Genomic DNA, 56,273 nt, shown 5'->3' on the forward strand with positions numbered 1-56,273 from the left:
AGCGCGTGCCGCTGGCGGTGAGCGGAGCGAGCCGCCTCCGCTCACGCGGAGCGGGTCCCTCCGGGCTGCGCCCGTCGCAGCGAGCCGGGTCGCTGCGCTCCCCGGCCGCTCCCGCTCCGCGTGAGCGGAGGCGGCTCGCTCCGCTCACCGCCAGCGGCACGCGCTCCGCGCCCGCCGCCAAGGGCAGGGCATCCGGCCCGCGTTGCGGGCCGGGGCCGGCCTCCGGCCGACCCGTGGCCTCCGCTGCGCTCCAGCCACTCCAGGGCGCGCCCCCCCAACTCCAGTGCGGCCAGGCGTGCCACGCTCCGCGCGGCCCACCCCGGGGGCTCGGGCCACAAGCAGCAGCAAGAGGAAGGGAAGGTGACAGGCAGTCGGGCGGGTGACGGAGGGCTTGGGGCCGGCCACCCGGAGGGCGGGCGGGTTTGAGGGGGCGTCAAGGTCCCGGATTGGCTTGCGATAAGGCAAGACTAACAGCTTTCAGCCACGTTCGGGGGAATCTCGGGATTCTGAGTGCTTCATTTTTGGAGCCGAGATAAGCTATGGACTCAGAGCACACCACCCCGGACCGCTCCGGAGGGTTATCGAGATTCACCCCAACCGCCTTGCCGGTGTCCCAGTAGGGCGGTTCAACCAGCCGATCGCGTCAGTCCAACCGTAGCCCTTGTAGCTCCTCTACGTGCAGGTTTCCCGTTTCCCGCCGCTCGAATCGACCGGGCGGCACCCCTGGAGAAGGCAGGCGATATGTCGAGCACCGACCGCGCTGATCAGCGCGAGGCAGCCCAGCGAGAAGCGATTGACGCGGTCGTGCGCGCCCTCGAATTGCCTGCAAGATCGCTTGTGCCCGAACGAGGGCTTCGAACGCAGGTGATCATGGCGACCGGGTCCGGGAAGACCCGGGTGGCGGTCCGCAGCGCGGAGGAGCTCCACGCGGGCCGTGTGCTGGTGCTCGTACCCTCGCTGGACCTGCTCGCCCAGACCGAGGCCGCGTGGCGCGAGGGAGGCCGCCGGGGCCCGATGATCGGGGTGTCCTCGCTGCGCGGTGAGGAGGTGTCCTTCCCCAACACCACGGACGTGGACGAGCTGGTGGAGTGGACGCGCGGCCTGGACAAGGTGACCGTGTACGCCACGTACGCCAGCCTCGGGCTGGGCACGCTGGAGCGGGCGCACGCCGGGGGCCTCGCGGCCTGGGACCTGATCGTCGTGGACGAGGCCCACCGCGTTTCGGGCCGGATCGGGAAGCCGTGGGCGGTCGTCCACGACAACCAGAAGATCCCGTCCCTGCGCCGTCTGTACATGACGGCCACGCCGCGGCTGTGGCAGCTCGGGGACGAGGACGAGGCCAGCGCCCCGGGCGAGCTGGTCGCGAGCATGGAAGACGACCCCGAGGGCCCCTTCGGCAGCCGCTGCTTCACCCTGACCCTCTCGGAGGCCATCGACCGGGGAATCTGTGCCCCCTACCAGGTCGTATGCGTGGACGTCACCGACACCGCGCTCCAGGCCGCGCAGCTCCTGGGCGCCGAAAGCCGCTCGGCAGAGGTCCGCGGGGCCCGGCTCGCCGCGCTCCAGACCGCCCTGGTGAAGGCGTCAGCCGAGGAGGGCTTCCGCCGCACGCTCGTGTTCCACCACGTGGTGAAGGAGGCCGAAGCGTTCGCGGCCGGACTCCCCGACGTCGCCGCGCAGCTGCACGCCAGCGACCCCGAGCTGTACCCGAAGACGATCTGGGCGGACTGGCTGTGCGGCGACCACAAGCCGCTCCACCGCCGCCGACTCCTCGGGGAGTTCGCGGCCGGGATCGCCACGGACGGCACCGTCGTGGAGAAGTGCTTCCTCTGCTCGGTGAAGGTCCTCGGCGAAGGCGTCGACACCAAGAACTGCGACTCCGTCTACTGGGCCGACGTACGCGGCTCCATGCCCGACCTCGTCCAGGCCGTGGGCCGCGCGCTGCGGATGCAGCCCGGCGAGGGCAAGATGGCCTCGCTCGTGGTGCCGGTCCTGCTCGGACCGGGCGAGACGGCGGACAACATGCTGACCTCCCGGGCGTTCGGCGGCCTCGCCAAGCTGCTGGAGGCGCTGCGGGCCCACGACGCCAGGATCGTGGAGACCCTCGCGGAGCAGCAGGCCCCGAGCCGCTACAAGCCCGTCAGCAAGGACGACAGCGGGAAGAGCACGGGCAGGAGCGGCGAGGGCTCCGGAGGCGTCAGCGCCCCCGCCAAGGCCCTGCTGAAGTTCTCCACGCCCCGCGACCCGGCCGCGCTCGCGGCGTTCATCAACCTGCGGGTCCTCAACCCGGAGCACGAGCACTGGCGGCGCGGCGTGGAGGCCGCCGTCATCTACGCCCGCGAGCACGGCGACCTCCGCGTGCCGTTCACGTTCCGCGTGCCCGCCGTCGAGGACCAGGAGGCGGAAGGCGAGGGGTGGCCGGCCTCGCTCGCCGGGTTCCCGCTCGGGCAGTGGACCGCCGACTGCCGGCGGTTCTACGCCCGCGGCGACATGGACGAGGACCGCGTCGCGCAGCTGGAGAAGCTCGGCATGATCTGGTCGCACTACGACGTCGCGTGGGAGGAGGGCCTGGCCGCCGCACGCGGGTGGGCGGCCGAACACGGCCACCTCCTGGCCCCGCTAGACGCCACCTTCCAGGGCGCGAAGGTGGGCATCTTCCTGAAGAACGCGCGGGCCGCCGCCCGGAAGGCGCAGGAGATCGAGCAGCGGCGTGCCGAGGGGCTGCCGGTGGAGTCGTCGGCCGGAGCGCTGTCGGATGAGCGGCGCGAGCAGCTGGAGGAGATCGACGCTTCCTGGTGCCCGTCGTGGCCGGTGACGTGGCAGCGGTGCTTCCACCTGGTCCGGATGCACCTGGACGCCGGTGAGGCGCTGCCCACCGAGGCGGGCGACGTCGTGCGCCAGGGCGAGGACCTCGGGCGGTGGGTGCAGTCGGTGCGGCTCGGCTGGGGCGAGCTCACGGCCGTGCAGCAGTGGATGTGCGAGCAGGTCCTCGGGATCGAGCCCGCGAGCGAGGAGGAGAAGCCGCCGCCGCGCCGTACGCAGGCCGACAAGTGGGCGATGAATTACGAGGCCGCCAAGCAGTTCTACGAGCGCGAGGGGCACCTCCAGGTCCCGAGGAAGCACGTCGAGCGGATCGTCGGCGAGGAGGAGCGCGAGCACAGGCTGGGTGCCTGGATCGGGAACCAGCGCAGCCGGGCGGCGACGCTGACGCCGGAGCGGATGGAGCTGCTGTCCGCGATCGGGATGCGGTGGTCCTGATGGTGGGCGTCGTCGTCACCGCGGCCGCCGCGCTCGCGGCCGGCTATCTGCTCGGGCGCCTGCGCCCGTGGCAGCGGTTGGGCGACTGGGCGGCCGATCAGGTCCGCTTCACCGGGCCGTGGGTCCGGGGCGGCTTCGGCCGTCAGGCCGTCGTCGTCCTGGCCCACGCCGTCACCGCGCCGCGCACCAGCTGGCGCATCATGCGCACCCCGGCCGCCGACACCACGGTGCCGGCGCCCGTACGCGATCCGAACTGGGTCGCCAACCGCAGCCCCAAGGGCGGCACCTGAGCAGCCGGGAACCCTCAGCGGGGCCGGGCAGGGGATCCTGTCCGGCCCCGCTGTCGTCGGATCACCCGGCCCCGCCGGGCTTGCCCAGGGTGGCCTTGGGCTTGCCCGCAGCCGCCGGCGGCTTGCCCGGCTCAGCCGCGCAGGCGGGAGAGCCAGCCGGTGCCCTTCTGCTTGGGCACGGCCTGGTCCTGCTCTTGGTCGCGCTCTTCCTGCCGGGGACTCACACCCCAGGTCCGGTCCAGGTCGGCCTCGAACCGCTGGTCGCAGTCCCCGCACAGAGACGGGTTCTTCGCCGGGGAAGCGGTCCAGCCGACGCGTTTGGTCGCCTTCCACCGTTCGTCGGTGAACGCGGCACCGCACTCGGTGCAGACGGGACGCTCGGGGGCGGGCCAGAAGTCGTCCGACCCTGCCTCACCGCGTACCGGCTCCTGGCGCTCCTGGGCCGCGGCGACGGCCGCGCGCTTGCAGGTGTCGCACAGCTGCGGGTGGGAGTCCTTCGCAGCTCCCCAGTCCTTCGGCTGTACCGCCTCCCAGCGGGCGTCGGTGAACTTCGTCCCGCAGCCGGTGCAGACGGGGCGGCGGGCCTCGCGCTCGGCCGCCTGCTTCGCATCGTGTTCCCGCGCCGCTCGCCGTAGCTCCGCCTGGTACGCCGCCGCACGGGCCTTGGCCTCCCCTGCCTCGCGGGCCTGGGCGGCCTCGAGGCGCGGGTTGCCGATCGCCTCCAGGAGGGTCTGCGGGCCGCTGCGTCCGAAGCGGGCGAACACCGGACCGGCTGGGCCGTGCTCACGCAACTGGTTCAGCCCGACCGCGATGATCGGGATCCTCCGGTCGTAGAGGTGGTAGCCGCCCCGCTGTCGCTCCCCCTGCCACAGGTGCCGGGTCAGCTCCATCAGGCGCGGGACGGTGCGGTTGGGATTGCGCTCGCCGATCCGGTTGAACACCAGCAGCACAGGCGGGTGCGGCGCATCGCCGTACCGGCCCTCGGGGACCGTCCAGCGCGTACGCCACATCGGACGCTCCTTGCCATCGGTGTCCTTCACCTTCCGCTTGAAGAACCGCGCGTACTTCTCCAGCTTGTCGGCGAGCTCCTCGGCGGTCTCGTGGCAGTTGTCGACCTCGATGAACAGCAGCGGCACACCGTCCTGCGGAGCAGTGAGCACGATGTCGGCCTGGGCGCCGCCCTTGCCGGGCGCGTTCCACGTGCCGGTCGCCGGGAGCGACACCTCGGTCCAGTACGAGGCGATCGTGCCGATCCCGTCCGGGGAGTCGACGGCGGCCTGGGCGGCGGCCTGGACGTGCGGCAGGTCTTTGACGAGCCTGGCCATGTTCGGCTTCGGGCGCAGCATCGCGATCACGGTCTCGTTGACGGCCATCGGGTGGGAGGCCCCGGACGAGCCCGCGCCGCGCGCGGTGGAGCCCATCTCCGTCACCGGCCGGTTCAGCTCGTACGAGGCGGCCTGAAGACCCTTGGGGGTCAGGTTCCGCAAGGCGTCACCCGTCTCGGTGGAGCCGCCGTTCTCCGACAGGCCGTGCCCCCGCATGTCGGAGAGCGCGGCCGTGTGCGAGGCGGTCCGGGCCTGCTTGCGCTTCGACGGGGTCTCCTTGTCGGCGTGCCGGAAGGTCAGGTGCGGAGCGCCGATCCGCTGGATCTGATCCGTTGTCGCAACCTTCAGCGCTCCGAGCACGCGCAGCACGTCGCCGCGGTAGTTGTTCGTCGACCCCGCCGGGTTGTTCTTCCGCTTCCCCGTCATCAGCTCTGCTCCCTCGTTGCTCGCGACCGGCCGCCGGCCGACCGGCGCCGCTGCTGGCGCTGGCCGCGCCCGGCCTGGGAGGGCGTCCGGGCCCCCCGAAACCCGATGCTCTCCTCCACTACGGACATGTAGAGGAGAGAAGAGGGTTGTGACGGCGCAGTTTTCGCGCCGATTGCGGCCCTGACAAGGGGTTTTCCTCCGGCCTGGGGTGCCGGGCACCAAAGGGGGTTCCCAAGGGCCCTCCGAAGGGGGCACCCAGGGAGGCCCCTTCGGCTTGCCCAGCTCGGGCCGGCCTTCACGTTTGATCGGCCCGCGCGGTGCCGCTGCCCGGCCCTCGGGTGGGTGGTCGTCATCGTCTGGTCTCCTTCGCTGCCCCGGCCGGGGTGGTCGGGGCGAAGGAGCAGCGTGCAGGGGACCCCCTTGTCCGCGGTCTGACCGTGGCCAGGTCAAGGAGAAACACGGCAGCGGTCGGGGCGGTAGCAGAGGTGGACAAGGGGTCAGAGCCGGATTCGAGGTCGGGCCGACCACCCTGGACAAGGGGGCCCGGTTTGGCCCTTGCAGTACCTATTCGCCCGGTTCGAGCTGGGGGGAGAGTTCTCCGTCCTCTGTCCACAGGTCGGCGCGCCGACCATACGAAAACGACGCCGTGAATCGCACGGCGGTCATCGTGAGGAGAGGTTCATGCCGTACCTGATTCCGACCCGTACGCCGCTGACGCCCGAGCAGGTGGAGCAGGGCTTCGACTACCTCCTGGCGCTGCAGACGGGCGGCGGTACCTACGCCGCTGGGCGGGTGGAGGCGACCCCGGAGCTGGCGTTCGTCCTGCTGCGGCTCGCCGAGGACATCATCTGGCCCGTCACGGCCGTGGACGGGGAGGCCACCGACCTGTGCGCGGACTCCTTCGTGCTGGACGAGGTCGGGTGCGTCCTGCTGTCCGCGCTGCGGGACTGGGCGCGCGACTCCCCCACCACGGCGGTGCTCGGCATCGCCCGCAGCATCATCCGCTTCGTCGAGAACGTGATCCCCGACCCCGACGACCACGGAGACACCCACGCCACCCTGGAGGCGATGCGCGACGAGCACCTGGCGCTGGCGCACGCGGTGCACTCCGCACCCGGTGCGCACCGCTGACCGCACCAACCGCACCACCGCACCGGGTGGGAGCGCACCGGTGCGGTGGAGCGCACCATCGGGTTCGCACTGGTGCGGTGGTGCGCCCATCCGGTGGGCACCACGGTGCGCACCACCGTCCATCCGGTGCGCTCCACTCGGTGGGCGGTGCGCGCGCCGGTGCGGCCGGCGCGCGGGAGTGGGGCGCACCGGGTGGGCGGTGGTGCGGTGGAGTGGGCCCGGGTGGAGACGGTGGAGGCGGTGCGTTTCTCCTTGACCTGAGCCGAGGTCAAGGGGAAACGCACCGGGTGGGTGCGTGGCCCCACTCCCGTCGATGGCGTCCACTTCCACCCGGTGGGCTCCACTCGGTGGAGTGGGTGCGGAGCACGGTGGCGTCCACTCCCGGACGGTGGACTCCACTCGGTGGAGTGGAGCCGGGTGTCGTCGGTGCGCACCACTGCACCGGGTGCGCACCATCGGGTCCACTCAGTGGCCGGCCTCCCGGCCGCGGTGCGGTGCGGGTTGCTGTGGGCGGTGCGCCTGCTGGTCGTCCGGGCGCACCGGGCGCACCGCGTCGGCGTCGGCTGGTGCGGTGTGGCGGTCCGCGCGGGCGCGGGCGTCGTTGACCATCTTGGTGGCCGCCTCCCGGATGCGGCGCAGTCGGTCGTCGGTGAGATCGAGGGCTTCCACGTCCGTGCGGGACTTCCGCAGGGCCCGCAGCGCCGTCATGTCGATCGCGTCCCCGCGACCGGCTTCCGGCTCCTGGTCCACCAGCTGCTCGACCAGGGGCGCTCCCGGGTCGAGAACCACACCGTCAGCCATCCCGACCTCACCGGGCTCGACGCCGCCGGGCAGAAGGCCGAGCTGTGCGGGGCGCGCGACCAGCACCTCGCCCAGTTCGGCGACGGGCCTCGGCTGGTGCGCCCGCCGTACGGGGTGTACGACGCGACCACCCGGACCACCGCGCGGGCGTGCGGGGCGAAGGCCGTGGTGACCTGGACGTACGACCTGACCACCTGGGGCCAGTGGACGCCGCCCACGCCGACGCTGAAGGCCGGCGACATCATCCTGCTGCACTTCAACGAGACCCTGGAGGACGACCTCCGGCGGGCCCTCGACCTCGCGGACGCGGCGGGGCTGAAGCCCGCGCCGCTGCGGGAGTACGTGCCGGAGTAGGGCTCAGAGGATGACGTGCGGGAGGAAGCGGGCGTACTCGTCGGTGATCGGGCCCGCCGACTCCCGGATGCCGAGGCCCGCCGCCTCGTCGCCTACGGTCCACGCGCCGAGCACGACCCGGTTGCCGTCGAAGTCCGGCAGCGGGGCCAGCTCCTGGTAGCAGCAGGGCTCGTCCCGTACGGCGGGGGCGGCGCCCGGCTCGTGGATCGTGACACCCGCGCCCTCACGGCCGAGCAGGGGCTTGGTCACGTAGCCGGTGGTGGCGGCGAGGTCGCGGGGGCCGTCGAGGTAGGCGGGCAGCAGGTTGGGGTGGCCGGGGTGGAGTTCCCAGAGGATCGCGAGGAGCGCCTTGTTGGAGAGCAGCATCTTCCACGCCGGCTCGATCCAGCAGGTGCTGCCCGTGCCGCCGCCGTTGTCGAGGGTGTCCAGGACGTGCGGGCCGAAGCGGTCCGTGGTCAGCCACTCCCACGGGTAGAGCTTGAAGCAGGCGCGGATGAAGCGGAGCCGGTCGTCGACGAAGCGGCCCGCGATGCGGTCCCAGCCGATCCGCTCGACGGACAGCGCCTCGGTGTCGAGGCCGGCCTGCTGGGCGGTCTCGCGGAGGTACGCGACCGTCATCAGGTCCTCGCCGAGCTCGTCGCCCTCGGTGTGGACGAAGTGCACCGGGCTGCCGGGCGGCAGCAGGCGGGCCTGGCGCCGCCACGCGTCGACGAGCCGCTCGTGGAGGGAGTTCCACTGGTCGGCGCCGGGGAAGCGCTCCTCCATCCAGAACCACTGCGGGCTCGCCGCCTCCACCAGGGAGGTCGGGGTGTCCGCGTTGTACTCCAGCATCTTCGCCGGGCCCGTGCCGTCGTAGCGCAGGTCGAAGCGGCCGTAGATGGTGGGGAGTTCGGCCCGGCGGTGCCAGGACTCGGCGACCAGGGCGGCGAGCCGGGGGTCGGTGACGCCGAGCTCGGCGAACCGGTTCTTCTCGACGATGTGCGCCGCCGCGCCCAGGCACATCGCGTGCAGCTCCTCGACGGCCTCCTCCAGTGCCTCGACCTCGGGCAGCGTGAAGGAGTAGTAGGCGCTCTCGTCCCAGTACGGGCGCAGCGAGCCGTCCGGGTGGCGGGTCAGGGGGTAGATCAGGCCCTGTTCCTCGACGGTCCGCTGCCAGTCGGGGCGGGGCTCGGTGCGGTGGCGCCGCATGGCCGGGTCAGCCGCCGCCGGAGCCGGAGTGGTGGCCGCCGAAGCCGCCCGAGTCGACGGCCGCCTTGTCGAAGCTGCCGCCGCCAGCCTTGCCGCCGCTGACCGAGCCGCCGTAGTAGTAGCGGCCGGTGGCCGTGGTGGAGCCGCTGCCGGAGCCGCTGCCGGAGGAGCACTTGTAGTCCGGCAGCTCCTTGTAGGTCACCGGGTCGACGCAGCGGCGGTCGGGCTCGGAGCCGCACGCGGTCAGCGTCGCGGCGAGCACGCTCACGCCGCCGAGAATCACCGTGCCGGATCGCAGTCTGCGCATCGCCGTCCTCCCCCTGTCCCGCCCGCTCGCTCTGTCGCTCTGTCTGTCGCTCTGTCGCGATCGCACAGTGTAGGCCCGCGCTCCGGGCCCGTTCGCACTAGAGTCCCTTTCGTGCTTCTTGGGATGGTGTGCGCGCTCGGGTCGGCCGTCTGCTTCGGCGCGGCGTCGGTGCTTCAGGCGGTCGCCGCGCGGGCGGCGGAGCCCGGCTCGGGCGGCGGGGTCGACGTCACGCTGCTGTGGCGGGCGCTGCGGCAGTGGCGCTATCTGGCCGGTCTCGGGCTGGACGGGCTCGGCTTCGTCCTCCAGATCGTCGCCCTGCGGACCCTGCCGATCTACGCGGTCGGCGCCGCGCTCGCGGCCAGTCTCGCGGTGACGGCGGTGATCGCCTCGCGGGTGCTGAAGGTGCGGCTGCGGCGGGTCGAGTGGGCGGCGGTCGGGGTGGTCTGCCTGGGCCTCGGGATGCTGGCGCTGGCGTCGGGGCGGGAGGGCCACGAGGGGACCGACTCGGCGGTGCTGCGCTGGGGGCTGCTGGCGGCGGCCTGCGCCGTCCTGGCGATCGGCGCGGCGGCGGGCCGGCTGCCGGAGCGGCCCCGCGCGCTGGTCCTGGGCCTGGCGGCCGGGTTCGGCTTCGGGGTGGTGGAGGTCGCGGTGCGGCTGATCGACTCGGCCGACCTGACCAACCCGGCGCTGTACGCGCTGCTGGTGGGCGGCGGGGCGGCGTTCCTGCTGCTGACCTCGGCGCTGCACCGGGGCTCGGTGACCACGGCGACGGCGGGCCTGGTGCTGGGCGAGACGATCGGCCCGGCCCTGGTCGGCGTGGTGTGGCTGGGCGACGAGACCCGCCAGGGCCTGGGCTGGCTGGCCGTCCTCGGCTTCGCCGTCGCCATCGCCGGCTCCCTGACCCTGGCCCGCTTCGGCGAGCCCCCGGCCGAGGCGGGCGCCGGGAGCCCCGCCGGGGACTGATCCGGGGCGGGGCCGTGGCGCGTTCAGCCGCCGAGCGGGGAGTCCTTGACACTCTCGACGAACGCGGCGAACGCGGCGGCGGGGACGGTCAGGACGGGCCCGCCCGGGACCTTCGAGTCGCGGACGGGCACGACGCCATGGGCGACAAGGTTGGTGGCGACCTCCACGCACTGACCGCCGTTGTTGCTGTAGGAGGACTTGAACCAACGGGGGGATTCGGTCGTCACGACATTCCCTTTCGTACCTTGTTCACCATGGCCACGGATGCCGCCTGAGAGGGCGATTCAGCCTGCAACTGATGGTAGGCCGTCAGCGTCGCGACGACAGACGTGGATTCCCGCTCCAGATGCCCTCGTTGGGAGGACTCCGCGTAGGACAGCAGCGAGCGGTCAGGGAGGGTGAGCACGGTGATGGGCAGGTCGAACGGTCGCCTGGCACCCAGGGCGAAGGGCGCGACCTGGACGATGGTGTTGGGCAGCTCGGCGAACTCCGCGAGCCTCGCGAACTGGGCGTCCATGACGCTCCGGCCCCCGATCGGCCGCCGGATGCAGCTCTCGTCCAAGACCACGTGGACAAGCGGCGAGGGGGTCCGTACGAGGGTGGCCTGCCGTTCCTCGATGAGCGCCACCCGCTCTTCCGCCTGTTCCGGTGTGACGCTCCCTCGCTTGACGGCGCTGGCGGCGAGTGCGGCGGCGTACTCCGGCGTCTGCATCAGGCCAGGGATGACACCGACTTCGTAAAGCCTGATCTCCACGGCACGACGCTCCTGGTGGAGGTACTCCGGGAAGCCCTCCAGCAACACCGTCTGGCTCATCCTGCCGCTCTCGCGCTCGAACGAGTCCGGCCGGCCGGTCAGACCGAACGCCGTGTCCATAGACCGCGAAAAGCGGGGAGTTGGCGACCTGCGGCCGGTTTCGACAGCCGAAATATGCTTGCTGGAATATGCGGTTCGCTCGTCCAGCTCCTCCTGCGTCCACCCCCGCCCCTCCCGCACGCTGCGTAAACGAGCACCGTAGGCCGCTTGCGGCCCGCTGTCCGGGTCCAAGGCTTTCCGATTGACCACAACTCTCCCGTCACCACTGCCACGTTGAAGACACGTTGCCGTTGAGCCACGATAGCGACTCCTGGTAGTGAACGCGCTACGGAGAGGAGCGGACGCATGTCCGAAGCGACGCCCGCACAGCCCCCACCCCCACCCCCGCCGCCCATCCGCGCCGAGATCGGCTCGTTCGTGGTCGACGTCCGCGGCGGCGCCCGGATCGGGCGCGTGATGGCGATGGAGTGGGACCGCCTCGTCCTACGGCCGCTCGGCGGCGGGATCGAGTGGTCCGTCGAGCGGGCGGACCTTCGCGCGCCGACCGATACGGAGATGGCGACGATCCGCGCGGTCACCGCCCCGGTCTCCCGCACCGTGCTGTGACCGGGCTCCCGCCGACGGAGGGGTTCACTCCGACCGCCACGCCCTCTCCGGGGTGCGGGAGCTGCGCGCGGCTCGAACGGTGGCGGCAGGACTACGCCGCCAGGGGCGCCCACTCCGAGGCCCTGGACTGCGTCGTGGAGATCCGGAACCACCCCCACGAGCCGCCGAAGATGACGGTCCCGACGGGTGTCCCGCCGGGACCTCCCGAGGACGTGAGGCCGTGAAGGGGGGCCGATGCTCCAGTGCGCCGCCGTACGGCGGATCCCCCTCGGCGACCTCATGGAAGTGATCGTCAGGGCCGCCGCGCCGCCCAACCTCTCCCACCCCCTCAGACGGGACCGGTACGCGGTCTGCGAGCTCGGCGAGAACCACGACGAACCCCACGCGCACCTGGTGTACCCGCCCGCGTCGACCGGTCCCGGCATGTGGGTCCTGTGGTCCGACGAGCTCACCGGCTGCGTGTTCGTCGAGCTGCGCGGGTGCGTCGGGGACCACGCGTCGGGCGCGGCGTGCGAGCTGTTCGCCGGGCACTCGCCCGGCCACTCGTTCGACGTCCACGGCTCCACGGGGGCGCCGCACCCGCAGGTGCGCGGCGAGCCGGACGGCACGAACGTCTCGCCGGACCCGGACTAGCCGCCGGCGGGCGTCCGCCGCGTCACGGCTCGGGCAGGGCGCGCATCAGCGCGTCGAGGGTCCCGGACCACTGGCTGTCCGAGGGGGTGCCGTAGCCGATCACGAGACCGTCCGGACGCGGACCCACGGCATCGGGGTGCCGGAAGTGGCCGAGCCCCTGGAGCCCGAGCCCCTGCCACGCCGCGGAACGGACCACGTGCTGTTCCGTACCGGGAGGAAGCCCCAGAACGATGTGCAGCCCCGCCGCGACCCCGGACACCCCGAGGTGCGGGGCTTCGACCGCGAGTCTGCCGGTCAGCTCGTTGCGTCGCCGCCGGTAGTGCAGCCGCATCCTCCGCACGTGACGGTCGTAGGCGCCGCTCCGGATGAACTCCGCGAGGGTCAGTTGGTCAATCGCCGCGCTCCCGTCGTGAAGACCCTTCGCGGCGATCACCTCGTCCACCAGGTGCTCCGGCAGCACCATCCACGCCAGCCGCAGCCCCGGCGCGAGGGACTTGCTCGCGGTGCCCAGGTAGACGACGCGGTCCGGGTCGAGGCCCTGGAGGGCGCCCACCGACTGCCGGTCGTAGCGGAACTCGCCGTCGTAGTCGTCCTCCAGGATCAGCCCGCCCGTCGAGCGCGCCCAGTCGACCGCCGCCGCGCGCCGGTCCGGCCGGAGCGCGCCGCCCATCGGGAACTGGTGGGCCGGGGTCATCAGGACCGCCGCCGGGCCGGCCAGCTCCTCGGTGCGGGTGCCGTGCGCGTCGAAGGGCAGCGCCGGGGTGCGGAGCCCCGCGCGGGCCAGGATGTCCCAGTGCACGTCGAGGCCGTACGACTCGACCGCCACCTCGCGCGCCCGCCGCTCCCTCAGGACCTGGCCCATCAGCATCAGCCCGTGCACGAAGCCGGAGCAGATCACGATCCGCTCCGGCCGCGCGTACACCCCCCGGGCGCGGCCCAGGTACTCGGCCAGCACCGTGCGCAGTTCGATCCGGCCGCGCGGGTCCCCGTAGCCGAACGCCTCGTCTGGGGCGCCCATGAGGGCCTTGCGGGCGGCCTTCAGCCAGTCGGCGCGCGGGAAGGAGGAGAGGTCCGGGGTGCCCGGGTGCAGGTTGTGGACCGGGCGCCCGGTCCGGGACTGCCGGGGCGCGCCGGGCCGCGCGGGTGCCGGGCGGCGCGGCTCCGAGCGGCGGGCCACCCGGGTGCCGGAGCCCTGCCGGGCGGTCAGCCAGCCCTCGGCGACCAGCTCCGCGTAGGCGTCGGCGACGGTGTTGCGGGCCACGCCCAGGTCGGCGGCGAGCGAGCGGGAGGACGGCAGCCGCGTCCCAGCCTCGAGGCGCCCGCCGCGCACCGCCTCCCGCAGGGCGTCCATGAGGCCGCTGCGCAGGCCCCGGCCGCGTAGCTCCAGGTGCAGGTCGGACCCGAAAGTGGCCCAGTCATCCGCCATGGGAATGGACCATACCCGGGCACCATCCGGCCCGTACGGTGAACGGTATGACGACCACGACGCAGCACCCCGAGCAGTCCGAGTACGCGCCCGAGCACGCCCCCCGGCTCGCCTTCGCCGAGCGGCACCCGGAGTTCTACAAGGCCATGATCGGCCTGGAGATCGCCGCGTCGAAGCACGTCGACCCGGTCCTCTACGAGCTGGTCAAGATCCGTGCCTCGCAGCTCAACAACTGCGGCTTCTGCCTCGACATGCACACCAAGGACGCCCTCGCGGCGGGCGAGACCGTGCAGCGGATCGTCCAGCTCTCCGCCTGGCGCGAGTCGCGGCACTTCTACACCGAGCGGGAGCTGGCCGCCCTCGGCCTGACCGAGGCGGTCACCGTCCTCACCGACGGCTTCGTGCCCGACGAGGTGTACGCGAAGGCCGCCGAGCACTTCGAGGAGACCGAGCTCGCGCACCTCATCGGCGCGATCACGGTCATCAACGCCTGGAACCGGATCGGCGTCACCACCCGGATGACCCCGGGCCACTACACCCCCGGTTCGCACAAGCGGTGAGCCGCGTGCGGGAGTTGCGGGCGCTGCACACCGCGGTGCATGCCGGCGGGCGCCCGCTGGTGCTGCCGGGGCCCTGGGACGCGGCCTCGGCCCGGGTCTTCGAGGAGGCCGGTTTCCCGGCCCTGGCCACGCCGAGCGCGGGCATCGCCGCCGCCCTCGGCCACGAGGACGGGCACACCCCGGCCGACGAGATGTTCGCGGCCGTGGCCCGGATCGTCCGGGCCGTCTCGGTGCCCGTGACGGCCGACCTGGAGGGCGGCTACGGCCTGGCCCCCGAGGAGCTGGTGGAGCGGGTCCTGGAGAGCGGCGCCGTCGGCCTCAACCTGGAGGACTCCGACCGTACGGGCGGCCTGCGCGACCCGGAGGCGCACGCCGAGCGGCTCGCGGCGGTACGGGCGGCGGCCGGGCCCGCGCTCTTCCTGAACGCCCGGATCGACACGTATCTGCGCGGCGGCGGGAGCGTCGACGAGGCCGCCGCCCGCGCCCGGCGCTACCGGGCGGCGGGCGCCGACTGCGTCTTCCCGATCCTCGCCCCGGCGGCCGACCTGCCCCGGCTGCGGGCCGCCGGGGTCGAGGGGCCGCTCAACTTCCTGGCCCGGCCCGGCGATCCGGACTTCGCCGAGCTGGGACGGCTCGGCGCCACCCGGATCACCTTCGGCCAGGGGCTGCTGCTGCGCACCCTCGCCGGGGTCAGGGAGCTCGCGGACGGGCTGCTCAGGGCCTGACCTCGGGGCCTGCTCTCAGGGCCTGATCTCGGGCCTGATCTCCGGGCCTGGTCTCACGGCCTGGTCTCCGTGCCTGATCTCACGGCTTGAAGGACGCCAGGGCCGTGGTGAGCGTCTCGCGCTGGCGGGGCCAGTCGGTCTCCGGGCCGGCCACCAGGATCGCGTGCTGGCGCCCGTCGGCGCCGGTGAACGCCCGGTCGACCACCTTGCGGCGGCCCTCCTGCCGGTCGTACGCGTAGACCAGCTCGGCCGCGTCCCCCTCGCCCGCCGGGCCCAGGCTGATCTCCTGGTAGCCCGGCTTGGCGGAGAGGGTCCGCGAGGTCCCCCGCAGCGATTCGAGCGGGGTGGTGTCCGGCTCGCCGAGGGTGAAGATCTGGACCAGGCTCTTCCCGTCGGGCGAGTTGTAGAAGACGCCCTGCTCGGAGGAGGTGCGGTTCCAGTCCTCCGGGACGGCGACGCTGAAGCCGGCCGGGTCCTGGACCGTCCGGAAGCCGGGCGGCAGCGTGCCGTCCGAGGGCGTCGCCTCCGACGACGGGGAGACCTCGCCGGACGGGGTGCCGGTGGCCGAGGGCGCGTCCTGGGTCGCCGTCGTCGTGACCGGGGGCGGGTCCTCGGTCCGCGTGTCCGTGCCGCCGTCCCGGCCCCACAGCAGCCAGCCGCCGAAGCCCACGGCCACGGCCGCCGCCACGACCCCGGCCATCACCGCCCGCCGCCCGCGCCCGGAGCCGGGCCCGGTGGGCGGGGCCGGGGGCGGGAAGGGCGGCGCCACCGGGTCGTAGACCGGGAACTGCGGCGGCGGCATCGGCGGCGGTGGCTGCGCCGGGAGCGCGGGGAGCTCCGGGAAGGGCTGGGGCGGCTGGAACCGCAAGGGCTCGGGCTGAGGCGGCCCCTCGGCCCCCGCGTCCCGGCGCGGGGCGGTGACCGGCTCCCAGCTCTGCGTCTCGTCGTTCCAGCGCGCCTCTCCCCCGTACGCGCTCATCTCATCCTCCGAGCAGCGCGCCGACGGCCTGGCCGACCGCGACACCGGAGGCGAGGATGCCGGTGACCGCCCCGGCGTCGGCGAGGGCCTGCCGGAGCCGGGTGAGCCGGCCGGTGCCCGCGGCGCCGGTGCCCTCGATCTCGTCCTCGGCGTCGGAGAGTTCCGCGTCCAGGGCGGCGGTCTGCGCCGAGGCGACGACACCGCCGAGGTCGGCGCGGAGCCTGCCGATCGCCTGGAGCAGCTCCTCCTGCGCGGGGTCGCGCTCGGGGCCGGTGCCCTGGACGGTGTACGACACCCGGTTGTGGTCGCCGACGGTGACGTTGCCGTGGGTGTTGGTGATGCTGATGCCGCCCGCCGCCGCGGGCGCGCTGCGGGGCTGGGGCTGGGGCTGGGGCTGGGGCTGGTCAGCCACGGTCGCCTCCGGTCTTCGTCGTCTGGAAGTTCTTGCTGGTGACGGTGTTGTGGTCGCCGATGGTGACGTTCCCCTTGGTGTTCTCGATGAACGTCCCGCCCTCGGCGACGTGCACGATCTTCTGCTCGAACTCGGCCGTCTCGTAACCGGCCTGGCGCAGGGCCACGGTCACGCCGTTCGCGACCCGGTCCTGGATGCTCTTCAGATAGCGGCTGACGTCCATCTGCTGGAAGAGCGACACCTCGTCTTCGGAGCCGAGCTCGCGGACCGAGACCCGCGGCCCCTCGGGCAGCGCGCCCGTGTGCCCGCCGGTGCCCTGCCGCCACAGGGTGCCGAGCGACCGGCCGAGGGTGACGAGGGCCTGCCCGGCCGAGCGGGGGACCTGGCCGAGGGCCCAGACGGCCTTGCCGAAGTGGTGGTTGTGGCGGTAGCGGTGGGCGATCCGGTCGGCGCGCCGGTACAGAGCGGCGACCGGGCGCAGCACGTGCGGGGCGACCTCCAGCATGAGCATCCCGCCCTGCGTGTGGACCCGGACGAAGACGGTGACGACTATCTCCTCGCCCCAGCCGCCGACCCGGACGCGCAGGAAGTGCCGGCGGGTCTCGCCGCCCTCCTCGATGGCGCCGGAGCGGTGCGCCTCGAAGCCCTCCGGGGTGTACGGGGCGGCGGCGCGGGCCGGCAGTCCGTCCACGGGCAGGAAGACGACCTCGTCGATCTCCAGGTGGCGCAGCCGGTCGCGGACGGCGGCGGCGAGCTCCGGGGAGCCGTGCGTGGAGGGCGTCCGCAGGCCCTCCACGAGCGGCACGATGTGGCGCATGATCGCGCTGTTGTCGAGCGGCTCGGGCGCGGTGCCGTCGAGGCTCTTGCGGGGGCGCAGCTCGACGGAGAGCGACCAGGGCTCGTACGGTTCGCCGGCGCCGCAGAACGGGTTTTCGGAGCGGTACATCACGAGCCGGGAGTGCTGTTCGACGCGGATCCGGTCGCGCAGCCTGCGGTAGCGGGCGCCCTGGAAGCGCTCGGCCGGGTCGGCGGCCTGGTCGGCGAAGCGCAGCCGGTCCAGTTCGCCGGTGAGCGAGCGGGCGAACTGGCCGCGCTGGGTGGCGACCGCCCAGGCGAGCAGCGGCGGGACGGCGAGGGTGAGCCAGACCTCCAGCCGGCCGAGGGCCCAGAACTGCTGGGAGCCGACGAGGGGGGCGAGGCCGGGGAACTCGGTCCAGCCGCCGAGGCCGGACAGCAGCTCCCAGCGGCTCGCCTCGCCGGTGAAGGCCAGGGTGGCGAGCAGCAGCAGGACCTGGACCAGGACGAGGCGCCCGTACCAGCGCAGTACGAGGGCGGGGGCGGTGCGGTAGAGCGGGGGGTGGTCGTCCCGGCCGCGCACCCAGCGGCCGAGCGCGAGCAGCAGGAAGGGCAGGAAGAGGAAGGCGACCAGGCCCTTGGTCACCGGGAAGGCGATGATCCAGAGGGCCAGGATCCCGGCGGACCAGCCGAGTTCGATGCGGCGGGCGCGCAGGGCGTGGGCGAGGACGCGGGCGGCGTCGACACCGAGGGCGGGGGCGGCGACGCGCTCCTCGTGGACGTACAGCTCGTCGATGACGGCGTCGCGGAAGCGGTCGTCGAGGTAGACCCCGGCGCAGAGCAGCCGGGTCGCCTCGCTGGCGGCGGGCGCGGCGCGCGGGACGGCGGCGGGCGGCGGGGGTCCGGACGGACCGGACGGCGGCGGACCGGATGGCGGTGGTCCGGATGGCGGCGGACCGGCTTGCGGCGGACCGGCTTGCGGCTGTGGTCCGGGTTGCGGTGGAACGGACGGCTGCGTCATGACTTCCCCCGATGTCTCGAACGGCGCTCGGGCGCCCGGGAGTTGGGGTCCGGGGCGGCGCGAGGGGACAGCATAGAACGCACGGCGCCCCCGGCCGAAGGGCCGGGGGCGCCGGGTTGCCCGGGGAAGCCGGGCGGGTTCAGCTCGTTCAGATCAGGCCGAGCTCGCGGACCGCGTCGCGCTCCTCGGACAGCTCCTTGACGGAGGCGTCGATGCGGGCGCGGGAGAAGTCGTTGATCTCCAGGCCCTGGACGATCTCGTACGCGCCGTCCTTGCAGGTGACGGGGAAGGAGGAGATGAGGCCCTCGGGGACGCCGTAGGAGCCGTCGGACGGGACGCCCATGGAGGTCCAGTCGCCCTCGGCGGTGCCGTTGACCCAGGTGTGGACGTGGTCGATGGCGGCGTTGGCGGCGGAGGCGGCCGAGGACGCGCCACGGGCGTCGATGATCGCGGCGCCGCGCTTGGCGACGGTCGGGATGAAGGTGTCGGCCAGCCACGCCTCGTCGTTGACGACGTCCGCGGCGTTCTTGCCGGCGATCTCCGCCTGGAAGATGTCCGGGTACTGGGTCGCGGAGTGGTTGCCCCAGATGGTGAGGCGCTTGATGTCCGTGACGGAGGAGCCGGTCTTCTGGGCCAGCTGCGTCAGCGCGCGGTTGTGGTCCAGGCGGGTCATCGCGGTGAAGCGCTCGGCCGGGACGCCCTTGGCGGCGGACTGGGCGATCAGGGCGTTGGTGTTGGCCGGGTTGCCGACGACCAGGATCTTGATGTCGTCGGCGGCGTGCGCGGCGATGGCCTCGCCCTGCGGCTTGAAGATGCCGCCGTTGGCGGCGAGCAGGTCGCCGCGCTCCATGCCCGGACCGCGCGGGCGCGCGCCGACGAGCAGGCCGATGTTGGCGCCCTCGAAGCCCTGGTTCGGGTTGTCGAAGATGTCGATGCCCTTGAGCAGCGGGAAGGCGCAGTCGTCGAGCTCCATGGCGGTGCCCTCGGCGGCCTTGACGCCCTGCGGGATCTCCAGCAGGCGGAGCTTGACCGGCACGTCCGCGCCGAGCAGGTGGCCGGAGGCGATGCGGAAGAGCAGCGCGTAGCCGATCTGGCCGGCCGCGCCGGTCACGGTGACATTCACGGGAGTGCGGGTCATGGCGATCTCCGTAAGACAGCTGGCGGTGGGGGGTCCCTGCCCCTGGTGTGGGATACCCCTCTTGATCGATCCTTGTCTCGACGTGAAGAGATATCCGGCGTCAGGCTATCCGACCCGCGCCCGTCCGGGCCGCCGCCCCCTTGTGGGACGGCTCACTGCCGCCGCACCTCCCCGGCGACGTACCGGAACGGTCACTTCCGTGCCACAAGGGTCCGGCGGACCTTGAACGGCCATTGGCACGTACATGACCCTTGAACGCAGCGGCGCCCGTCCTCCCTCGGGGGAGAGGACGGGCGCCGCGTCGCGTACGGGGTCGGCGGAGGGGTCAGGTCACCGTGAGGTGGAGGATGTCCTCCAGGAACGGGATCCGCAGCCAGGGCGAGGGCTGCACCATGAGCGCGAGGAACACGATCAGGGTGCCCATCACCCCGTACGTGATCATGTCGGTGAAGCGCGAGCGGACCGCGAGCATCCCCACCGACGGCAGCGTCCGGCGCAGCACCGCGCCGGTCAGCAGCGCGACCCCGACCAGCAGGGTGCCGACCCGGAACGCCTGCGGGAACAGGTCCGTGCCCACGATCAGCAGCCCGAGCGCGGCCATCCCGAGCACGGTCAGCAGCGGCCACTGACGCGCGGGCGCGGGCGCGTCACCGGGCGCCGCCCGGCCACCGCCCTCGGGGCGCACGGTGCCGGTGGTGAGCGTGGCACGGGGGTGGCGGCGGGGGGCGGCGGGCGGCGCGTCGGTGGCGGGCGCCGCCTCGGCGTCCGGCGCGGCGGCCTCCGGCGAAGCACCGTCCGGCGTCACCGAGTTGTCCGTCGTCACCGAGTCGTCCGTCTTCGCGGCGCTGTCCGTCGTAACGGCGCTGTCCGTCTCCACCGCACCGTCCGTCGTCACCGCGTCCGTCGTCACGGCACCGTCCGACGTCACCGCACTGTCCGTCGTCACAGCACCGTTTGTCGTCACGGCACCGTCCGTCGTGGGGCCCTTCGGCCGCTCCGGGGTTCCGGCGGGTGGCACGGTCAGCGCACCCCGGCCGCGCGCTCGGCGGCCTCGACGACGTTGACCAGGAGCTGGGCGCGGGTCATCGGGCCGACGCCGCCCGGGTTCGGCGAGATCCAGCCGGCCACCTCGGCGACCCCGGGGTCGACGTCGCCGACGATCTTGCCCTCGGCGTTGCGCGAGACGCCCACGTCGAGCACGGCGGCGCCCGGCTTCACGTCCTCCGGCTTGATCAGGTGCGGCACGCCCGCGGCGGCCACGATGATGTCGGCGCGGCGCAGGTGCGAGGAGAGGTCGCGGGTGCCGGTGTGGCACTGGGTGACCGTGGCGTTCTCGGAGCGGCGGGTCAGCAGCAGCGGCATCGGGCGCCCGATGGTGACGCCGCGGCCGACGACGACGACCTCGGCCCCGGCGATCTCCACGCCGTGCTCGCGCAGCAGCCGCACGATGCCGTACGGGGTGCAGGGCAGCGGGGCGGGCTCGTTGAGGACCAGCCGGCCGAGGTTGGTCGGGTGCAGGCCGTCGGCGTCCTTGGCCGGGTCCATGAGCTCCAGGACGCGGTTCTCGTCGATGCCCTTGGGCAGCGGGAGCTGGACGATGTAGCCGGTGCAGGCGGGGTCGTCGTTGAGCTCCCGGATGACCGCCTCGATCTCCTCCTGCGTGGCGGTGGCGGGCAGTTCGCGCTGGATGGAGGCGATGCCGACCTGGAGGCTGTCGCGGTGCTTGCCCGCGACGTACTTCTGGCTGCCGGGGTCGTCGCCGACCAGGATGGTGCCGAGACCGGGCGTGACGCCCCGCTCCTTGAGGTCCGCCACCCGGGCGGTCAGATCGGACTTGATCGCGGCTGCGGTGGCCTTGCCATCGAGAATCTGGGCGCTCATGCGGCCATCCTCCCGGAAGACCCCCGCCCGTTTCCAATTCGGAATCGAAGATTGCACTTGCACAACTCCGCGGCCTATCGACTGGACAAGCGGAGGCCGCATTGACGACGATGATCCGCGCAGTGCCGCGGGCAGTGCCGGGGGGCAAAACCGCTCATATGTTGTGAAACACATGGTCACACTTCCTCCGCGCGGGCCGCGTCGTCCCCGCACAGAATTCACGGAGGAACCCCCCGATGAGCTTCGGCGAACCGAACAACCCCTACGGCCAGCCCCAGCAGCCCCAGGGCCAGCAGCCCGGCTACGGCTACCCGCAGCAGACGCCGCAGGGCGTCCCGCCGCAGCAGGGTTACGGCTACCCGGCCGCCCCGCCGGTGGACCAGTACGGCGGCTACCCGGCCGGTCCGGTCGAGATGCCGGGCACCCTCAAGGCCGCCCGCGTGATGCTGTGGGTCATAGCCGGCCTCCAGATCGTCGGCCTGGCGCTGCTGGTGCTGGGCCTGGCCGCGGTCCAGAAGCTGAAGGACGACCCGGAGCTGAACGCGGACTCCAGCTTCGACGCGGTCACCAAGTTCGGCACCGGGATGATCTACGCGCTGATCGTCCTCGCCGTCCTCTTCCTGGCCGGCGCCATCTGGGGCGCGCTCCAGATCGGCAAGGGCGGCAACGGGGCCCGCGTCGGCCTCATCGTGCTGTCGTCGCTGACGATCGTGTTCAGCCTCTACCCGTGGTTCCCGCTGAGCCTGATCCACCTGGTGCTGGCCGTCCTGATCCTGGTCTTCGTGGCCAAGGCCGACGGCGCCGCCTGGTTCAAGCGCCCGCGCGTCTGATCCTCGCGTACGCGAAGGGGCCCGGTTCCGTCCTGGAACCGGGCCCCTTCGGCGTTCCCGGCGCGTCCGCGCCAGGCGTCCGCTCAGACGCGCTTGAGCACCACGAACTGCCCCGACTGCGCGGCGACCTCGTACCGCGCATCCGGGTGCAGCTGGGAAGCGAGCTGGACCGGGTCGGTGACGGGCTGGGACCAGCCGGAGTTCAGGTCGAGGGCGAGGTAGTCGGGGCGGACGCCGGTGGCCCCGCCGACCCAGTAGACGGTGTGGTCCGAGGTCAGGTGCGCCATGAGCGTCACGTTCGTCTCGACGCTGGTCCCCTCCGGCACCGCGGCCACCGCGCGGCGCGCGTCGACGGTCCGGGCATCGGTGGCGTACGTCTCGGAGCGCAGCAGCTCGCGCAGCGGCAGGTCCAGGGCGTGCACGGCGCCGATCGCGACGACGACGGGGACGGCGACCCTCCCGTACGCGGCCAGCCAGGGGCGCGGCGAGGTGCGGACCGCGCGGACCGCGTCGACGAGGGCGAGGAAGACGACGGGCATCAGGATGGCGCTGTAGTGCCAGATCATGCCCCAGTGGTTGGGGTCCTGGGAGAGGAAGCGCCAGGCCAGCGTCGGCAGCACGAGCAGCATCAGCGGGGAGCGCAGGGCCAGGAAGCCGGTGATGCCGACGAGGAAGAAGAGCATCTCCCACTTGTCGCCGGGCCCGAAGGCGCCGATGACTGAGTCGAGGAAGGTGACGTCCGCGCCCTCGCCGGTCTTCTCGATCTTGGCCCAGTAGTCGTACTGGCCGACCCGGCTCGCGGCCGGGATGAGGACGAGCACGGTGAGCGCGAAGAAGGCCGCGCCGAATCCGGCCAGGGCCGCGCCGAGCCGCTTCTGGCCCTTCACGAAGAGGACCGCGCCGACCATGGCGACGGTGAGCCCCATGTCCTCCTTGACGAGGACGAGCGGCACGGACCAGGCGACGGCGGCGGTCCAGCGGCCGAGGAGCAGGGCCCGGCAGGTCAGCGCGAGCAGCGGGACGGCGAAGGCGATCTCGTGGAAGTCGGACTTCACCGCCTCCTGGAGGCCCCAGGAGAGCCCGTAGGCGACGGTGATCCCGATGCCGGCGGCCCGGCTGCCGAGCACCTGCTGGGCGGTGCGGCCGACGACGGCGGCGGAGGCGGCGAAGAGCGCGGCCTGCGCGAAGAGGAGCGCGAGGGGGGAGGACCAGATCCAGTAGAGCGGCGCGAGGAGCGCGGTCACCGGGCTGAAGTGGTCCCCGAGTATGAGGAAGCCGGGGCCCTTGATGTCGACGATCGGGGCGCGCAGTTCGGCGTAGGCGCGGACCGCCTGCTCGAAGATCCCGAGGTCCCAGGACGGGTTGCGGAAGCGGGCGTACTGGACCCAGGAGTACAGGAAGTACAGGGCGCACAGCACGCCCGCGAGGATCGCGTACGGGCGCACGGGCGCCGGGGAGAGGCCCGGCGGCGGTCCGCCGCGCGTCTCCGGGGCGGCTGGCCCCGCCGTGGATCCGTTCTGCACATCCAACACCGCGCCCCCAGGAACCGGCCACCGACAAAAGAGCAACCCATTAGACCAGAGTCGCCCATCCGGGGGACGGATGTGACGCAGCTCACATTGACTCGGTACGGAATTCGGTGCTCCACCCGCATGATCGCGAATTCGACGCGGAATTCACGCAGGTGCGGGCGTCGGCCGCATATGCCTTACACGGAATGCCCATGACCGGAACGAATTGGTCATCGCAATTATTTCAGCCATATTGCAGATCCGCTGGCCCGAAGTCATCGACCGGAGCAAAAACTTCCGAACGGCGGCCGTCGGTGCTGTGCTAGCTTCCTCCACCGCACGACCCGTTTCTCCCGACACGCCACGTGAAAGGAAGAGCACATGGTCAAGCGCAGAATGATCTCCGCACTCCTGGGGGTTTCCGCCGCGGCCGGCCTCACCATGGCCGTCACGTCCCCGGCCGCCGCCGTCGACCGCAACTGCTACGACGGCTACTTCTGCGTCTACCAGGCGCAGGAGTTCAACCAGAACTACCCGATGTACCGCTTCGGCGGCGCGGACGCCAACTGGTCCGACCAGTCGGCGATCTACGACAACGACAACTCCTGGATGAACAAGTGGAGCGTCACGGTGAAGGTGTACGCCCTCGCCAACTACAGCACCGTCAACACCTGTTTCAACCCGGGCTACCAGCTCGGCGCGGGCGGCAGCTCGCAGAACGACAACGGCCGCTCGCACAAGTACGACGGCACCGGCTGGTGCTGACCCCGCCGCGGCGGTGATCCCGGGCTCAGACCCGGGCGGCACGGCGGACGCCTCCCCCTCATCGCAGGAGGGGGAGGCGTCCCGCCGCCACCGTACCGCCCCGCCCGGACCGCCCGACAGCACGCCGACCGGACCGCAGGCCGGACCGCCGACGGGACTGCCGACGGGACCGCGGGCAGGACGCCGGAAGTGCGCCGGAAGGACCTTCGAAGGGACCCCCATGCTCGCCCGTCACCGGATCGGCGCCACGCTGGCCGCCGCCGCCCTCGCCCTGCTCACCGGCTGCGGATCGGACCCGGGACCCGCCCCGGACGGCGGCCCGCAGGACGGTCCCGACAGCACCCGCGGCGCGGCCTCCGCGCCCGACGCGGCCAGTGCCGCCAAGGCCACCGCGGCCTTCGGCTCGGCGAAGGAGCTCGCCCGCCAGGTCGGCGCGATGGAGCTCCAGCTCACCCGTAGGTGCATGGTCGCCAAGGGCTTCACCGTGCACCCGCCGGACCCCGCGCCGGTGCCCGACGGCGGCGGCCCCGCCGCCCCCGAGGGCCGGGTCTCCCCCACCGCCGAGGAGGCCGCCCGGCACGGCTACGGCGCCGGCCCGGACGGCACCGGCGACGGCGCCGCCCCGCAGGACTCGACCCGCGACCGGCCCGGCCCGTGGGCGGACCTGCCCGACGCGGAGAAGCTGCGCTACACCCTCGCCAAGAACGGCGACCCCGACCGGCTCGTCAGCTACGAGACCGGCGAGGGCAAGTTCTCCTCGCCGAGCGGCGGCTGCATCGGCGAGACCCGGAAGACGCTCTACGGCGACATGCCGAAGTACCTGCGCCTGATGTGGCTCGCCGACAACGGGATGCGCCACGAGGCCGGCCGCGAGGCGGAGGGCTCCGACGCCTTCCTGAAGGCCGTCGGCGCCTGGTCGTCCTGCATGGAGAAGGCCGGATACGGCGGAATGAAGTCACCGACCGAGGCCATCAAGAAGGCGAAGGAATATTACGGAGGAAAGGGCGGCGGGAAAAATCCCGACACGGCCGCCGTGGAATCCGGCAGGAAACAGGAGATCGCCCAGGCGAAAGCCGACGCGAATTGCGCGGACACCACGAGGTACGACACCTTATGGCGGGCCGCCTACCAGAAATCGCTCACGGCGCTGTACGTGAAGAACGAACCCGATCTCGTCACCTACCAGCAGATTCTCACCGAGGCCCAGAAGAAGGCCCAGAAAATGCTGGAGTCCTGAGATGGACGGCACCCAGGAGGCCCCCGGCGGCCCCCGGCGGCGGCGCTGGGGGCGGGTCGCCGGGGCGGCCGGTCTCGTCCTCGTGCTGGCCGCCAGCGGCGGCGCCTGGATCGCCGCCTCCCAGGCCCGCACCCCGGAGCAGCGCGCCGCCTCGGCCGCCGCGCCGCCGCGCTCCAGCGTCACCGTGCCCGCCGCGGCCGGGCCGCTGGTCGACCGCAAGCGCTGGGACGGCACCCTGACCCGCAGCAGCACCCTGACCGTGAAGGGCCCCGAGTCCGGCGCGGGCGCCGCCCGGCAGGTCGTCACCCGGCTCGCCCTGCACCCCGGGCAGCGCCTCGCCAACGGGGCCGTCGCCGCCGAGGTCTCCGGCCGCCCGCTCTTCCTCCTGGAGGGCGCCTTCCCCGCGTACCGGGACCTCGCCGAGGGCATGGAGGGCCCCGACGTGCGCCAGCTCCAGCAGGCCCTGGAGCAGCGGTACGGGACCCCCGTCACCGGCACCTTCGACGACCGGACCGCCCGGGACCTCAAGCGGCTCTACCGGGCGGCGGGCTACCGGGCCCAGCTCGGCCCGGCGGGCGGGGCCGCCCCGGACGTCGGGGGCAAGACCTCCGGCGGCGGCTCCGCGGGCGGCGACGGAGGCCCCGGCTCGGACTCGGGCTCGGACCCGGGCTCCGGCGCCGCGCCGCCGCCCCCGGCCCGTACCGTCGTCACCCTCCCCATGTCCGAGGTCACCTACCTCGGCTCGCTGCCCGCCGTCGTCGGCGACGTGCCCGGCCGGGTCGGCATGAGCGCCGCCGAACCGCTGTTCACCGTCACCGGCGGGCACTGGCAGGTCGCGGTGCCCGTCACCGAACCCGACCTGCCCGACCTCACCGCGCTGCCCAAGGGCACCCGCGCCGAGGCGCGCGGAGAGGGGCTCGGCGCGGCCCGGCTCCAGGGCTCGTACGCCAGGCTGGGCACCGGCACCGCGAGGACCGCGTACTTCGACATGGGCGGGAGCGTGCCCGACCGGGCGCTCGGCAGCGCCGTCACCGTCGAGGTGGTCCGGCGCACCAGCCCGCCGGACGCGGTCGTCGTCCCGGTCTCCGCGCTGTGGACCGACCCGGCCGGTGTGGTGTCGGTGACCGTGCTCCAGGGCGACCGGCGGCGGCACGTGCCCGTCGAGGTGGCCCTGACCGTGGGCGGCCGGGCCGCCGTCACCGCCGCCGACCCGGTGCTCAAGGCGGGGGCGCCGCTGCTCGTCGGCTACGCGTACCGGGAGGCCGGCCTTGGCTGAGGACCCCGCGCCGGACGGGCGGCGGGTGGTGGTCGCCATGGAAGGGGTCTCCAAGACGTACCCGGCGGCCCGCCCGGTCACCGCGCTCGTCGACGCCACGCTGGAGATCCGCACCGGCGAGATGGTCGCCGTCACCGGCCCCTCCGGCTCCGGCAAGTCGACCCTGCTCAACATCCTCGGGCTGCTCGACACGGCCACCGGCGGGCGGTACGCGATGGACGGCGTCGACGTGCGGACCCTCGGCGAACGGGAGCGGACCCGGCTGCGGGCCACCCGGCTCGGCTTCGTCTTCCAGTCCTTCCACCTCGTGCCGTACCTGAGCTGCCTGCGCAACGTGCAGCTCCCGCTCGTGCACACCCGGCACCCCCGGGCCGAGCGGCGCGAGCTGGCCGAGCGGGCGCTGGGCGCGGTCGGCCTGCGGCACCGGCTCACCGCCCGGCCCACCACGCTGTCCGGCGGCGAGCGCCAGCGGGTCGCGCTGGCCCGCGCGGTCGTGCACCAGCCGTCGGTACTGCTGTGCGACGAGCCGACCGGCAACCTGGACTCGGCCAACACCGCCCAGGTCATGGACCTGCTGCGGGCGCTCGTCACCCCCGAGCGGACGGTCGTCGTCGTCACCCACGAACGGGACGTGGCCGAGCGCGCGGACCGGGAGCTGCGAGTCGTGGACGGGCGCGTTGTCGGCTGAGCGGCGGCGGGCGCGGCCCCGTACCGGCACGGCGTTCGCGGACATCGCCGTCCAGGCCGTGTACGCAGTGCTGGGCCGGCGGCTGCGGTCGCTGCTCACCGTCCTCGGGATCGCCCTCGGCATCGCCGCCGCCCTCGCCACCACCGGCATCACGGCGAGCGCGGCGGACGCCGTCTCCGGCCGCTTCGACGCGCTCAAGGCGACCGGCGTGACCGTCCGCTTCCCCAACGAGGCCGCCCGGCCCGGCGCCGACGCGGCGCGCCGGGCCCGCGCGCTCAACGGCGTGCGGTCGGCCGGGTTGCTGTGCGCCGCCGACGAGCGGCCCGCCGTCTCGGCGCTCGGCCCGCGCTTCGGCCGGGCCACCCCGCAGGAGCTGCGGGTGCTGGCCGCCGACGACGGGGCGCTCGCCACGCTCGGGGTGAGCGCCCGCTCCGGGCGGCTGCCCGACGCCGGGCACATGGCCCGCGCGGACGCGGTCGCCGTCGTCGACACGGTCGCCGCCAAGGCGCTCGGCCTGGACGCGCTGCTGGAGCGGGACCCGGAGGCGGCGCCCGCGGTCTGGCTCGCTGGCCGCCCGTTCACCGTGATCGGCACCTTCCGCGCCCCGGCGGGCGAGACCCGGCTGAGCGGCGCCGTCGTCGTCCCGTACGCGAACTGCGCGGCCGACGGCGGGGTGCCGGCCCGCCCGGCGGCGTCCGGCGCGGACGGCGACGGCGGGGAGGGCGGGCGGCTGGTCTTCGGGCCGACCGAGGCGGTGCTGCGCACCGAGCTCGGCGCCGCCCAGCAGGCGGGCCTGGAGGCGCCGCTCGCCCTCTACCCGGAGGGCCCGGACCGGCTGGCCGCGATCGTCCCGGCCGACCTGGGCAGCTTCCGCGGCGGGGTGGAGAGCGAGACCCGGGCGCTGTTCCTGGGCCTGGCGGGGGTGTCGCTGCTGATCGGCGCGCTGGGCGTCAGCAACACCACGTACGTCTCGGTCGTCGAGCGGCGCTCCGAGATCGGGCTGCGGCGGGCGGTCGGCGCGGGGCGGGCGGCGGTCGCGGCGCAGTTCCTGGTGGAGTGCGGGCTGCTGGGCCTGGCCGGCGGGGTGCTCGGCACGGCCGTCGGCGTGGACGTCACGGCGGGCACGGCCCTCGCGAAGGGCTGGCTCGTGGTCCTCGACCCGCGCCTGACGGTGGCGGGCCCGCTGCTGGGCCTCGCGGTGGGGATGCTGGCCGGGGTCTACCCGGCGCTCGCGGCGGCCCGGGTGGCCCCGGCGGATACCCTGCGCGGCTGACCCGCCGAGGCCGGACACGCCCGAGCCCCCCTCGGCGGACCGAAGGGGGGCTCGGGCGCTCAGGCTCAGTGGAAGAAGTGGCGGGTGCCGGTGAAGTACATCGTCACGCCGGCCTTCGCCGCCGCCTCGACCACCAGCTCGTCACGGACCGAGCCGCCGGGCTGCACGACCGCCTTCACACCGGCGGCGGTCAGGATCTCCAGGCCGTCCGGGAAGGGGAAGAAGGCGTCGGAGGCGGCGTACGCGCCGCGCGCCCGCTCCTCGCCCGCCCGCTCGACGGCCAGCTTCGCGGAGTCGACGCGGTTGACCTGGCCCATGCCGACGCCGACCGAGGCGCCGTCCTTGGCGAGCAGGATCGCGTTGGACTTCACCGCGCGGCACGCCTTCCAGGCGAACGCGAGCTCGGCGAGCTCCTCGGCGGAGAGCGCCTCGCCGGTGGCGAGCGTCCAGTTCGCCGGGTCGTCGCCCTCGGCCTGGAGCCGGTCGGTGACCTGGAGCAGGGCGCCGCCGTCGACGGGCTTGACCTCGACCGGGTTGGCCGGGGCGCCCTCGGCGCGCAGCACGCGGATGTTCTTCTTCTTGGCCAGCACCTCGACGGCGCCGTCCTCGTACGCGGGGGCGACGATGACCTCGGTGAAGATCTCGGCGACCTGCTCGGCCATCGCGACCGACACCGGGCGGTTGACGGCGATCACGCCGCCGAACGCGGACAGCGGGTCGCAGGCGTGCGCCTTGCGGTGCGCCTCGGCGACGTCCGCGCCGACCGCGATGCCGCACGGGTTGGCGTGCTTGATGATCGCGACGCACGGCTCCGCGTGGTCGTAGGCGGCCCGGCGCGCGGCGTCGGTGTCCGTGTAGTTGTTGTAGGACATCTCCTTGCCGTGCAGCTGCTCGGCCTCGGCGAGGCCGCCCGTGCCGTCGACGTAGAGCGCGGCGCCCTGGTGCGGGTTCTCGCCGTAGCGCAGCACGTTCTTGCGGGCGTAGGTGGCGCCCAGGAAGTCGGGGAAGCCGGAGTCGTCGGCCGCAGCCCCGTACTCGACGGCGTCCGCGAACCAGGAGGCGACGGCCACGTCGTACGCGGCCGTGTGCTGGAACGCCTGCGCGGCGAAGCGCTTGCGCTGGGCCAGCGTGAAGCCGCCCTCCTTGACCGCGTCGAGGACCGCGCCGTAGGCGGCGGGCTCGGTGACGATCGCGACGGACGGGTGGTTCTTGGCGGCGGCGCGGACCATGGAGGGGCCGCCGATGTCGATCTGCTCGACGCACTCGTCCGGGGTGGCGCCGGAGGCGACGGTCTCGCGGAACGGGTACAGGTTCACGACGACCAGGTCGAAGGGCTCCACACCCAGCTCGGCGAGCTGCTCGCGGTGGGACTCCAGGCGCAGGTCGGCGAGGATCCCGGCGTGCACGCGCGGGTGGAGGGTCTTGACCCGCCCGTCCAGGCACTCGGGGAAGCCGGTGAGCTCCTCGACCCTGGTGACCGGGACGCCGGCCGCAGCGATCTTCGAGGCGGTGGAGCCGGTGGAGACGAGCTCGACCCCGGCCCCGTGCAGTCCGAGGGCCAGCTCTTCGAGCCCCGTCTTGTCGTAGACGCTGACCAGCGCGCGGCGGATGGGCTTAACGGTGTCGTTCACCGACATGAACCTTTCGTCCCTCAATGCTGTAGCCGTTGCGGGCGAGCTGCCCCACGACCTCGACGAGCAGCGAGCGCTCGACGTCCTTGATGCGCTCGTGGAGCGCGGCCTCATCGTCCTCGGCCCGGACCTCGACCACGCCCTGGGCGATGATCGGGCCGGTGTCGACACCGTCGTCGACGAAGTGGACGGTGCACCCGGTGACCTTCGCCCCGTAGGCGAGTGCGTCACGCACGCCGTGGGCACCGGGAAAACTGGGGAGCAGCGCCGGGTGGGTGTTCACCACGCGGCCGCCGAAGCGGGCGAGGAACTCCTTGCCGACGATCTTCATGAATCCGGCCGAGACGACGAGGTCCGGCCCGTACGCGGCGGTCGCCTCGGTCAGCGCGCGGTCCCACTCCTCGCGGCTGCCGTGGTCCTTGACCCGGCAGACGAAGGTGGGCAGCCCGGCGCGCTCCGCCCGCTCCAGGCCGGCGATCCCGTCCCGGTCGGCACCCACGGCGACGATCTCCGCGCCGTAGCCCTCCGGGTCGGCGGCGATCGCGTCGAGCAGGGCCTGAAGGTTCGTGCCGGAGCCGGAGACCAGGACGACGAGGCGGGCGGCAGCCACTGGGTCACTCTTTCCGTGGTGTTTGTGCGGTCGTACGAACGAATCGCATCCCGCAATACGGGGAACCCTACGAAGGGCTCGGCCGTCAGCAACGATACCGGCACACCGGACGGCCCCCACGGGACGGGGGCCGGGCCGGGGGGTAGCGTCAGGGTCCGACGACACGCCACAGCAGGCCACACCCGGCCACACCGGCCACACTCGCGCACGACAGACAGAGGGAAGACGTCCAGCACATGCCGGATCGCCAGTCCACGAACGACAACAACCCGTTCGCGCCGCCGCCGGAGGGGCGGCCGGACCAGCCGTGGCAGCCGCGGCGCCCCGAGGGCGCCGAGAACCCAGACGGCACCGAAGGCACCGACGGCTCGGCCGGCTCCGAGCGCGGGCAGCGCCCCGCGGGCGGGCCCGGCTGGAGCAGCAGCCAGCCGGGGCGGTCCTCCGACGGCTTCGGCCGCCGCCCCGACCAGCCCTCGGGCGGTCCCGGCGGCCCCGGCGGCCCCGAGGGCGGTCAGGGACCGGGGCTGCGCTGGGACCCGACCGACCCGGCCCAGCGGCGCGCCCGGTACGCGGTGCTCTCGGGCATGTGGGCGTTCTTCTTCGCGGTCTTCGGCATCGAGGAGCTGGCGCTGCTGCTCGGCGCCCTCGGCCTGTACTGGGCGGTCAGCGCCCTGCGCACCCGGGTCAAGGCGCCGGAGGGCACCGACGCGCCGTCGACGCCGGCCCAGGTCGCCGCGGCGGCCGGGGCGGCCCGCTCGAAGCGGACCGCGGCGGTCAGCGGACTGGTCGCCTCCTCGGTGGCCCTGGCGATCGTGGCGGGCGCCTTCGCCGTGCGCCTCGCCTACCGGGACTACTACGAGTGCCGGGACGACGCGCTGACCCGGCAGGGCCAGCTGGCCTGCAACGACCTGCTGCCGGAGAAGCTGCGGACCGTCTTCGGCGAGCGCGAGTAGTAGCGGCTCAGGGCGCCTCGGCGGCCGGGCCGGGAGCCTCGGGGGGCGGCGGCGCGGGGGGTCCGGCCGGGGGCTCCCAGGCGGCGGGCAGGTAGCCGTAGCCGCCGTCGCCGCTGCCCTCGTCGAGGTCGGCGAGCCCGTCGAGGCCGCCCGGCCCGGCCCCGCGCTGGGCGTCCAGCGCCTCCAGGGCGTCCAGGGCGGCGAGCGCGCCCAGCGTGGAGTCGGCGCCCGGCCCTCCGGCGGGCGCACCGGCTGCGCCGGGGTCCTCCGGTGCCGCGCCAGGAGTGCCGGGGATGCCGGGGGCACCGGGCGGACCGGCCGTGCCGGAGGTGCCGAGCAGGCCGAACGTGCTGGAGGTGCCGAGCAGGCCGGGTGTGCCGGGCAGGCCGGGCAGGCCGGACGTGCCGGGTGTCCCGGGCAGGCCGGGTGTACCGGCTGTGCCGGGCGAGACCAGCGGTACGGGAGGGGCCGAGGGCGCGGGCGGGACCGCACCGGCCGTCACTCCGGCCATCGCCCCGGCCACCGCCGCCGCGTACGGCTTCGGGCCCCCGCCGGACCCCGGGCGCCGGGTCCGGTCGCGCAGCCCCCAGGCCCGTACCGCGAGCGCCGTCGGGACGCCGAGCGCCGAGCCCCACAGCACCGCCGCCGCGCCCGCCTCCCACCAGACCGGGCCGAAGGCCGCGAGCCGCCCCGCGCCGAGCGGGCCGCCGGCCGCCGCCGCGAGCAGCGCCACGGCCGCCCCGCAGGCCCAGGAGGCGACGAGGGCGGCCTGGACCGCCTCCCGGACCTCCCACGCGCGGGCCGCGCGGCCCACCCGGCGCCCGAGCAGCAGCGCGGCGGCGAGCGGGACGGCCGCCGCCGCCCAGTGCGGCCAGGTGCCGCGGCCCTCGGCCGGGAGCGCGGCGAGCAGCGGGAAGTCGGGGAGCACCGGGGCGCCGGTGAAGCCGAGCGGGGTGACCAGGGCGCCCGTACCGACGGAGAAGCCGGGGCCGAGCCCGTACGCCGTGCCCCAGACCACCGCGTTCGGCAGCAGCGCGAGGACCAGCAGGAGCAGGGCCACGCGGCCCGACCACTCCCCCGCGAGGCCGTCGAGAGAGGCGTGGGCCGCGCCGAGGTGCCAGCACAGCGAGACCCCGGCGAGCAGCGCCCCGCCGGCCAGCAGCACGGCCAGCGCGAGCCCGGCGGCGCGCAGGGCGACGACCGTCTCGGCGCGGCCCGGCAGCGGGCGGCCGTGCGCGGTCCAGGCGCCCGCCGCCGCGGCGGCCACCACGGTCAGCGGCGTCCACACCCCGGCGGCGAGGGGGTCGGCGGGCAGCGCCCCGCTCTCGCCGTAGAGCACGACCACGGCCGCGACCAGCAGATATCCGCCGGAGACGGCGGCCACCGCGCCGGCCGTCGAGGGCACCGGGCGCCCGTCCCCGGTGTCGAGGGTGTCCCGCGCGGCCCGGTGCGCGAGCCACAGCGGCAGGGCCGTGAGCAGCAGCGGGGTGACGCCGAGGGGCGCGGGCACCCCACCGGCGGTATCGGTGCGGAGCAGATCGGCGCCGTGGGCCAGCAGCCAGAGCCCGGCGGCGGTGTGCAGGGCCCCGCCGGGGCCGCTGTCCGGGAACGGGGAGGCGATCCAGGCGGCCGTCACCAGCACGGCCAGCGCCCCCAGGCCGAGGCCCGCGGCGACGCCGCCGCGGACGAACGCGGTGGCCAGGGCGGCCGAACGGGCCCCCTGGACCGGGGCGTCGGGTGACAACGGCGGGCGGCGATCGGTCACTTGCGTCACGGGGCCCATGCTGCCAGCGACACGCGGTTTGCCCGCGTAACAGGCGAATGGCCGTTGTGTCGCTCAATATACGTTTATGTACTTTTCCGCCCAGAGCTGCACCGGCTGCACCGCGGGAGGTCGACACCGATGAGCCCGACGAGTCCGACCGTCTCGCTGCCCTCCCCCAAGGAGCGGCGGCGCCTTCGCGAGGTCCTCTCCTTGACCGAGGAGCAGGTCGCGGAGGCCATGGGCGTCACCCGCGCCACCGTCCGCTCCTGGGAGACCGGCCGCAGCGCCCCCCGGGGCCGCAAGCGCGAGGCGTACGCGAAGCTGCTCGGCGTGTACGAGGAGCCCACGGCGCCCCGTACGGAGAAGCCCGCCCGCCCGGCCCCCGCCGCCACCCGCCCCCGCCCGGCCGCCAAGGGCCCGGCCCGGCCGCCCAAGTCCCCCGCCCCGGCCCCGGCGGGCCCGGGGAAGGCCGCGCCCAGGCCCCCTCAGGAACGGCTGAAACCGGCCCCCGAACCGGCCGCCGCGGCCGTACCGGAGCCGGAGCCAGCGGCGGAGGCGGAGCCAGCGGCGGAGGCGGAGCCAGCGGCGAAGGCGAAGGCGGGCCGCGAGCGGGCGCCGAGACCCGCCGGCCGGAGGCCGAAGGAGGCGCCGCGCCAGGACAGCGAAATCGGGGCCGAGGCCGGAACCGTGGCGGCGGAGGCGCCGGAGGCCGGGCTCACGCCCGAGCAGGCGTTCGACGCGCTGTACGCCCACGCCGCGCCCGGCCTGGTCCACCAGACGTATCTGCTCACCGGGCGCCGGGGCCTGTCCCGCGAGTCCGTCGAGCACGCCTTCCACCACGCCTGGGAGCACTGGCCCGAGGTCGCCGTCGACGCCGACCCGGTGGGCTGGGTGCGCGCGGCGGCGTACGAGTACGCGCTCTCCCCCTGGCACCGCTTCCGGCGCCGCCACCGGCACCCGGACTCCGCGCCGACCGAGGCGTCCCGGCGCGCCCTGCTCGCGGCGCTCCTGGAGCTGCCGGCGCCGTACCGCAGGACCGTGCTCCTCTACGACGGCCTCGGCCTCGACCTGCCGGAGACGGCGGCGGAGACCGAGGCGAGCACCCCGGCGGCCGGGAACCGGCTGCTGCACGCCCGTACCGTCATCGGGCAGCGGGTCCCCGGGCTCGACGACCCGGAGGCCCTCCAGCGGCGGCTCGCCGCGCTGGTGGCGGAGGCGCCGACCGCGACCCTGCCCGCCGCGCGCAGCGTGCGCTCGGGCAGCGAGCGCCGCAGCAGGCTGCTGACCAGGGCGGTCTTCGGGGTGACGGCGGCGCTCATCGGCGTCACGGCCTTCACCGTGTCCACGGCGCCGACCCGCTACATCCCGGTGAACGCGCCCGGCGAGATCGTCGAGGGCGTCCCGGTCCGGGGCGGCCCGCTGAAGCTGGGCCCGGAGGACAAGGAGCTCCGCGACCACCTGCGCTCCCGGCCGCACCCCGGCCCGGAGCGGCTGATCCCCCGGGCGGAGTAACGCGGGCCGGCGTCCGCCGGACGGCGTACGCGAGCGGGCCCCGCCCCCACCCGGTGTTCCCGGGAGGGGCGGGGCCCGCTCGTGTACGGGGCCGAGCCCCGGTCAGTCCTGGATTCAGCCCGCGAGGATCGCGCGCGCCAGCTTGGCCGTCTCGGTCGGCGTCTTGCCGACCTTGACGCCGGCGGCCTCCAGGGCCTCCTTCTTCGCCTGGGCGGTGCCGGAGGAGCCGGAGACGATGGCGCCGGCGTGGCCCATGGTCTTGCCCTCGGGCGCGGTGAAGCCCGCGACGTAGCCGACGACCGGCTTGGTGACGTTGGCCTTGATGAAGTCGGCCGCGCGCTCCTCGGCGTCGCCGCCGATCTCGCCGATCATCACGATCAGGTCCGTCTCCGGGTCGGCCTCGAAGGCCGCCAGGGCGTCGATGTGCGTGGTGCCGATGACCGGGTCGCCACCGATGCCGACGGCGGAGGAGAAGCCGATGTCACGGAGCTCGTACATCATCTGGTACGTCAGCGTGCCGGACTTCGAGACCAGGCCGATGCGGCCCGGCTTCGTGATGTCGCCCGGGATGATGCCGGCGTTGGACTGGCCCGGGGTGATGAGACCGGGGCAGTTCGGGCCGATGAGGCGGGTCTTGTTGCCCTTCTCCACGGCGTACGCGTAGAACGCGGCGGAGTCGTGGACGGCGATGCCCTCGGTGATGACCACGGCGAGCGGGATCTCGGCGTCGATCGCCTCGACCACGGCGGCCTTGGCGAAGGCCGGCGGCACGAAGAGGACCGAGACGTTGGCGCCGGTCTCCTTCATGGCCTCGGCGACGGTGCCGAAGACGGGGATCTCGGTGCCGTCGAAGTCGACCTTCGTGCCGGCCTTGCGCGGGTTCACGCCGCCGACGATGTTGGTGCCGTCACCCAGCATGAGCTTGGTGTGCTTCATGCCCGTGGCACCGGTCATGCCCTGGACGATGACCTTGCTGTCCTTGTTGAGGAAGATAGCCATGGCTGTGTGTCCTGGTCCCTTACTTCGCGGCCGCGAGCTCGGCGGCCTTGTCGGCCGCGCCGTCCATGGTGTCCACGCGCTGCACCAGCGGGTGGTTGGCGTCGGACAGGATCTTGCGACCCAGCTCCGCGTTGTTGCCGTCGAGGCGCACGACCAGCGGCTTGGTGACCTCTTCGCCCTTCGAGGCGAGGAGCTCCAGGGCCTGCACGATGCCGTTGGCGACCTCGTCACAGGCGGTGATGCCGCCGAAGACGTTGACGAACACGGACTTGACGTCCGCGTCGCCGAGGATGATCTCCAGGCCGTTCGCCATGACCTCGGCGGACGCGCCGCCGCCGATGTCGAGGAAGTTGGCCGGCTTCACGCCGCCGTGGTTCTCACCGGCGTACGCGACGACGTCCAGGGTCGACATGACCAGGCCGGCGCCGTTGCCGATGATGCCGACCTCGCCGTCGAGCTTCACGTAGTTGAGGCCCTTGGCCTTGGCGGCAGCCTCGAGCGGGTTGGCTGCGGCCTTGTCCTCGAGGGCCTCGTGCTCGGGCTGGCGGAAGTCGGCGTTCTCGTCGAGCGAGACCTTGCCGTCGAGGGCCAGGATGCGCCCGTCCTTGGTCTTCACCAGCGGGTTCACCTCGACGAGGAGCGCGTCCTCGGCGACGAAGGTGTCCCACAGGGTGACCAGGACCTCGGCGATGTTCTCGGCGACCTCGGCCGGGAACTTCGCCAGGGCGACGATCTCGCGGGCCTTCTCCAGGGTGACGCCGTCGTTGGCGTTGACCGGGACCTTCGCGAGGGCCTCGGGGGTCTTCTCCGCGACCTCCTCGATGTCCATGCCGCCCTGCACCGAGGCCATGGCCAGGAAGGTGCGGTTGGTGCGGTCGAGCAGGTACGAGACGTAGTACTCGGCCTCGATCTCCGGGGACAGCTCGGCGATCATCACCTTGTGGACCGTGTGGCCCTTGATGTCCATGCCCAGGATGTCCGTCGCGCGGGCGACGGCCTCGTCCGGGTCCGCGGCCAGCTTGACGCCGCCGGCCTTGCCGCGGCCGCCGACCTTCACCTGCGCCTTGACGACCGACTTTCCGCCAAGTCGCTCGGTGGCCTCGCGCGCCGCCTCAGGCGTGTCGATGACTTCACCGGCCAGCACCGGTACACCGTGCTTGGCGAAGAGGTCCCTCGCCTGGTACTCGAACAGGTCCACGCGCGTCCCTTTTCTAGATGATCGCGGTTCGTTGTCTGCGTGGGCGTGCCGCGAAGGGCAACGTGACTGCGCTGTCACTAGGGAGGCGTACACGGTGTCCGTGGACGCGGCATGTCCGTCTCGCAGGTTATCCCCGTGGGACGTTGGTCCCTAAATCGCAGATCACAACGGAGCGGTGATACGGGTCACAGAACGTAGGCCCGCCGGGGCGTTCCGTGGGGGCGACCCCCGGCACCCGAAAGCCCCTTGTGGCAGGCGGGGAGCGGGGGTTGCGCCGCGCGCGGCACGCCGGGGCGCGGGGTCGGGGGCGCGGGGAGCCGACTGTGATATGGGCCTCAGTGGGGCTCCGGAGGCCCGTCCGGGCGGCCCGCGGACAACGGATTCCGCACCCCCCGACGGGACCTTCCGCCTCTCGGGCATGGTCTCCGGGCGCCCGGCCGGTCACCCCTCCGGTATCGGCAGCGGCCGCTTCTCCAGGGCGGCGGCCATCACCTCCGGGAAGAGGTCGGGGGTGCAGGCGAAGGCGGGGGCGCCGAGCGCGGCGAGCGCGGCGGCGTGCTCCCGGTCGTAGGCGGGGGCGCCCTCGTCGGAGAGGGCGAGCAGGCACACGAACTGCACCCCGGACGCCTTCATCGCGGCGACCCGCTTCAGCATCTCGTCGCGGATGCCGCCCTCGTAGAGGTCGCTGATGAGGACGACGACGGTGTCGGCGGGGCGGGTGATCCGCGACTGGCAGTAGGCGAGCGCCCGGTTGATGTCCGTGCCGCCGCCGAGCTGGGTGCCGAAGAGGACGTCGACGGGGTCGTCGAGCTGCTCGGTGAGGTCGACGACGGCGGTGTCGAAGACGACGAGGCGGGTGGCGATCGCGCGCATCGAGGCGAGGACGGCGCCGAAGACGGAGGCGTAGACGACGGAGGCGGCCATCGAGCCGGACTGGTCGACGCAGAGGACGACCTCCTTCTTCACCGCGCGGGCGGCCCTGCCGTAGCCGACGAGCCGCTCGGGGACGACCGTGCGGTGCTCGGGGAGGTAGTTCCCCAGGTTGGCGCGGATGGTGCGGTCCCAGTCGATGTCCCGGTGGCGGGGGCGGCTGATCCGGGCGGAGCGGTCCAGGGCGCCGGTGAGGGTGGCGCGGGTGCGGGAGGCGAGCCGCTTCTCCAGGTCGTCGACGACCTTGCGGACGACGGCCCGCGCGGTCTCCTTGGTGGTCTCCGGCATCGCCTTGTCGAGGGAGAGCAGGGTCCCGACGAGGTGCACGTCCGGCTCGACCGCCATCAGCATCTCGGGCTCCAGGAGCAGCGCGGCGAGGCCGAGGCGGTCGATCGCGTCGCGCTGCATGACCTGGACGACGGAGCTGGGGAAGTACGTGCGGATGTCGCCGAGCCAGCGGGCGACGGAGGGCGCGGAGCCGCCGAGCCCGGCCGAGCGCTCCCGCCCGGAACCGGCGGCGGCCGGTTCCCGGCGGTCGTAGAGCGCGCCGAGGGCGCGGTCCATGGCGGCGTCGGTGCCGCCGAGGTCGTGTCCGGTGCCGTCGGCCGGTCCGCCGCCGAGGACGAGCCGCCAGCGGCGCAGGCGCTCGGGGCCGAGAGTCATGCGGGGACCTCCGTACCGAGGATGAGGTGCAGCAGGGGCAGCACGCCGTCGGCGCGCTCGGGGTCGGGGGCGGCGGCGAAGCCGGGCACCGCGACGGCGGGCCGGGTGGCGCGGCCCTCGGCGGGACCGCGCGCGACGAGCTCGCCGAGGGTGCGGCGGACACCCGGCTCGTAGGAGGCGAAGGTGCGCCGCAGCAGGGGGAGGACGTCGGTGAACGCGTCCGCCGGGACGCCGCTCAGCCAGCCGTCCACGAGCGCGAGCAGCCGTTCGTCGTGGACGAGGAGCAGCCCGCCGCCGGAGGCCCCGCCGACGAAGCCCTCGATCCACGCGGCGGCGTCGGCGGGCGGCACCCCGGGCGAGAGCGCGAGCCCCATGGTCCGGGCCGCCTCGTCCTCCCCGAGCCGCCCCTCGTCGAGCAACAGCCGCGCGGCCCGCCCCCGCACCACCCCGGCCACCCCGTCCCGCGCCACGATCCGCCGCAGCACGCCGGCCCAGCGGTCGGATAGGGAGGCGAGGGAGGGACCGGGGGCCGCGTTCCCCGGGGCGACCGAGGCCGGAGCGGGCCCCGCCGCGTCCCCCCGCTCCCCCGGCTCCGCCGGAAGAAGCGCGATCGCGGCGTGGACCGCGTCCAGGTGGGCGCGCATCTCGGTGGCCGCGTCCGTGTCGAGGCCGGTGCAGGCCGGGGGGAGGCCGACGCAGATGCGCTCGGCGAGGCCCGTGGCGACCTCGCGGAGCGCGGTGGTGTCGGTGGCCCGCACGTCGCCGTAGCGCAGGGCGCGGGCCAGGGCGGGCAGGGCCTGGGCGAGGTGGGCGACGTCGGTGTCCAGCGCGGCGCGGTCGGCGAGCGCCCCGAGGACGGCGGGCAGCGCCTCGGTGAGCCCGGCGTGCAGGCAGCGCTCGGCGAGGGCGGTGAGCGCGGCGAGGTCCGGCGCGGCGGCGGCCCGCGCCTCGGCCCTGGCGGTCGCGGCGGCCTCGACGGTGGTGCCCCACACGCCCGCCTCGGCGACCTGCACGTGCAGCTCGGGCTCCCAGCGCAGCCGCCACGCCTCCCGGAAGGTGCCGGTGGAGGCGCGCCCGGCGGCGGGGGCGCCCCAGTCGACGCCGAGCAGCAGCAGCCGGTGGAGCAGCCGGCTGCGGGCCGCGTCGGTGTCCCCGCGCAGGTCGAGCTCCAGGTCGCGTGCCTCGGCCTCGGGCTTGAGCCGCAGGCTCCGCTGGAGCCGGGCGAGGTCGCGCTGGAGCGGCACGGCGGGCGCGTCGGCCGGGACGCCGCCGAGGACGTCGCCGATGACGAGCCGGTCGCGGACCAGGTCGAGCGGGACGTCGGAGCCGTCGCACATGACGGCCCGCACGGCGTCGGTGGTCTCGCCGAGCCCGGCGCAGGGCCGCCCGCGCATCGCGGCGAGGGTGTCGGCGAGCCGGACGGCCTCGATGACGTGCGCGGAGGAGACCGGCAGGTCCTCGGCCCGGAGCAGCCCGGCGACCTTGGTCATCCACCGTTCGAGCGGGCGGTCGGGGGCGCCGAAGAGGTGGGCGTACCACCCGGGCGCCTCGATGCCCGCCCCGTAGCCGGAGCGGCGGGCGAGCCGGCGGTGGGTCCAGGGCACCCAGGTCAGCTCGGTCCTGACCTTGGGGAGTCCCTTGAGCAGCGCCCGGTCGGCGGTGACGGTGGTCGCGCGGCGCAGCGCGGGCACGTGCCAGGCGCCGCAGACGACGGCGAGGTCGTCGCCGAACTCCTTGCGCGCGGCGCGCAGCCGCAGCCGCATGTGGGCCTCGCGGACCAGGTCGCGCGGGTGCCCGCCGTGGCCGTACGCCTCGCGGAGCGCGCCCATCGCCTCGGCGAGGGCCTCGAAGGGGGCGAACGGGTCGCTCCCGCCGCGCAGTTCGACGACGTCCTCCCACCAGCGCTCGGCGTCGTCGTATCCGGCGGCGTGGGCGAGCTCGGCGACGGGGTCGACGCGCAGCGCCCGGCCGGTGCCCTCCTCGGGGGCCGGGTCGGCGGCGGCTTCGGGGGCGGCGAGGGTGTGGGCGGCGGGCAGGTCGACGAAGCGGACCTCGGCGCCGTGGCCGAGGGCCCAGCGGATCGCGACCCACTCGGGCGAGAACTCCGCCATGGGCCAGAAGGCGGCGCGCCCGGGGTCGTCGACGGCGTGCGCGAGGAGGGCGACGGGGGGCCGCATCCCGGGGTCGGCGGCGAGCGCGACGAGGGCGTCGGCCTCGGGCGGCCCCTCGATGAGGACGGCCTTGGGCCGGCCCGCCTCCAGGGCGGCTGCCACGGCCCGCGCGGATCCGGGCCCGTGGTGCCGCACCCCGAGCAGCAGGGGCCCGGGGGCGGCGGGGGCGCCGGCTCGGGTCACGCCGTCACCTCGCGGCAGGCGCGGTAGAAGTCCTTCCAGCCGTCTCTCTCCCGGACCACGGTCTCCAGGTACTCCTGCCAGACGACCCGGTCGGCGGCGGGGTCGCGGACGATGGCGCCGAGCAGCCCGGCGGCGACGTCGGCGGAGCGCAGGACGCCGTCGCCGAAGTGGGCGGCGAGGGCGAGCCCGCCGGTGACGACGGAGATCGCCTCGGCGGTGGAGAGCGTCCCCGAGGGGGACTTGAGCTTGGTGCGCCCGTCGGCGGTGACCCCGTCGCGCAGCTCGCGGAAGACGGTGACCACCCGGCGGATCTCCTCGACACCCTCGGGCACCGCCGGGAGGTCGAGCGAGCGGCCGATCTGGTCGACGCGCCGGGCGACGATGTCGACCTCGGCGTCGGGGGTGGCGGGCAGCGGCAGCACCACGGTGTTGAAGCGGCGGCGCAGGGCGCTGGACAGCTCGTTGACCCCGCGGTCGCGGTCGTTGGCGGTGGCGATGAGGTTGAACCCGCCGACGGCCTGGACCTCCTGGCCCAGCTCGGGGATCGGCAGGGTCTTCTCGGAGAGCACCGTGATGAGGGTGTCCTGCACGTCGGCGGGGATGCGGGTGAGCTCCTCGACGCGGGCGGTCAGCCCGGCGGCCATGGCGCGCATGACGGGGCTGGGCACGAGCGCCTCGCGGCTGGGGCCGTGGGCGAGCAGCCGCGCGTAGTTCCACCCGTAGCGGATGGCCTCCTCGGGGGTGCCCGCGGTGCCCTGGACGAGGAGGGTGGAGTCGCCGCTGACGGCGGCGGCCAGGTGCTCGGAGACCCAGGTCTTGGCGGTGCCGGGCACGCCGAGCAGGAGCAGGGCGCGGTCGGTGGCGAGGGTGGTGACGGCGACCTCGACGATCCGGCGCGGGCCCACGTACTTGGGGGTGATCACCGTGCCGTCGGGCAGGGTGCCGCCGAGGAGGTAGGTGGCGACGGCCCAGGGCGAGAGCCGCCAGCGGGTGGGGCGCGGCCGGTCGTCGGCGGCGGCGAGCGCGGCGAGTTCGTGCGCGAAGGCGTCTTCGGCGTGCGGCCGGAGCACTTCGCCCGCGGCGCCGTCCGTGCTGTCCGTCGTGGCGACGGCGGCGCGGTCCGTGGTGGTTTCGGGCAGGGTCATGGGTCCCCCTCCAGATCGTTCGACCTGCTGTACGAACCACGGTGCACCATGCCACTGACAATCGGCCCCGCCCTCCGCCACGCCGATGGAAACCGCAGGTGGGAGCATGTGTCAGTGGAGGGTCGTACGGTCGTTCCCATGGACGAACAGGGGGAGCTCTGGACGGCTGATCAGGTGCTGGCACTGGCTCCTGACGACGCCTCACGCAGAGCGGGAAGCAAGCTGGGCACGCCCGGACCGTGGTCCGGCACCGGCGGCGGCCGGGGGGCCGTGTGGGGCCTGTGCAAGGGCAGCGGGCGCACGCCGTACCGCACGGTCGTGGACACCACGGGCCCGGCGTACCAATGCAGTTGCCCCAGCCGCAAGTTCCCGTGCAAGCACGCGCTGGGACTGCTGCTGCTCCGGGCCGGCGGCGAGGTGCCGTCCGCCCCCGGCGACGCGGCCGGGCCGCCGGACTGGGCCGAGAGCTGGCTCGCGGACCGCCGCGAGCGGGCGGAGGCGGCGCGGAGCGCCGGGCCCGCGCCGGACGCGGGGCCCGCCGACCCGGAGGCGGCGCGCCGCCGGGCCGAGCGGCGGGCGGCCCGGATCACGTCGGGAGCAGAGGAGTTGGAGCGGCGGCTGGCCGACCTGCTGCGCGGCGGCCTGGCCGCGGCGGAGCGTTCGGGGCCAGGGGCGTGGGAGGAGACGGCGGCCCGCATGGTCGACGCGCAGGCGCCGGGCCTCGCGGGCCGGGTGCGGGAGCTGGGGGCGATAGCCGGCTCGGGTCCGGGCTGGCCGGTGCGGCTCCTGGAGGAGTGCGCGCTGACCCATCTCCTGGACCGGGCCTGGCTGTCGGCGGACCGGCTGCCCGGCCCGCTCGCGGCGACGGTGCGGACCCGGGTGGGCCTGACGGCCCCGCCGGCCGGCCCGCTGCTGCGGGACCGCTGGCTGGTCCTCGCGCAGTACGACACGGCCGAGGGCAAGCTGACGGCGCGCCGGGTCTGGCTGCACGGGGAGTCGACGGGCCGCACGGCCCTGCTGCTCTCCTTCGGGGCGGCGGGCCGCGCCCCGCAGCTCGCCCTCCCGGTCGGGGCGGTGCTGGACGCGGAGCTGCGGGGGTACGAGGGCGGCGGTGGGCTCCGCGCGGAGCTGGTCGGGCAGTTCGGCGCGCCCGCGCCCGCCGGGCCCCCGCCGCGCGGCGGCACGGTCGGCGCGGCCCTCACGGCGTACGGGCACGCGCTGCGCGAGGACCCGTGGCTGGACGCCTGGCCGGTGACGCTGGCCGGTGTCGTCCCGGCCCGCGCGGAGTACGGCTGGCAGCTCGCCGACGCGGCGGGCGCCGAACGGGAGGCCGTGCCGCTGACCCGCGCCGCGCAGGCCCGCCCGGGGCTGTGGCGGCTGGTGGCCCTGTCGGGCGGCGCGCCGCTCACGGTCTTCGGCGAGTGCGGCCACCAGGGCTTCACCCCGCTGGCCGCCTGGTCGCCGGACGCGCCCGGGGAGACGGTGCCGCTGGTCTGACCCCCCGGAACCGCACCGCACCCGTCTCGGAAACCCACTGCTGGAGGAGGGCTGTCATGGTGGCCATGGACGCCTGGGAAGAGCTCGTCACGTCGGCACTGCTGGGCACCGACCGCAGACCGCACGGGGGTGCCTCCGGGGACGCGGCGGCCGTCGCGCTGCTCGACGCCGCCGCCGCGCACACCGTACGGCGACGGGCGGGGCTGCGGCCCGGCCCCGCCGCGCCGCCGCTGGAGCCCGCGCCCGAGGACGGGCGCAGACCGCTCCCGGAGGCGGCCCGGCGGCGGCTGGCCCGGCTGCTCGCGGGCCGGGCCGCGCCCGCGCCCTCCGGGGGCCGCCGGGGGGCCGCGCCCGACCTGACGGAGCTGCTGCCGCAGTGGCTGGCCGCCGCGCACGAGCGGGGCTACCGCGCCCCGGCGGCGGCGCTGCCCGCGCTCCTCGACGCGGCCCGCGCCCGGACCGACCTGCGGCCCCAGGCGCTGGCCTTCGCGGGGCCGCGCGGGCTGTGGCTGGCCGGGCTCAACACGGAGTGGAAGTTCGCGCTGCGCGGCGCGGGCGGCGGCGGCGCGCTGCCCGACCCCGGCGACCCGGCGGCGGTGGCGGCGCTGTGGGAGGAGGGCCTGTTCGCGGAGCGGGTGGCGCTGCTGGCGGCCGTACGGGCCTGGGACCCGGCCGCGGGCCGCGGGCTGCTGGCCGCCACCTGGGGCACGGAGCGGGCCGAGGACCGGCTGATGTTCCTGGACTCGCTGCGCGCGGGGCTGTCGGACGCGGACGAGGAGTTCCTGGAGGCGGCGCTGGCCGACCGCAGCCGCAACGTGCGCACGACCGCCGCCGAGCTGCTGTCGGCGCTGCCCGGCTCGGCGCTGGCCGCGCGGATGGCGGAGCGGGCCGTGTCGTGCGTCTCCCTGGACCGTACGCGCGGGGAGCCGGTGATCGTGGTCGAGGCGCCGCACGAGTGCGACGCCGGGATGCAGCACGACGGGGTGACGGCCACCCCGCCCACGGGCCGCGGCGAGCGCTCCTGGTGGCTCGGCCAGCTCGTCGAGGCCGCGCCGCTGCACTGCTGGCCGGCCCGGTTCGGGGGGCGCGGGCCCGAGGAGGTCGTGGCGCTCGCGGTCGCCGACGACTGGCAGGGCGAGCTGCACGCGGCCTGGTGCCGGGCGGCGGTGCGGCAGCGGGACGCGGACTGGTCGCGGGCCCTGCTGGGCTCCCCCTCGGCCCCGCAGGCCACCGGGCCCGGCACGTCCTCGCTGGCCGAGCGGGCCAAGCTGCTGTCGACGCTGCCGGAGGAGGAGCGGGCCGGCTGGGTGGCCTCGTTCATAGCGGCGCACGGCCTGTCGGAGGCGTTCCAGCTGCTGGGCGTGTGCGCGGTGCCGTGGGCGGCGCCGCTGGGCGGGGCGGTGGTCGACGCGCTGGACATCGCGCGGGACGCGGGGAGTTACCCGTGGAGCTTCAGCGGGGTGATGGGCCTCGCCGAGCGCTGCCTCTCCCCCGACGCGGTCCCGCAGCTCGCGGCCCTGACGGCCCTCCCGGCCGAGGAGGAGGACGCCTCCCCCGGCGCCGGGGGCTATTGGTCCGAGGCGTTCCAGCGGCTCGTGGCGACGCTGGACCTCCGGGCGACGATGCACGCGGAGCTGACGGAGGACTGAGCGGGATGCCGGGGGGCGCGTCGGCCGCTCCCCCCGTATCCCCCGTATCCCCTCGTCACCGCCTCCCGCTGGCGCGGCTCAGGCGGCGGCCACGCGGACGTTCGCGTTGACCCACTCCACGATGGAGCCGGTCGTCGCGCCCGGGGTGAAGATCTCGGCGACGCCCTTCTCCTTCAGCGGCGCGATGTCCGCCTCGGGGATGATCCCGCCGCCGAAGACCTTGATGTCCTCCGCGTCGCGCTCCTTCAGCAGCTCCAGCACCTTCGCGAACAGCGTGTTGTGCGCGCCCGAGAGGATCGACAGGCCGATCGCGTCGGCGTCCTCCTGGATCGCGGTGTCCACGATCTGCTCGGGCGTCTGGTGGAGCCCGGTGTAGATGACCTCCATGCCGGCGTCGCGCAGCGCCCGCGCGATCACCTTGGCCCCGCGATCGTGGCCGTCGAGACCCGGCTTGGCGACCACCACTCGAATCGGACCGGTCACGCCCATCAGTGCCTCCACATGCGACCCCCGCGCCTGGCCGCGGGAAAGTGAACGAACGTTATCGCCAGCATCCCGCAAGCGGCCGTTTCGCGGTGGGCAGCGAGGGGGAAATCACACGTGGGACATCGTTCGCTCCGCTGAGGAGCCGCCACGGGGTCGCCGTATCACCGCGCCGCCAGCCGCACGGCACGGAGATACGGCGCCCTTCCGTCCCGGGACGGAGGCCGTCGATGGAGCTCATCCCCACCGAGGTCGCCGACCGGGTGAAGGCCACCGCCCTGGAGCTCGCGGTCCTTGCCGGACACCTGGTCCTCTACCCCTCCGGGCTTGTCTCCGAACGCCGCCCGCGCGGCCCGGCCGCCGAGCGCGACACACCCGCCCGCCGGCCGGTGGTGCTGCTCCACGGCTTCGTCGACAACCACTCGGTCTTCGTGCTGCTGCGCCGCACCCTCGCCCGGCACGGCCGTGAGCACGTCGAGTCGCTGGACTACTCCCCGTTCACCTGCGACCTGCGCACCGCCGCCGAGCGGCTCGGGCGGCTGGTCGAGGAGATCCGGGAGCGCACGGGACAGGCCGAGGTCGACCTGGTGGGGCACAGCCTGGGCGGGCTGATAGCGCGCTACTACGTGCAGCGGCTCGGCGGTGACACCCGGGTGCGCACGCTGGTCATGCTGGGCACCCCGCACGCGGGCACCGCCTTCGGCCCGCTGGCCGACGCGCATCCGCTGGTCCGCCAGATGCGGCCGGGCTCGGAGGTGCTGCGCGAGCTTGCGGGGCCCGCGCCGGGCGTCCGGACCCGCTTCGTCAGCTTCTGGAGCGACCTGGACCGGGTGATGGTGCCGGTCGAGACCGCGCACCTGGACCACCCCGACCTGATCACGCACAACGTGCGGGTGAGCGGGATCGGCCATCTCGCGCTGCCGGTGCACCCGGCGGTCGCGGCCGGGATCCTCGCCGCGCTGGACGACGGCGATCCGGCCGCCGGGGCCGCCGGGACCGCCGGAGCGGCGCCCGGCACCGACGCGGTGGCCTGACGGCGGTCCCGCCGGAACGACTCCGTCCGCCGCGTTCCTCGAACGTTCCTCGAACACAAGGCCAAAGGTCTCCCCATCGACCGCCGAAAGACGGCCGATTGCCCCTTTCCCCACGGCTCGAAACCCGCGGAAGATTGTCGGGCGCGCATACCGCCGGGTACAGTCACGCCACTGCTTGACCCCCTGCCCCCGAGGCGAGAGAGAAGTTGGTGAACGACCAGCACCCCCACGCCGGGTACGTCACGGACGCCACCCAGATCACCGGGAGCTTCACCGCGGATCCGCGGTTCGGCGGTTACGACGCCGACTACGCAGCGGGTCTCAGCGCAGGTCAGAGCATGTACGGCGGCTACACGGAGCACACCGGGTACGCCGACCCGAACGGTTACGCCGGGCACACCGACCCGAGCGGCCACTGGGACACCGGCTCCCACGGCTCCTACTCCGCCACCGGCCAGTGGGACGCCACCGCGTGGAGCGAGGCGCAGCAGACCGGCCAGTACGAGGCCGTGGCCTTCGCCGCCACCGCGTACGACACCACCGGCCAGTGGACGACACCCGGCTTCGAGACCGGCACGTACGACATGGCCGCCGCGACCGCCTGGCACCAGGCGCCGACGCCGGAGCCGGTCGTCCCGCAGCAGTACACCCCGGGCCCGGAGCACACGGCCTACGCGACCGAGGCACCCGGCCACGTCGAGCACACCGACCACACCGACCACACCGACCACACCGAGTACGTCGAGCACGCCGCGGACTACGCCGACTACACGGACTACGCCGGGCACACCGAACACTTCGAGCACACCGAGCACGTCGAGCACGTCGACCATCCCGAGTACTCCGAGACCATGCAGGTCCCCGCGTACGACGGTTACGGCGCCTACGACGCTGACCCGGAGACCGACCGCGACGCGGACCCGGACGCGGAGCTCCACGCCTTCCACGCCGCCGAGACCATGGTCGCCCTGGAGGTCCTGCCCGAGGGTGCCGGCTCCGCCGGGGAGCTGCCGCCCGTCGCCGGGCGTCCCGTGCGCCGCTCCTCCGGCGGTGCCCGCGGTGGCCGGCGCCGTACGCCCGCCAAGCGCTCCGCGCTCCTCACGGTCGCCGTCCCGTCCGCCTGCGTCATGGGCGTCGCCGGGATCGCCGCCGCCTCGGTCGGCGGGCTCACCGACTCCGGCACGGACGCCAAGGACACGACGACCACCATGGCCGCCGCCGACCCGGCGTCCGTCAAGGAGGTCGCCGCCAACACCAAGCTGGACACCCAGCTCGCCGCGCTCAGCGCCGACGCCCGCAGCTTCGGCGACCGCGCCAGCCGCACCCAGGAGCGCATCGACCTGCGGGTGCGCCAGGACGCGGAGAAGAAGAAGCGCGAGGAGGAGGCGGCCCGCAAGGAGGCGCTGCGGCCGAAGTTCATGCTTCCGGTCAAGCTGCACCAGCTCAGCGCCCGTTTCGGCCAGTCCGGCGTCAACTGGATGTCCGTGCACACGGGCATCGACTTCCCCGTGCAGTACGGCACCCCCGTGATGGCCGCGACCGACGGCACCGTGCGCACCCAGTGGAACAGCGCCTACGGCAACATGGCGATCGTGACCATGGCGGACGGCACCGAGACCTGGTACTGCCACCTGAGCAGCACCAAGATCCGCTCCGGCAAGGTCAAGGCCGGCGAGGTCATCGCGTACTCCGGCAACTCCGGCAACTCCACCGGCCCCCACCTCCACTTCGAGGTCCGGCCGAACGGCGGCGCGGCGATCGACCCGCTGCCCTGGCTGCTGAGCCGCGGTCTCGACCCGACCGGCTGACCCCGCGCGTACGAGGAAGGGCCCCCGCCGGCATCCGGCGGGGGCCCTTCCTCGTTCCGTCGCCCGGGACCGGGGGTCCTGGGTCCGGGGGGCTACAGCTTCTCGACCGGCGCGTACCGCAGCAGCAGACGCTTGGGCTTCTCGTCGCCGAAGTCGATCGTCGCCTGCGCGTCCGCGCCGACACCCTGGACCGCCATGACCGTGCCCAGGCCGAACTGGTCGTGGGTGACCCGGTCGCCGACCTGGAGCGAGATCACCGGCTTGTCGCTGGTGCGCCGGGTGGCGAAGCCCGAGGGGCCGGAGCGGGCGCGCGAGGAGGACAGCGAGGAGGTGATCCCCGAGGTCGGCCCGGCGGGCTTGGCCATGGGGCCGGTCCGCTTCCACTCCAGATACGCGGGCGGGATCTCCTCCAGGAAGCGCGAGGCCGGGTTGTACGAGGGCTGGCCCCAGGCGCTGCGCATCGCGGAGCGGGTCAGGTAGAGCCGCTCGCGGGCGCGGGTGATGCCGACGTACGCGAGGCGGCGCTCCTCCTCCAGCTCCTTGGTCTGGCCGAGCGCGCGCATGTGCGGGAAGACGCCGTCCTCCATGCCGGTGAGGAACACCACCGGGAACTCCAGGCCCTTGGCGGTGTGCAGGGTCATCAGGGTGATGACCCCCGAGCCCTCCTCGTCCTCGTCGGGGATCTGGTCGGAGTCGGCGACGAGGGCGACCTTCTCCAGGAACTCGGCGAGGGTGGCGGGCTCTTCGCCGCGCTCCTGCTCGAACTCCAGGGCCACCGCGGCGAGTTCCTGGAGGTTCTCGATGCGGGTCTCGTCCTGCGGGTCGGTGGACGCCTGGAGCTCGGCCAGATAGCCGGTCCGCTCCAGCACCGCCTCCAGGACCACGGCGGGCCCCGCGCCGGACTCGGCGATGGTGCGGAGCTCCTCCATGAGCGTGTTGAAGCGCTTGACCGCGTTGGCGGAGCGGGCCGCCATCCCGTACGCCTCGTCGACGCGCTTGAGCGCCTGCGGGAAGGTGATCTTCTCGCGCAGCGAGAGGGCGTCGATCATCGCCTCGGCGCGGTCGCCGATGCCCCGCTTGGGGACGTTGAGGATCCGGCGCAGCGGCACGGTGTCCTCGGGGTTGGCGAGGACGCGCAGGTAGGCGAGGACGTCGCGGACCTCCTTGCGCTCGTAGAAGCGCACGCCGCCGACGACCTTGTAGGGCAGGCCGACGCGGATGAAGATCTCTTCGAAGACGCGGGACTGGGCGTTGGTGCGGTAGAAGACGGCGACGTCGCCCGCCTTGGCCGCGCCGGTGTCGGTGAGCCGGTCGATCTCGTCGGCGACGAACTGCGCCTCGTCGTGCTCGGTGTCCGCGACGTAGCCGGTGATCTGCGCGCCCGCGCCCGCGTTGGTCCACAGGTTCTTCGGGCGGCGGGACTCGTTGCGCTCGATGACCGCGTTGGCGGCGGAGAGGATCGTCTGGGTGGAGCGGTAGTTCTGCTCCAGCAGGATCGTCGTCGCGTCCGGGTAGTCCTCCTCGAACTGGAGGATGTTGCGGATGGTCGCGCCGCGGAAGGCGTAGATCGACTGGTCGGCGTCGCCGACCACGCACAGCTCGGCCGGGCCGAGGTCCTCGTAGCCCGTGCCGACGAGCTCGCGGACCAGGGTGTACTGGGCGTGGTTGGTGTCCTGGTACTCGTCGACGAGGACGTGGCGGAAGCGGCGGCGGTAGTGCTCGGCGACGTCCGGGAACGCCTGGAACAGGTGCACCGTCGTCATGATGATGTCGTCGAAGTCCAGCGCGTTGGCCTCGCGCAGCCGGGCCTGGTACATCCGGTACGCCTCGGCGAGCGTCTTCTCAAAGCCGTCGGCCGCTTGATCGGCGAAGGTCTCCTCGTCGATCAGCTCGTTCTTCAGGTTGGAGATCTTGGCGCTGAAGGACTTCGGCGGGAACTTCTTCGGGTCGAGGTCCAGGTCCCGGCAGACCAGCGCCATCAGGCGCTTGGAGTCGGCGGCGTCGTAGATCGAGAACGACGAGGTGAAGCCCAGCTTCTTCGACTCGCGGCGCAGGATGCGGACGCACGCGCTGTGGAAGGTCATGACCCACATGGCGTTGGCGCGCGGGCCGACGAGCTGCTCGACCCGCTCCTTCATCTCGCCGGCGGCCTTGTTGGTGAAGGTGATCGCCAGTATCTGCCCGGGGTGGACGTGCCGGCTGCCCAGGAGGTGGGCGATGCGGTGGGTGAGCACGCGCGTCTTGCCGGAGCCGGCGCCCGCGACGATGAGCAGCGGGGTGTCCGTGTGGACCACGGCGGCGCGCTGCTGCTCGTTCAGCCCCTCCAGGAGCGCGGCGGCGTCCACGGCGGGGCGGTGGGCGCCGTCGCGGTAGTACGCGTCCCGCTCGGGCGGGGGCGCGTCCCAGTGCTCCCCGAAGAGGGCGTGCGGGACGTCCTCCGCGGCCGGGGCGCCGTGCTCGTGGTCCTCGGGCGGGGGCGGGGGCTCCTCCGAGGAGTGGTTCCGGAGGCTCGCCAGGAAGTTGTCGTCAAAGAGGCTGCTCATCGCCTCACGAGTCTAGGACGCCGCACCGACAGTCCGCTGCCGCCTCCGGAAGCGACGGGGAAAGCCGCAGGTCAGACCCAGAGGGTGGCGATGAAGATGTTCGCCATGGTGAGGCCGCCGACGGCGCCGAAGACGGCCTTGTCGACCTTCTCCTCGTCGCGCTTGACGTAGACCAGGGCGAGGATCACCACGAGGACGGCCAGCTTGATGCCGACCTTGATGTTGTTGACCGTGTGGCCGTCGGCCTGGTTGAGGCCGACGAGCGCGATGCCGGTGACGAGCATGGTGAGGGCGCCGTGCAGCATCGCGGGCACGAAGCGGGCGGTGCCCGCGCCCATCGCCTTCATCTGGGTGAGGAAGCCGCCGAGGAGGCTGGCGATGCCGATGATGTGCAGGGCGACGAAGACATTGATGAGGGCGTCCATGGGGCGGAGCCTAACCGGGGCCATAGCACCGGCTTCCGGGCGGGTCCGCCTTCTCCCGCGCTTCGGTCAGCGGCCGCCGCGAGCGCTGCCGGACCCTCCCCGGGACCGGACGAGAACGGTCGGAAGGCATCAAGTACCGCCAATAGCGGTCAACTCCCTGCCCCCGCACGGCGGCCAGGTTTAGCGTCCTGCCCCAGGTGACCGGCTCCCCACCTCCGCCGTCCGGCGGCTGCCGGTCGCCCCCGCCGAGAAAAGACCGGCGGCGGTCCGTCCCCCTGTGCGGACCGTCGCCGGCCCCGGCGGGCCGCGTCCCCCACGGGGAGAGGATGTGACCCGCCCTCGTGGCAGCGCACCGCAAGCCCAAGCAGACACCTTTCGGCGGCCCGGCGGCCCGTACCGCCGCCACCCTGGTCCTCGCCTCCGCGGCGAGCGCGACCGTCTTCCAGGGCTCCGGGCAGGCCGCGCCGCGGCCGACCCCCGCGCAGGTCAAGACCGAGGTCGACCGGCTCTACGAGCAGGCCGAGGTCGCCACCGAGAAGTACAACGGCGCCAAGGAGAAGGCGGACCGGGCCCGCGCGGCCTTCGACGGGCTGCGCGACGAGGCCGCCCGCAGGACCGAGCGGCTGAACCGGTCCCGGGACGCGCTGGGCGCCGTCGCCGCCGCGCAGTACCGCTCCGGGGGGCTCGACCCCGCCCTCCAGCTCGCCCTCACCTCCGACCCGGACCAGTACCTGGAGCGGGCCGCGCTGGCCGAGAAGGCGGGCGAGCGGCAGGCCGCCGCCGTCACCGCCGTCCGGCGTGAGCTCGCCGCCGTACGGCAGCTCCGCGGCGAGTCCGAGGGGCGGCTGCGCGAGCTGCGCACGCAGGAGGCGGAGCTGCGCCGCCAGAAGGCGACGGTCCAGGGGAAGCTGGACGCGGCCCGCACCCTGCTCGACCGGCTCACCGCCGAGGAGCGGGCCCGCTACGAGGCGGCCGTCGCCTCCGGCGGGCACGGCGGCGCCGACGGGCTCACCGCCCCGGGCGCCACGACGGCCAGGGCCGACCGCTCGGACGCGAACCGCGGGCCCGTCACGGCGCCCACCTCGCGCGCCGCCGCGGCCATCGCCTTCGCCCAGCAGCAGCTCGGCAAGCCGTACGTGTGGGGGGCGACCGGCCCCTCCGCCTACGACTGCTCCGGGCTCACCCAGGCCGCCTGGCGCGCCGCCGGGGTCTCGCTGCCCCGCACCACGTACACCCAGATCAACGCGGGCACCCGGGTCTCCCGCTCCGAGCTGGCCCCCGGCGACCTGGTCTTCTTCTACTCCGGGATCAGCCACGTCGGCCTCTACATCGGCGGCGGCCAGATGATCCACGCGCCCCGGCCGGGCGCCCCGGTCCGGATCGCCCCCGTCGACGAGATGCCCTTCGCGGGCGCGACCCGGGTGGGCTGAGGCCCCGGGCCGGGTCAGACCAGGCGACGGGCGGTGGCCCAGCGGGTCAGCTCGTGCCGGTTGGAGAGCTGGAGCTTGCGCAGCACCGCCGAGACGTGGGACTCGACCGTCTTCACCGAGATGAAGAGCTGCTTGGCTATCTCCTTGTACGCGTAACCGCGGGCGATCAGCCGGAGCACCTCCCGCTCCCGCTGGGTCAGCCGGTCCAGGTCCTCGTCGACCGGCGGCGCGTCCGTGGAGGCGAAGGCGTCCAGGACGAAGCCCGCGAGGCGCGGCGAGAAGACGGCGTCGCCCTCCTGGACCCGGAAGACCGAGTCGACCAGGTCGGTGCCGGTGATCGTCTTGGTGACGTAGCCGCGGGCGCCGCCGCGGATCACGCCGATGACGTCCTCGGCCGCGTCGGAGACCGACAGCGCCAGGAAGCGCACCGGGTCCTCCGCCGCCGCCATCAGGCTCGCGCAGCGGCGCAGCACCTCGACGCCGCCGCCGCCCGGCAGGTGCACGTCGAGGAGGACGACCTCCGGGCGGGTGGCGGTGATCACCGTCACCGCCTGGTCGACGTCGGCGGCCTCGCCGACCACCTCGACACCCGTCACCTCGGTGCGGCCGATCTCGGCCTGCACCCCGGTGCGGAACATCCGGTGGTCGTCGACGAGCACGACCCGCACCCGGCGCCCCGTGCCCTGCGCCGCCGCCCCGCTCTCGGTCCCGTCGCTCATCCGTCCGCCCTCTCCATCTCGAGCTCCACTTCGGTGCCCCCGCCCGGCACGGACCTCAGCCGCGCCGATCCGCCGTTGCGCTGCATCCGGCCGATGATCGATTCTCGTACGCCCATGCGGTCGTCGGGAACCGCGTCCAAGTCGAAGCCGGGGCCCCGGTCCCGCACCGAGACGAAGACCGTCCGGCCCTCGACCTCGGCGTAGACCTGCACCGGCCCGCCCTCGCCACCGTACTTGGCCGCGTTCACCATCGCCTCGCGCGCGGCCTGCATCTGCGCCCCGAGCCCCTCGTCGAGCGGGCAGTCGCCGACGACCACGACCTCCAGCGGGACGCCGTGCTTGTCCTCGACCTCGGCGGCGGCCCGCTTGACCGCCTCGGCGAGGGTCGTGGGCTCCTCGTCCTCGTCCTTGCCGGTGCCCTCCGGCTTGTACAGCCAGTTACGCAGCTCGCGCTCCTGGGCGCGGGCCAGCCTGCGGACCTCGCCGGGGTCGTCGGCGTTGCGCTGGATCAGGGTCAGGGTGTGCAGGACGGAGTCGTGCACGTGGGCCGCGACCTCGGCCCGCTCCTGGGCGCGGATGCGCAGCGTGCGCTCCTCGTTGAGGTCCTGCGACATGCGCACCAGCCAGGGCCCGGCGAGCAGCGCGATGCCGGTGAGGACGGCGACGGCAGCGGTGAGGGCGGTGCCGAGCTGGGCGACGGAGCCGCGGACCACGAGGAAGACCGCGAGGCCCGTGCCGACCAGGGCGACGCCGACGAGCCCTCGGACGAGCTGGAAGGCCCGTCTGCGGCGGCCGGGGTCGGTCCAGCTGGCCCGGCGGGCGTTGTCCGCCTGGCGCCAGACGAGGACGACGCCGACGCCGATCAGCAGCGAGGGCCAGACATAGCGGCCGGCCTGCCGGTCCACGTTGATGCTGCCGATGAAGGAGGAGACGCCGATCGCGAGCGCGATCAGGGCGAGGACCTGGCCCTTGTCGGGCTTGCGCAGCCGTCGGCGGCCGTCGGCGGTGGTCTCGAAGACGGGGCGGGGCGCGGCCCGGCCGCCGACCCCGAGCGGGACGACGATCCAGAACACCGCGTACAGCACCGCGCCGAGGCCGTCCGTGAGCATGAGGACCGCGAAGAACGCGCGGACCCAGATCACGGGCAGCCCGAGGTGTCCGGCGAGGCCGCGCGCGACACCGCCGAGCCACCGGCCGTCGGCGCTCCGGTAGAGCCTGCGGACGGGCGGTTCGTCGGTCTCTGCGACACGGGCGGCTGCGGACATGCACTGATCGTCACACGTCCGGCGGGTCCGGGACATCAGGGTCCGCCCGGATATCGGCCCCGGAGCCTTCTCGGGGTCGGCTCGGGGTCGGACCCCGGCGGAAGATCAGGGTCAAGGCAGGGTCGGTCCCGGTGCCGCCGGGGGTCACGGGGCGTCACCATGGAGCCATGACGAGTTCGACGCCTTCGCCCCACGAGGCCCCGCCGCCGGCGGAGGGCCCGCCCGCCCCTCCGCTGCGCAGGTCGCGCGGCCAGAAGGTGGTGGCCGGGGTGTGCGGCGGGCTCGGCCGGCACTTCGACCTGGACCCGGTGCTGTTCCGGATCGTGCTCGGCGTGCTGGCGGTGACCGGCGGCGTCGGGCTGATCTTCTACGGCTTCGCGTGGCTGCTGCTCCCGCTCGCGGACGAGGAGGAGAGCGAGGGGCGCCGGCTGCTGACCGGCCGGGTCTCCGGTTCGTCCCTGACCGCCGTGCTGATGGCGCTGGTCGGCTGCGGGATCTTCCTGTCGATGCTGCACAACGGCGGGACGCTCGGCTTCGCGCTGGTCCTGTCGGTCGCGGTGAGCGGGGCGGCGGTGTGGTCGCTGCGGCGCCGTTCGGTGGCCGCGACGGCCGAGGAAGGCGGCCGGATAGACCCGACCGCCGCGCTCGCGGTCGCCGAGGCCCCGCCCGAGACGATGGCGCCGCCGCTGGTGGAGTTCCCGTCCTGGTGGCGGGACCCGATCGTGAAGGACGGCTCGACCGGCAAGGTCGCCATCGGCTACATGTGGGGACCGCACGGGGTGGTGGACGCCGAGGGCAAGGTCGACGGCGTGGTCCCGACACCCGGCGGCCAGTGGGGCAGGCCGTACGACGAGCCGGAGCGGCCCACCCCCTCGACCCGGGTCGGGGGCAAGGCCCCCTCCATCGGCGGCCTGGTGTTCCTGCTGGCGCTGGTGGCGGGGGGGCTCGGCACGGGCCTCTCCTGGCACGGGCACCCGCTGGGCACCAGCCTGCAGATCGGGCTGGCCGCCGCGCTCGCCGTGTTCGGCCTGGGCCTGGTCGTCAGCA

General features: G+C 74.2%; 50 protein-coding genes (1 of these 50 running past the window's edge). 24 read left to right on the plus strand and 26 right to left on the minus strand.

From position 1 onward, the window contains the following. Positions 1-741: 741 nt before the first annotated feature. Together AB0C99_RS28060 and AB0C99_RS28065 are read left to right on the plus strand one after the other, a co-directional pair. Positions 742-3,258, plus strand: a complete 2,517-nt coding sequence (locus tag AB0C99_RS28060; RefSeq protein ID WP_362480615.1) for a Helicase associated domain protein — start codon at positions 742-744, stop codon at positions 3,256-3,258. Then, complete coding sequence (locus AB0C99_RS28065; protein ID WP_362480618.1) at positions 3,258-3,548, plus strand: hypothetical protein; 291 nt, start codon at positions 3,258-3,260, stop codon at positions 3,546-3,548. The genes AB0C99_RS28060 and AB0C99_RS28065 overlap by 1 nt, the downstream gene beginning before the upstream one ends. A gap of 131 nt (positions 3,549-3,679) precedes the next feature. Here AB0C99_RS28065 and AB0C99_RS28070 read toward each other — a convergent pair whose 3' ends face one another. Beyond that, positions 3,680-5,299, minus strand: a complete 1,620-nt coding sequence (locus AB0C99_RS28070; protein ID WP_362480621.1) for a replication-relaxation family protein — start codon at positions 5,297-5,299, stop codon at positions 3,680-3,682. 681 nt (positions 5,300-5,980) lie between these two features. Here AB0C99_RS28070 and AB0C99_RS28075 point away from each other — a divergent pair. The 3 genes from AB0C99_RS28075 to AB0C99_RS28085 all read left to right on the plus strand — a co-directional run bounded on the left by AB0C99_RS28075 (position 5,981) and on the right by AB0C99_RS28085 (position 7,585). Continuing rightward, positions 5,981-6,430: a hypothetical protein gene (locus AB0C99_RS28075; protein ID WP_362480624.1), complete on the plus strand. Its 450-nt coding sequence runs from the start codon at positions 5,981-5,983 to the stop codon at positions 6,428-6,430. Between the two features lie 45 nt (positions 6,431-6,475). Further along, positions 6,476-6,691, plus strand: coding sequence for a hypothetical protein (locus AB0C99_RS28080; RefSeq protein ID WP_362480627.1), 216 nt, complete (start codon positions 6,476-6,478; stop codon positions 6,689-6,691). Between the two features lie 207 nt (positions 6,692-6,898). After that, positions 6,899-7,585 (plus strand): polysaccharide deacetylase family protein, encoded by a 687-nt coding sequence (locus AB0C99_RS28085; protein WP_362480630.1) that lies wholly within the window; start codon positions 6,899-6,901, stop codon positions 7,583-7,585. Positions 7,586-7,588: 3 nt separating this feature from the next. On the opposite strand, the gene AB0C99_RS28090 is transcribed toward AB0C99_RS28085, so the two are convergent. Both AB0C99_RS28090 and AB0C99_RS28095 read right to left on the minus strand, forming a co-directional pair. Beyond that, positions 7,589-8,773 carry a glutathionylspermidine synthase family protein gene (locus AB0C99_RS28090; protein ID WP_362480633.1) on the minus strand — a complete coding sequence of 395 codons (1,185 nt, stop codon included), beginning with the start codon at positions 8,771-8,773 and terminating at the stop codon, positions 7,589-7,591. A 7-nt stretch (positions 8,774-8,780) separates the two neighbouring features. Further along, complete coding sequence (locus tag AB0C99_RS28095; RefSeq protein ID WP_362480636.1) at positions 8,781-9,080, minus strand: hypothetical protein; 300 nt, start codon at positions 9,078-9,080, stop codon at positions 8,781-8,783. Positions 9,081-9,203: 123 nt separating this feature from the next. On the opposite strand from AB0C99_RS28095, the gene AB0C99_RS28100 reads away from it, so the two are divergent. Further along, on the plus strand, positions 9,204-10,043 hold the full coding sequence (locus AB0C99_RS28100; RefSeq protein ID WP_362480783.1) for a hypothetical protein: 840 nt from the start codon (positions 9,204-9,206) through the stop codon (positions 10,041-10,043). Positions 10,044-10,066: 23 nt separating this feature from the next. On the opposite strand, the gene AB0C99_RS28105 is transcribed toward AB0C99_RS28100, so the two are convergent. Next, positions 10,067-10,270: a DUF397 domain-containing protein gene (locus AB0C99_RS28105; protein WP_362480639.1), complete on the minus strand. Its 204-nt coding sequence runs from the start codon at positions 10,268-10,270 to the stop codon at positions 10,067-10,069. Further along, positions 10,267-11,106 (minus strand): helix-turn-helix transcriptional regulator, encoded by an 840-nt coding sequence (locus AB0C99_RS28110; protein WP_362480642.1) that lies wholly within the window; start codon positions 11,104-11,106, stop codon positions 10,267-10,269. The genes AB0C99_RS28105 and AB0C99_RS28110 overlap by 4 nt, the downstream gene beginning before the upstream one ends. Before the next feature lie 96 nt (positions 11,107-11,202). Between AB0C99_RS28110 and AB0C99_RS28115 the strand changes: the two genes are divergently transcribed. Further along, positions 11,203-11,463, plus strand: coding sequence for a hypothetical protein (locus tag AB0C99_RS28115; RefSeq protein WP_362480645.1), 261 nt, complete (start codon positions 11,203-11,205; stop codon positions 11,461-11,463). Positions 11,464-11,697: 234 nt separating this feature from the next. Further along, positions 11,698-12,096 (plus strand): hypothetical protein, encoded by a 399-nt coding sequence (locus tag AB0C99_RS28120; RefSeq protein WP_362480648.1) that lies wholly within the window; start codon positions 11,698-11,700, stop codon positions 12,094-12,096. 22 nt (positions 12,097-12,118) lie between these two features. Here the strand turns inward: AB0C99_RS28120 and AB0C99_RS28125 are convergent, their stop codons facing one another. Further along, entirely contained in the window at positions 12,119-13,522 is a 1,404-nt protein-coding gene (locus tag AB0C99_RS28125) for a PLP-dependent aminotransferase family protein (protein ID WP_362480651.1), read from the minus strand. Positions 13,523-13,569: 47 nt separating this feature from the next. Between AB0C99_RS28125 and AB0C99_RS28130 the strand changes: the two genes are divergently transcribed. Continuing rightward, a complete protein-coding gene (locus AB0C99_RS28130; RefSeq protein WP_362480654.1) occupies positions 13,570-14,082 on the plus strand; it encodes a carboxymuconolactone decarboxylase family protein in 513 nt (170 codons plus the stop codon). Beyond that, positions 14,079-14,807, plus strand: a complete 729-nt coding sequence (locus tag AB0C99_RS28135; RefSeq protein ID WP_362480657.1) for an isocitrate lyase/phosphoenolpyruvate mutase family protein — start codon at positions 14,079-14,081, stop codon at positions 14,805-14,807. The genes AB0C99_RS28130 and AB0C99_RS28135 overlap by 4 nt, the downstream gene beginning before the upstream one ends. Before the next feature lie 79 nt (positions 14,808-14,886). On the opposite strand, the gene AB0C99_RS28140 is transcribed toward AB0C99_RS28135, so the two are convergent. From AB0C99_RS28140 to AB0C99_RS28165, 6 genes are all read right to left on the minus strand, one after another. After that, positions 14,887-15,786, minus strand: a complete 900-nt coding sequence (locus tag AB0C99_RS28140; protein WP_362480659.1) for a hypothetical protein — start codon at positions 15,784-15,786, stop codon at positions 14,887-14,889. A 1-nt stretch (position 15,787) separates the two neighbouring features. After that, entirely contained in the window at positions 15,788-16,198 is a 411-nt protein-coding gene (locus tag AB0C99_RS28145; protein WP_362480662.1) for a hypothetical protein, read from the minus strand. Then, complete coding sequence (locus AB0C99_RS28150; RefSeq protein ID WP_362480665.1) at positions 16,191-18,014, minus strand: hypothetical protein; 1,824 nt, start codon at positions 18,012-18,014, stop codon at positions 16,191-16,193. The genes AB0C99_RS28145 and AB0C99_RS28150 overlap by 8 nt, the downstream gene beginning before the upstream one ends. 148 nt (positions 18,015-18,162) lie before the next feature. Continuing rightward, positions 18,163-19,152, minus strand: a complete 990-nt coding sequence (locus AB0C99_RS28155; protein WP_362480668.1) for a malate dehydrogenase — start codon at positions 19,150-19,152, stop codon at positions 18,163-18,165. A gap of 325 nt (positions 19,153-19,477) precedes the next feature. Continuing rightward, on the minus strand, positions 19,478-20,098 hold the full coding sequence (locus AB0C99_RS28160; protein ID WP_362480670.1) for a DUF3017 domain-containing protein: 621 nt from the start codon (positions 20,096-20,098) through the stop codon (positions 19,478-19,480). A 74-nt stretch (positions 20,099-20,172) separates the two neighbouring features. Beyond that, entirely contained in the window at positions 20,173-21,033 is an 861-nt protein-coding gene (locus tag AB0C99_RS28165; RefSeq protein ID WP_362480672.1) for a bifunctional methylenetetrahydrofolate dehydrogenase/methenyltetrahydrofolate cyclohydrolase, read from the minus strand. A gap of 236 nt (positions 21,034-21,269) precedes the next feature. Here AB0C99_RS28165 and AB0C99_RS28170 point away from each other — a divergent pair, with 236 nt between their 5' ends. After that, entirely contained in the window at positions 21,270-21,863 is a 594-nt protein-coding gene (locus AB0C99_RS28170; RefSeq protein ID WP_362480675.1) for a DUF3824 domain-containing protein, read from the plus strand. 83 nt (positions 21,864-21,946) lie between these two features. On the opposite strand, the gene AB0C99_RS28175 is transcribed toward AB0C99_RS28170, so the two are convergent. Continuing rightward, the gene (locus AB0C99_RS28175; protein ID WP_362480678.1) at positions 21,947-23,386 is read right to left on the minus strand and encodes a DUF2079 domain-containing protein; all 1,440 of its coding nucleotides are present in this window, start codon (positions 23,384-23,386) and stop codon (positions 21,947-21,949) included. A gap of 369 nt (positions 23,387-23,755) precedes the next feature. On the opposite strand from AB0C99_RS28175, the gene AB0C99_RS28180 reads away from it, so the two are divergent. The 5 genes from AB0C99_RS28180 (at position 23,756) to AB0C99_RS28200 (ending at position 28,613) form a co-directional block, all read left to right on the plus strand. Next, on the plus strand, positions 23,756-24,139 hold the full coding sequence (locus tag AB0C99_RS28180) for a peptidase inhibitor family I36 protein (RefSeq protein WP_362480681.1): 384 nt from the start codon (positions 23,756-23,758) through the stop codon (positions 24,137-24,139). 220 nt (positions 24,140-24,359) lie between these two features. Continuing rightward, positions 24,360-25,376 (plus strand): hypothetical protein, encoded by a 1,017-nt coding sequence (locus tag AB0C99_RS28185; protein WP_362480684.1) that lies wholly within the window; start codon positions 24,360-24,362, stop codon positions 25,374-25,376. A 1-nt stretch (position 25,377) separates the two neighbouring features. Further along, the gene (locus tag AB0C99_RS28190) at positions 25,378-26,652 is read left to right on the plus strand and encodes a hypothetical protein (RefSeq protein ID WP_362480687.1); all 1,275 of its coding nucleotides are present in this window, start codon (positions 25,378-25,380) and stop codon (positions 26,650-26,652) included. Next, positions 26,645-27,340 (plus strand): ABC transporter ATP-binding protein, encoded by a 696-nt coding sequence (locus AB0C99_RS28195; protein ID WP_362480689.1) that lies wholly within the window; start codon positions 26,645-26,647, stop codon positions 27,338-27,340. The genes AB0C99_RS28190 and AB0C99_RS28195 overlap by 8 nt, the downstream gene beginning before the upstream one ends. After that, positions 27,330-28,613, plus strand: a complete 1,284-nt coding sequence (locus AB0C99_RS28200; RefSeq protein WP_362480692.1) for an ABC transporter permease — start codon at positions 27,330-27,332, stop codon at positions 28,611-28,613. The genes AB0C99_RS28195 and AB0C99_RS28200 overlap by 11 nt, the downstream gene beginning before the upstream one ends. Positions 28,614-28,678: 65 nt before the next feature. Here AB0C99_RS28200 and purH read toward each other — a convergent pair whose 3' ends face one another. Next, positions 28,679-30,250, minus strand: coding sequence for a bifunctional phosphoribosylaminoimidazolecarboxamide formyltransferase/IMP cyclohydrolase (gene purH / locus AB0C99_RS28205; protein ID WP_362480694.1), 1,572 nt, complete (start codon positions 30,248-30,250; stop codon positions 28,679-28,681). Next, on the minus strand, positions 30,228-30,854 hold the full coding sequence (purN, locus tag AB0C99_RS28210; RefSeq protein WP_362480697.1) for a phosphoribosylglycinamide formyltransferase: 627 nt from the start codon (positions 30,852-30,854) through the stop codon (positions 30,228-30,230). Before purN ends, purH begins: the two co-directional genes overlap by 23 nt. Before the next feature lie 236 nt (positions 30,855-31,090). On the opposite strand from purN, the gene AB0C99_RS28215 reads away from it, so the two are divergent. After that, complete coding sequence (locus AB0C99_RS28215; protein WP_362480700.1) at positions 31,091-31,807, plus strand: hypothetical protein; 717 nt, start codon at positions 31,091-31,093, stop codon at positions 31,805-31,807. A 7-nt stretch (positions 31,808-31,814) separates the two neighbouring features. Here the strand turns inward: AB0C99_RS28215 and AB0C99_RS28220 are convergent, their stop codons facing one another. Next, complete coding sequence (locus AB0C99_RS28220; protein WP_362480703.1) at positions 31,815-33,581, minus strand: DUF6350 family protein; 1,767 nt, start codon at positions 33,579-33,581, stop codon at positions 31,815-31,817. 129 nt (positions 33,582-33,710) lie between these two features. Here AB0C99_RS28220 and AB0C99_RS28225 point away from each other — a divergent pair, with 129 nt between their 5' ends. Further along, positions 33,711-35,084, plus strand: a complete 1,374-nt coding sequence (locus tag AB0C99_RS28225; protein WP_362480705.1) for a sigma factor-like helix-turn-helix DNA-binding protein — start codon at positions 33,711-33,713, stop codon at positions 35,082-35,084. Between the two features lie 114 nt (positions 35,085-35,198). On the opposite strand, the gene sucD is transcribed toward AB0C99_RS28225, so the two are convergent. The 5 genes from sucD to AB0C99_RS28250 form a co-directional block, all read right to left on the minus strand. Continuing rightward, a complete protein-coding gene (gene sucD / locus AB0C99_RS28230; RefSeq protein ID WP_046912434.1) occupies positions 35,199-36,083 on the minus strand; it encodes a succinate--CoA ligase subunit alpha in 885 nt (294 codons plus the stop codon). 19 nt (positions 36,084-36,102) lie between these two features. Further along, on the minus strand, positions 36,103-37,281 hold the full coding sequence (gene sucC / locus AB0C99_RS28235; protein ID WP_362480708.1) for an ADP-forming succinate--CoA ligase subunit beta: 1,179 nt from the start codon (positions 37,279-37,281) through the stop codon (positions 36,103-36,105). 441 nt (positions 37,282-37,722) lie between these two features. Next, positions 37,723-38,874, minus strand: a complete 1,152-nt coding sequence (locus AB0C99_RS28240; protein WP_362480711.1) for a VWA domain-containing protein — start codon at positions 38,872-38,874, stop codon at positions 37,723-37,725. Continuing rightward, positions 38,871-41,228 carry a DUF5682 family protein gene (locus AB0C99_RS28245; RefSeq protein ID WP_362480713.1) on the minus strand — a complete coding sequence of 786 codons (2,358 nt, stop codon included), beginning with the start codon at positions 41,226-41,228 and terminating at the stop codon, positions 38,871-38,873. The genes AB0C99_RS28240 and AB0C99_RS28245 overlap by 4 nt, the downstream gene beginning before the upstream one ends. Continuing rightward, positions 41,225-42,373, minus strand: a complete 1,149-nt coding sequence (locus AB0C99_RS28250; protein WP_362480716.1) for an AAA family ATPase — start codon at positions 42,371-42,373, stop codon at positions 41,225-41,227. The genes AB0C99_RS28245 and AB0C99_RS28250 overlap by 4 nt, the downstream gene beginning before the upstream one ends. Before the next feature lie 138 nt (positions 42,374-42,511). Here AB0C99_RS28250 and AB0C99_RS28255 point away from each other — a divergent pair, with 138 nt between their 5' ends. Continuing rightward, entirely contained in the window at positions 42,512-43,870 is a 1,359-nt protein-coding gene (locus tag AB0C99_RS28255; protein ID WP_362480718.1) for an SWIM zinc finger family protein, read from the plus strand. Between the two features lie 56 nt (positions 43,871-43,926). After that, the gene (locus tag AB0C99_RS28260) at positions 43,927-45,519 is read left to right on the plus strand and encodes a DUF5691 domain-containing protein (protein WP_362480721.1); all 1,593 of its coding nucleotides are present in this window, start codon (positions 43,927-43,929) and stop codon (positions 45,517-45,519) included. Between the two features lie 78 nt (positions 45,520-45,597). On the opposite strand, the gene AB0C99_RS28265 is transcribed toward AB0C99_RS28260, so the two are convergent. Then, entirely contained in the window at positions 45,598-46,008 is a 411-nt protein-coding gene (locus AB0C99_RS28265; protein ID WP_362480724.1) for a cobalamin B12-binding domain-containing protein, read from the minus strand. A gap of 224 nt (positions 46,009-46,232) precedes the next feature. On the opposite strand from AB0C99_RS28265, the gene AB0C99_RS28270 reads away from it, so the two are divergent. Both AB0C99_RS28270 and AB0C99_RS28275 read left to right on the plus strand, forming a co-directional pair. Further along, positions 46,233-47,036: an alpha/beta fold hydrolase gene (locus AB0C99_RS28270; RefSeq protein ID WP_362480727.1), complete on the plus strand. Its 804-nt coding sequence runs from the start codon at positions 46,233-46,235 to the stop codon at positions 47,034-47,036. A 209-nt stretch (positions 47,037-47,245) separates the two neighbouring features. Then, positions 47,246-48,844: a peptidoglycan DD-metalloendopeptidase family protein gene (locus AB0C99_RS28275; RefSeq protein WP_362480730.1), complete on the plus strand. Its 1,599-nt coding sequence runs from the start codon at positions 47,246-47,248 to the stop codon at positions 48,842-48,844. Positions 48,845-48,936: 92 nt separating this feature from the next. On the opposite strand, the gene pcrA is transcribed toward AB0C99_RS28275, so the two are convergent. Together pcrA and AB0C99_RS28285 are read right to left on the minus strand one after the other, a co-directional pair. Then, positions 48,937-51,387, minus strand: coding sequence for a DNA helicase PcrA (gene pcrA / locus AB0C99_RS28280; protein ID WP_362480732.1), 2,451 nt, complete (start codon positions 51,385-51,387; stop codon positions 48,937-48,939). Positions 51,388-51,458: 71 nt separating this feature from the next. Further along, positions 51,459-51,812, minus strand: a complete 354-nt coding sequence (locus AB0C99_RS28285) for a hypothetical protein (RefSeq protein WP_362480735.1) — start codon at positions 51,810-51,812, stop codon at positions 51,459-51,461. A 341-nt stretch (positions 51,813-52,153) separates the two neighbouring features. Here AB0C99_RS28285 and AB0C99_RS28290 point away from each other — a divergent pair, with 341 nt between their 5' ends. Next, positions 52,154-53,242 carry an NlpC/P60 family protein gene (locus AB0C99_RS28290; RefSeq protein ID WP_362480737.1) on the plus strand — a complete coding sequence of 363 codons (1,089 nt, stop codon included), beginning with the start codon at positions 52,154-52,156 and terminating at the stop codon, positions 53,240-53,242. A 14-nt stretch (positions 53,243-53,256) separates the two neighbouring features. Here AB0C99_RS28290 and AB0C99_RS28295 read toward each other — a convergent pair whose 3' ends face one another. Further along, positions 53,257-53,961 carry a response regulator transcription factor gene (locus AB0C99_RS28295; RefSeq protein WP_362480740.1) on the minus strand — a complete coding sequence of 235 codons (705 nt, stop codon included), beginning with the start codon at positions 53,959-53,961 and terminating at the stop codon, positions 53,257-53,259. Next, positions 53,958-55,226, minus strand: coding sequence for a PspC domain-containing protein (locus AB0C99_RS28300; RefSeq protein WP_362480742.1), 1,269 nt, complete (start codon positions 55,224-55,226; stop codon positions 53,958-53,960). The genes AB0C99_RS28295 and AB0C99_RS28300 overlap by 4 nt, the downstream gene beginning before the upstream one ends. A gap of 167 nt (positions 55,227-55,393) precedes the next feature. On the opposite strand from AB0C99_RS28300, the gene AB0C99_RS28305 reads away from it, so the two are divergent. Further along, a protein-coding gene (locus AB0C99_RS28305; protein ID WP_362480745.1) for a PspC domain-containing protein crosses the window boundary here: on the plus strand, positions 55,394-56,273 show its 5' portion. 581 nt of this gene lie beyond the right edge of the window; only the first 880 of its 1,461 coding nucleotides appear in the window; the start codon lies at positions 55,394-55,396; its stop codon lies off the right edge, out of view.

The organism is Streptomyces sp. NPDC048659 (genome assembly GCF_040650575.1).
Taxonomy (GTDB): domain Bacteria; phylum Actinomycetota; class Actinomycetes; order Streptomycetales; family Streptomycetaceae; genus Streptomyces.

Bases quoted from the DNA above. Each gene is read 5' to 3' on its own strand.
- AB0C99_RS28295 (WP_362480740.1), bottom strand. From the start codon at position 53,961: ATGAGCGACGGGACCGAGAGCGGGGCGGCGGCGCAGGGCACGGGGCGC.
- AB0C99_RS28065 (WP_362480618.1), top strand. From the start codon at position 3,258: ATGGTGGGCGTCGTCGTCACCGCGGCCGCCGCGCTCGCGGCCGGCTAT.
- AB0C99_RS28075 (WP_362480624.1), top strand. From the start codon at position 5,981: ATGCCGTACCTGATTCCGACCCGTACGCCGCTGACGCCCGAGCAGGTG.
- AB0C99_RS28070 (WP_362480621.1), bottom strand. From the start codon at position 5,299: ATGACGGGGAAGCGGAAGAACAACCCGGCGGGGTCGACGAACAACTAC.
- AB0C99_RS28150 (WP_362480665.1), bottom strand. From the start codon at position 18,014: ATGACGCAGCCGTCCGTTCCACCGCAACCCGGACCACAGCCGCAAGCC.
- AB0C99_RS28095 (WP_362480636.1), bottom strand. From the start codon at position 9,080: ATGCGCAGACTGCGATCCGGCACGGTGATTCTCGGCGGCGTGAGCGTG.
- AB0C99_RS28125 (WP_362480651.1), bottom strand. From the start codon at position 13,522: ATGGCGGATGACTGGGCCACTTTCGGGTCCGACCTGCACCTGGAGCTA.
- AB0C99_RS28285 (WP_362480735.1), bottom strand. From the start codon at position 51,812: ATGGACGCCCTCATCAATGTCTTCGTCGCCCTGCACATCATCGGCATC.
- AB0C99_RS28270 (WP_362480727.1), top strand. From the start codon at position 46,233: ATGGAGCTCATCCCCACCGAGGTCGCCGACCGGGTGAAGGCCACCGCC.
- AB0C99_RS28255 (WP_362480718.1), top strand. From the start codon at position 42,512: ATGGACGAACAGGGGGAGCTCTGGACGGCTGATCAGGTGCTGGCACTG.
- AB0C99_RS28215 (WP_362480700.1), top strand. From the start codon at position 31,091: ATGCCGGATCGCCAGTCCACGAACGACAACAACCCGTTCGCGCCGCCG.
- AB0C99_RS28060 (WP_362480615.1), top strand. From the start codon at position 742: ATGTCGAGCACCGACCGCGCTGATCAGCGCGAGGCAGCCCAGCGAGAA.
- AB0C99_RS28165 (WP_362480672.1), bottom strand. From the start codon at position 21,033: ATGAGCGCCCAGATTCTCGATGGCAAGGCCACCGCAGCCGCGATCAAG.
- purH (WP_362480694.1), bottom strand. From the start codon at position 30,250: ATGTCGGTGAACGACACCGTTAAGCCCATCCGCCGCGCGCTGGTCAGC.
- AB0C99_RS28300 (WP_362480742.1), bottom strand. From the start codon at position 55,226: ATGTCCGCAGCCGCCCGTGTCGCAGAGACCGACGAACCGCCCGTCCGC.
- sucD (WP_046912434.1), bottom strand. From the start codon at position 36,083: ATGGCTATCTTCCTCAACAAGGACAGCAAGGTCATCGTCCAGGGCATG.
- AB0C99_RS28170 (WP_362480675.1), top strand. From the start codon at position 21,270: ATGAGCTTCGGCGAACCGAACAACCCCTACGGCCAGCCCCAGCAGCCC.
- AB0C99_RS28180 (WP_362480681.1), top strand. From the start codon at position 23,756: ATGGTCAAGCGCAGAATGATCTCCGCACTCCTGGGGGTTTCCGCCGCG.
- AB0C99_RS28240 (WP_362480711.1), bottom strand. From the start codon at position 38,874: ATGACTCTCGGCCCCGAGCGCCTGCGCCGCTGGCGGCTCGTCCTCGGC.
- AB0C99_RS28140 (WP_362480659.1), bottom strand. From the start codon at position 15,786: ATGAGCGCGTACGGGGGAGAGGCGCGCTGGAACGACGAGACGCAGAGC.
- AB0C99_RS28190 (WP_362480687.1), top strand. From the start codon at position 25,378: ATGGACGGCACCCAGGAGGCCCCCGGCGGCCCCCGGCGGCGGCGCTGG.
- AB0C99_RS28265 (WP_362480724.1), bottom strand. From the start codon at position 46,008: ATGGGCGTGACCGGTCCGATTCGAGTGGTGGTCGCCAAGCCGGGTCTC.
- AB0C99_RS28185 (WP_362480684.1), top strand. From the start codon at position 24,360: ATGCTCGCCCGTCACCGGATCGGCGCCACGCTGGCCGCCGCCGCCCTC.
- AB0C99_RS28090 (WP_362480633.1), bottom strand. From the start codon at position 8,773: ATGCGGCGCCACCGCACCGAGCCCCGCCCCGACTGGCAGCGGACCGTC.
- AB0C99_RS28130 (WP_362480654.1), top strand. From the start codon at position 13,570: ATGACGACCACGACGCAGCACCCCGAGCAGTCCGAGTACGCGCCCGAG.
- AB0C99_RS28260 (WP_362480721.1), top strand. From the start codon at position 43,927: ATGGTGGCCATGGACGCCTGGGAAGAGCTCGTCACGTCGGCACTGCTG.
- pcrA (WP_362480732.1), bottom strand. From the start codon at position 51,387: ATGAGCAGCCTCTTTGACGACAACTTCCTGGCGAGCCTCCGGAACCAC.
- AB0C99_RS28155 (WP_362480668.1), bottom strand. From the start codon at position 19,152: ATGACCCGCACTCCCGTGAATGTCACCGTGACCGGCGCGGCCGGCCAG.
- AB0C99_RS28250 (WP_362480716.1), bottom strand. From the start codon at position 42,373: ATGACCCTGCCCGAAACCACCACGGACCGCGCCGCCGTCGCCACGACG.
- AB0C99_RS28225 (WP_362480705.1), top strand. From the start codon at position 33,711: ATGAGCCCGACGAGTCCGACCGTCTCGCTGCCCTCCCCCAAGGAGCGG.
- AB0C99_RS28100 (WP_362480783.1), top strand. From the start codon at position 9,204: ATGGTGTGCGCGCTCGGGTCGGCCGTCTGCTTCGGCGCGGCGTCGGTG.
- AB0C99_RS28120 (WP_362480648.1), top strand. From the start codon at position 11,698: ATGCTCCAGTGCGCCGCCGTACGGCGGATCCCCCTCGGCGACCTCATG.
- AB0C99_RS28115 (WP_362480645.1), top strand. From the start codon at position 11,203: ATGTCCGAAGCGACGCCCGCACAGCCCCCACCCCCACCCCCGCCGCCC.